This is a genomic window from Lysinibacillus sp. KU-BSD001 (genome assembly GCF_042920265.1).
Classification (GTDB): Bacteria; Bacillota; Bacilli; order Bacillales_A; family Planococcaceae; genus Lysinibacillus_B.
In genome coordinates this window covers 1-57,172 of the sequence record NZ_JBDQZI010000007.1, presented here as the reverse complement: position 1 = coordinate 57,172, position 57,172 = coordinate 1, and the positions used below count along the sequence as shown (strand labels likewise).

Below are 57,172 nucleotides of genomic sequence, written 5' to 3'. Positions count from 1 at the left end.
TTGATTCAACACAGATTCGATTGCAGACCCTTTCATATTGTCTAACTTTGTATTGAATAGTTCTTCATCCGAAGAAAAATTGTGTTGATACGAGTAGTTATGAATCGGTGCTGACAATGTTTGGGATTTGATGTCTTGCTTCACGTCAATCGTTTCATTCGCTTTAATATCCCCGAGTTCATATTCCTTTACGCCGCTTAATACTTTCACTTGCTTTAAATCCACCGGTAAGTTATTCGTGACTGTACCAGATAAAATACCGTTCGATAATGTCAGTTTTACATCGAGCTTTCCTGCTTCGCTAATCGTGGTTTTCCCAACAATTGATTGAACAGACCAATAATCCATATTATTTAACGTTAATCGTTGTCCATTAGCTATTTGTTGAATGTATGATTTTTTGTGTAGTTCACTAGATGTTAGATTACTGTGAGCACCATAAGCGACCGCTGTCGTTTGTGCATCGGTTTCAAATACAAAATCACCGCCTTTGTTAGATAAAAGGGCATTTGTATAAGAGCCGATTAACGTGCCATCTTCTTGGACTTCATAAAGGGCCATTTGCTGTATTTGAGGGTTTAATAGTCGATCTTTTGCACCAAATACGAAGAACAATAACGATGTTACAATCGCTGCAATTGGGACATACACCCACATTTTTTCACGCTTATCAAAACGCTTTAATATAAAGTAAAGAACAGGACCAATAACTATAATATAAATAATAATAATCGCAATAACCCAACCAGAAGTAAATTTAAATGATGGGAATAATTCATTTAAGTGCATCCAGTTCGCTCCATAGCCAGCAGCACTTTGATATCCGTTAAATTGATGATTGTAATTTGTTAACGCTAATATTTCCGCCAATAATTTACCATAACCCGCCATACTCGAAAGCGGTTCATCTCCTAAAGAAAATGTCGTTTGCATAATACGACCTTTACCAATTTGTGTTTCGGCCATCAACATTTTACCATTTACCAAGAGGTGATTCGCGGCAGCATCCTTTAATGTGGCATTGTTTACCGCTATATCCGCTGTAAACACACCGTTGTTTGTGATGCTAGCCAATTCATCTGCTGTGATAGTCGCTGTTGTATTGCCTAAAACAAGCGGTAAGCTCGCTTCAAATACGCCTGCTGCGCCCGCGCCAAAGTCATTGGCACCAACTAATACCGTACCACCTTGTTGCACCCAGCTATATAACGCTTGCTGTTGCTTATCGCTTAGGTCGCTTATCGCTATCTCATCAAATAAAATATAATCAACCATTTGAAGTGCACGTGGATCTTCAGCTAAATACGCATTACTCGGATTATTAATAAAGATGATTTCCGTATTCATAGCCGTAAACTGATTAAGCCTTTTCACGCCACCAAGGCGGTCCTCATTATTTGTCACAACAAATAGCAGTTGTGCATCATAGTCCAACATTCTCGGTGTCACATAATGATCACCGGAGTAGTCTACTTTCTTACCTTTTTCAATGCCACCCTCATAGAAGTGGAAATAATCTTCCCTCGGCATTGTATACATTAAGTTATCCGAATAGCCATCTAAATAAATTTGGAATGTTTTACTTTCCCCACTTCCGATGTCTAATGGAAAAACAAGTGCAGACCCCAAACTATAACTCACTTCCGCGTCAATCACAAAGTCACCGGAAAAGCTATCTCCGTTATTTGTAATCGTGACTGTGAGCGGGGTTGCCCGCTCTTGTTTAATTTTATTGTTTATACCAATCTCTGCTTGTACATCTAGCTGTGCACTAGCAAATGCTTCACTGTACGGAAAGCTTATAATGAAAAACATAAGCAAGCTAAACAATAGCGCCATCTTCTTATTCACAATCTCATCTCCTTTTCCCTCTCTATAATTAGTACGAATACAGCTTCAAGAAGTTCCTGAAAAAATTGGTATTTCTAAAAAACAGAGGTAATAACATAGCGAAACTATAGGTACCCCTTAATTTCCCCAAAGAAAAAACACCCATTCGAAAAGAATGGGTGTGAGTATTATATTAAGCACGTGAAACGTAAGAACCTTCAGTTGTGTTGATGATTAACTTGTCGCCTTCGTTTACGAAGAATGGTACGTTAACAATTAAGCCTGTTTCCATTTTGGCTGGTTTAGAACCACCTGAAGCTGTATCACCTTTAATACCTGGCTCCGTTTCAGCAACTGTTAATGTTACCGTGTTTGGTAACTCGATACCTAACATTTCGCCTTGGTAAGATTGAATGTGTACTTCCATGTTTTCAAGTAAATATTTTAACTCTTCTTCAATTTGAGAAGCAGCTAAAGTTGTTTGATCGTAAGATTCCATATCCATAAATACATGCTCGTCACCTTGTGCATAAAGGTATTGCATTTTACGGTTTTCAATCATCGCTTTTTCTACTTTTTCACCAGCGCGGAATGTTTTTTCTTGTACGTTACCGTTACGTAAGTTACGTAATTTAGAGCGTACAAACGCAGCACCTTTACCTGGTTTTACGTGTTGGAAATCTAACACGCGGTATAAGTTACCATCAACGATAATTGTTAAGCCTGTACGGAAATCATTTACTGAAATCATTTTTATTCCTCCAAATATTATAAAATAATTAATTCCTTCGTCGAATGCGTTAATCTTTCATTACCCGTTTCTGTGATTAAAATATCATCCTCGATACGAACGCCACCAATGCCAGGTAAGTAAACACCCGGTTCAATCGTTACCGTCATACCCGGTTCTAATACCGTTTCAGAGCGGAACGAAAGCCCTGGTCCTTCGTGCACTTCTAAGCCAATCCCATGCCCTGTGGAATGACCGAATGCTTCACCGTAGCCTTTTGCTGTTAAATAATTACGCGCTACGGCATCCGCTTCAATCCCTGTCATGCTCGGACCTACTTTTTCGAGCGCTAAAACTTGCGATTCCAATACAACATTGTACATCTCCACAAGCTTTTCTGAAGGCTGGCCAACAGCAATGGTACGTGTAATGTCTGAAATATAACCATTATATAATGCACCGAAATCAAGCGTTACAAAATCACCTTTTTCGATTAACTTATCTGTCGCAACACCATGTGGTAATGCCGAACGCACGCCACTCGCTACAATGATGTCAAAAGATGAGCTTGTAGCACCTTGTTTACGCATGAAAAATTCAAGTTCATTCGACACCTCAAGCTCTGTTTTACCAGGCTTGATGAAATCTAAAATATGTGTAAATGCATGATCTGCAATTTCACATGCAACCTTAATAATATTAATCTCTTCAGTAGTCTTTATCAAGCGAATTTTTTCAATTAATCCTGAAATCGGCACTAAATCCACTTTTACGCTCTTATTATATAATTCATACATGCCATAGGTCATAGCGTCTTTTTCAAAACCAAGCGTTTTAATGTTCATTTGTGCGACTTGGTTTGCGATTTCTTCAAAAATTGTTCCCTTATGTTGCACAATGCGGAAATCCTTTACTTGGGCAGTTGCTTGCCCTGTATAGCGGAAATCCGTAATAAACACCGCATCACTTTGCGAAACAATCGCTACACCTGCTGTACCTGTAAAACCGGTCATATAGCGACGATTAAATTCATTCGTAATGAGCAAAGCGTCTATATTTTTATCAATTAATTGCTGTCTTAATTTGGCTAACTTCATGCTTATTATTCCCCCTTATGACATTTGTAAAAACTTACGCAGTGCAAGTTCATAACCAAACGTACCTAAGCCACAAATTTGACCAACACATTCTGCAGCAAGCTTTGATTCATGGCGGAATGATTCACGTGCATGGATATTAGAAATATGTACTTCAATGACGGGTACATTCACTGCTGCAATCGCATCGCGCAACGCTATACTCGTATGTGTATAAGCACCTGGATTGAAAACAATCCCATCAATCCCAGTATCTTCTGCTTCATGTACCCAATCAATCAGCTCTCCTTCATGATTAGATTGACGAAAATCGATGGTAGCATTGAATTGTTGAGCTAATGCTATACAGTTATTTTTTACATCGTCTAGGTTTTCGGAGCCGTAAATTTCCGGCTCTCGTTTACCTAAACGATTTAAATTTGGACCGTTTAATACGAAAAGCTTCATTCGTCATTCTCCCTTTTTTTCATTCTCATACTATTCTACCATAGCAGACGTATCATACGGCAACTTATTTCGATTTTCTAAGCTTTTACGATGGAATGACGCGGTCTCTGTAAGAAAGACAAATGCTGTGAGTACAACGACAAAGAAAGGGATCGATAAACGTTTAAAAGATGCTCTCTCCATAGGTAAATCATAAATGAGCCACTCCGTTAAAAAGGCCATCAGTAGACCGATTATGATGGCCCATACAACGGGCGGAAGCAACTGCACAAATTGCAATATCATAAATAAAATGATACTTACAACAAACAAAATCACAAATAACGCAATCCAACGTGTTAAACCATCCGAAATAATGGTATTTAAAAATTTTGTAGGCTTCCAATCAATCCATTTAAATAGGTCTAATATTCTCAGCATTGCTGTCACGTAAAAAGCGCTCATCAGACTTGTGGACACTGCAATTTTCATCATAAAAAAATCACCTCTTTCTGTGTTCAGCGTATCCGTTATTTCACATAACTATGCAGACAGGTAGTGATTTTCTGAAAAATTTAGTACAATGGAAAGGTAGAAATTTTGAGATTAGTAGAGAGTGGTGTCGATATTGAGTAAGGAAACACCTGTTTACGGCGGACAAGCACTTCTTGAAGGCGTGATGTTCGCTGGGCAAGATCATATGATAACGGCAATTCGACGAAATGATGACTCGATTGACTATTACCATTTGAAAAAAGAGAAAAAACCGATTTATCAAAAACTAAAGAAGATACCATTCGTTCGAGGCGTTGTAGCATTAATGGAATCTGCTGGATTTGGTTCACGCCATTTAGAGTTTGCCAGCTCACGTTATGATGTCAACCCTGGTGAAGAGGATGAAGGCGAAGAAGAAGAAATGAGTAAGCTACAAATGTGGCTTGGTGTTGCTGTTGTAGGTGTACTATCCTTCTTATTCGGTAAATTCATTTTTACGCTCGTGCCCATGTTTATGGCCGAATTATTAAAACCGTGGTTCCCAGGAAAAACGATTCAAATTTTACTGGAGACAGGCTTTAAGTTAATTTTACTACTTGCTTACTTGTACATTATTTCGATGGCGCCCATTATTAAGCGTGTATTCCAATATCACGGGGCTGAGCATAAAGTAATCAATTGCTACGAAGCAGGTCTTCCATTAACAGTGGAAAATGTCCAAAATCAATCACGCCTTCACTATCGCTGTGGTTCAAGCTTTATTTTATTTACAGTCATTGTTGGTTTATTCGTCTATTTCTTAGTCCCAACAGATCCGCTTTGGGTACGTCTTGTATCGCGTATTTTATTAATTCCAGTGGTCATTGGCATTTCGTTTGAAGTACTACAAGCAACAAATAAAGTGCGTAATGTGCCTATACTGCGCTATTTAGGCTATCCAGGTTTATGGCTACAACTATTAACGACAAAAGAGCCAAAAGACGACCAAGTAGAAGTCGCAATCGCTTCTTTCAACAAATTACACGAAGTTGAAGCGAACCCAGAAATTGCAGCAACATTACATCATGACTAATAAAAACAGGCTAACTGCAAAAGCGGTAGCCTGTTTTTCCGTTAGCCGAAGTAAAGAACGCCCTATCCCTATACTTTAATGCATCGTGAAAAACGAGTGCTATATAATTATTTACAGAAAATTGAAATTGACATATCATATGTCTACGATGAAAAGAGGTGAAACTATGGAGATTGATATTTTTTCAATACTTGCGTTATTTTTCTTTGGCTTTACGGGGGCTTTTATTAATTCAATCGTTGGCGGTGGTGGACTCATTACATTACCGGCATTATTATTTGTGGGATTACCACCTGCCACTGCCATCGCAACAAATAAACTTGCCGCATCAATGGGCAATTTTACAAGTATGATTACATTTTTACGTGCTGGAAAAATTGATGTCAAAATGCTCGGGCCTATTGTACCGTTTGTGTTTGTCGGTTCTTTGTTAGGAGCGTTTACTGTCCATCAAGTTTCTCCGGATATTTTGCAACCACTTGTACTCATATTACTGATCGCCGTGTTAGCGTACACGTTCGTCAAAAAAGATTTTGGCAACGTTGAAACGAGCGGCAAAGCAACAGGCAAAAAAAAATGGCTGAGTTTAATATTGCTCATTGGTTTAGGTTTCTATGATGGCTTTTTCGGTCCTGGGACAGGTTCATTTATGATTTTTATTTTGCTCTTTATGGGCTTTAATTTTATCGAGGCATCGGGCAGTTCAAAGCTGCTTAATTTCACAAGTAACTTAGCCGCCTTGCTGATGTTTTTACTACTTGGGGCAGTGAATTTTACGTACGGCCTCATTATGGGCTTTGCGATGATTTTAGGGGCATATACAGGCTCTAAAATCGCACTTAGTAAAGGGACCGGCTTTATCCGCGTATTATTTATTGTCGTCACAATTATTCTCATTTTAAAAAATGGCTATGATTATTTCTTTGTATGACAAAGATGTAGGTTTAAAATAAAGTTTGATTAAAAAGTGCTATTGAATCCTTATTTAACAGCACATGCAAAAACTCCGCTTTGAAAAATCGATCAAAGTGGAGTTTTTCGTTTTAACTAAGTATAAGACTTTTATTAAAAAATTCGATTATTTTCTACCTTTGATATTCCACAATAGCGCCTTTTAATTGAATAACGATTAGCCTCTATTAATTAGTTTAGTGTAAGAGTAACTGATTTCTTTTGCAATCGCCCTGTTTAATATTTAACTTTATTCAACCGTTTCTAACTTTTGAAATATAACATTAGATGATGTATCTTCAGTTATTTCAAAATTAAATGCATTCCCCTTCGAGAGTTGAATTGATTCAACAGTTCCCGCAGACATTTTCACATTGTCGATTTCTACAAATGCTTTAATTGTAACTGGTTGGTTTAAATCGAATTCACTACTACTCAGCTCAAAACTAAGAATGTCTCCTTTTTTAAGAGCTGAACCATCCGCATTGGCTGCACCTTGTGTTGTAGGTTGCTTTAAATCTTGGTCAAAATACAATTCAACAAAACGGATTTTGTTATCAGAGTTGTTTACCACTTGAATTAAGGCTGTTTCACTATTAGGTGATGTTGAAGCTAAAGAACTTGAACATGCAGTTAATAGTGCTATCGACAATATTATGCCTATCAAGAAAGAAAATTTTTTTCATGAAGCACCTCTTAATTTTATTTCTTTTAAACAGACGTTGTGTATGTTAAAAGGTTCATTATATTCCATTCATTTACTCCTAACTTAACTTCTAATTAGATTAAATGGTTCTTTAATGAAAACAAGCGCTGATTCTTAATACAGAATCGCGCCCTTTAATGGAATATTACAAAGTTGTTTTATAGATACGAGAATTATCTCCCCACGGATGATATCCAGTACCAATGAATTCAAATCCAAATTTTTCATATAACCCGATATGATCTGTAGAGAGGTATAAATGGTTAAAACCTCCTACTTTTGCATCAATCTTCGCCTTTTCTAATAATATCGAACTATAAGCATTTCCCCTGTATTCCTCTTCTATGTATACAGCACACAACCAAGGATATAAATCCATACGGCTAATAAAATCGTTTGTAACAATACCTGCACAACCAATTATTTTATTACCGTCCATCAATAAATACCATTGTGGCAATGGATTAGAGGGGGCAATACAATGGGTAATACAGTCTTCAAATACCATCATATTTTGTTCGCTTGCCCATTTACTTTGAATATATTTAATGGCTCTATCCTTAAATTCAGGATTTTCTTTTACAGAAATGATTTTCATTTTCTTCACACCCCATCATTTAACTTTCTTTGCAGGCAATTAAAATCCCTGTTAAAGAACCACTTCGACATTCTTAATAAAACTCCTGCTTGTTTAGCAATCTGGTCCTTTAATGAAATAACTTTATTATCACTTAATAGGTTCTTAAACCACAAGAAAAACTGAAATCTCTTCTTTTAGTTCCTCCTGTAAACAACGAGCGTCTTAATTGAGCTCGTTTATAAAAAAGCAGGAGCAAATTCATGTGCGAATTGCCCCTCTATTTTGTTGTGAACCTTTTTGTTATTACTGTTCTTTCCCTTTTGCTCCTCAGAAAAAGAACCGATTAATATTGCTTCACTAGCTTAGTTTAGTACTTATCCGTAATGACCCCAATAGATGAAGCTTTAATAAATGGTAAGTCTTTTAATTGGGATAAGTTTTGTGCATTTCCTGTGACAACTGCACCATAATATTGTAAGTCTTCCTCGGTTAACTGACCATCTTCTCTACTTAGTGTCTCATATAAGCGTTTAAACTCACCTTGCCAACGCGTTTTAAATTGTTGATTTGCTTCAATCGCGCCAATAAAGCGACGGACAGGCTCTTCTTTCATATCGCCATTTTCATCGAATAAAGAAAGTCCATAAACTGTATGCTCTGAACGAAGTAAATTGTCTAATACAATCACTTCACCGTTTTCATCTACATAATTATATTGAAAATCATCTGCATCTTCATTAACATCATCCACCCAAAGCCAAGTGAGTGTTACATTGTTTGAAATCATTGATTGCACCTCGTCAAATGTATAGCCCTGATCAAAAGATAAAGCAACTTCCATTACTTTGTCCTCCACCATATTATCAAGCAATGCTAAATCATTACGATATGTTTTATATTGCAAAAACGGGTAGAAAAACACCATTTCTCGCTGTCCTAATTCGTTATAGTGCTGTTTTTGTAAATCTCCTTCATGCAAAGTTGGACCAATTAGGATTGGTGACTCAATGCCTATTCGATTTAAATTTTCATCACGGAAGAGTCCATATCCGTACCTTTCTTGTCCTGTATAAACGACTTTCCCTTCAATTATTTTATAAGTGGTATAACGATTTTCTCCCCCTAAAATCCCTTGATAACGTTCAAGCTTTCCAATAAATTCATTCGGTGCAGATATTTCATGAAACCCTGTAGCAGAAAACTGCACTGGCCTTTCTAATTTATAGTTAATATTTCGATTCATAATTGTACCTACAATCATGACGACAACTAGAACTATAAGCGTAACCAAAACTGTTTTCCAATTGGCCCGTCGCTTCGCTTTTCTGATAGTTTTTTCCATTTTTTTGATATCGAAAATATCTTCTGCCTTATCGTTGCTCATATCCTTTTTCCTCCCAAATCTTTTTAAAACTTTTGCGCGCACGTTGTAAATATGTCTTCACGAGCGTTTCTTTTACGTCTAAAATCTCACTGATTTCTTTATACGATAGTTCCATGTAATACTTTAAAATGAGCAGTTGTTGAAACTTGGGCTGAAGTCCCTGCAATGCTTCTACCAATTCATTTGCCTGCTCTTTCATCAATAAATCGCTCTCTACATGTTCAAAAACTGTTTTTAAACGTTCCAAGTCATCATGATTTAACCTGACAACGGATTTATTTTTGTTATAAAGAGAATAATAGCGATGAATCGCTACCTTAAACATCCACGCCCGCATTTTCTCTGGTTCAATTTGTTGGATACATTCTATTGTTTTTATAATCATTTCTTGCGTAATGTCTTCGGCATCTTCTTTCGTAGCCCCAATTTTGATCAAATATTTAAATACCACTTTTGCATGTTCAAGGAGTAATTGCTCCCATTCATTATTCAAAACCTCACCAACTTTTAGCTATCCATTTTTAGTTCATAGTGATCACTCACCTATATAACAATTGTAAAAGAAAAAAGTATACATTTTTTGCTAATTTTTTTAAAATAAAAAACACTCCTTTGAAATCATATCCAAAGGAGTGTTTTTCTTGACTTTTTTAAACTATCTCGGCTTTTTTATAAACCACATTTTAGCTGTGCACCGCAGTTTGTACATGTGTTACAGCCGCCCATTTCTTCTACCGTACCTTGACGACAAACTGGGCAAGTGTTCCCTACTTCCGAACCAATTGTTACATCTGTTTGAGTTAACGGCTTAATCGTATCGACTAATACAACTGCACGTTTTACTTCTTCCTCTTGTTGTTTTAACTCTTCAAACTCCAGTTGCTCATCTGTATGAGATTCCTCTGCTTTCAGTGTTAAAACTTGTGTATCACGACTTCCATCGACGTATACTGTGCCACCTTTTGCACCACCGCGATATAGACGTTCATACACTTTTTCTACTTGCTCCACTGTATAACCTTTTGGTGCATTTACTGTTTTCGAAATCGATGAATCAATCCAGTTTTGGATAATACATTGTACATCTGCATGTGCCTCTGGTGTTAATTGCATAGAAGATATGAACCAATGCGGTAAATTATTTTCATCTACACCTGGATTTGCTGCTAAGTACTCTTGTACAATTTCCGCTTTTACCTCGATGAATTTCCCAAGGCGTCCTGAGCGGTAATATGTGAAGCTGAAATATGGTTCAAGCCCCGTAGCAACGCCTACCATTGTACCTGTGCTCACAATTGTTACTCTCTATATACTAGAGGACGGGATTATTAGTACCCGTTCCATATGTCGCCATATGGGTCAGACTATATCATCAACCATTTTTTCATCTAAATCATCCCCAACTTGTTTTATTTAATTATAAAACAAGAACTGATGTTCCAAGGTTGAACTGGTTGCTCGGCATGTAGTCGTTGAGGGGTCAGCCACGACTTCCCTGCGGATTGTCTGGTAGGTTAAAAACCAACACTTTTACATTTTTACCGTTTGATAGCTGGCAAAGCTAGGTAGTAAAAGATACGCCAGAGTTTCCCGCATATAGCCAAGTTTACGCTACATTCTTACAAATGTAGGGGGCAACAATTTTACCCGTAGGTGCAACAGTTAGTAAGTGCGAGTTGCGGATACCATTCGCTAGTACGCCTTGACGAATATGATTCGGCATCTTCTCCATAAAGCCTGTATGAATAAACGCTTCACGTAAACGTTTTGTTTCTTCTTCTGTTTCGCCTTGTAAGAACGGGAAGCTGCCACGCTCTTGCCCAAGTTCGATGGATGCTTCATATGCTGCAACGGCAATCGTTTTGAAAATCTCATCGACAAGCTGATTGCCTTCTTCTGAACCGTATTCCTTTTCACAGTAAATAAGTAAATCGGCTAGCCCCATGACACCAAGTCCAACACGGCGTTCACCAAGTGCTTGTTTACGGTTTTCTTCTAAGAAGTACGGCGTTGCATCGATAACGTTATCTTGCATACGTACGCCTACTTTCACTGTTTGGCGTAACGCTTCGTAATCTACTGATTTTGAATCTTTCACTGCAAACTGAGCTAAGTTTACAGCTGCTAAGTTACACACTGAATATGGTGCAAGCGGTTGCTCACCACACGGATTTGTCGCTACAACTTGTTGACCATATGCTTTAGCATTTGTCATTTCATTTGCATTATCGATGAAGAAAATGCCTGGCTCTGCCGCGTATGTTGCACAAATATTGATTAAGTTCCATAATTCACGCGCCTTGATTTTACGGTATACGCGAACGCCATAACCTAGTCGTTCCCACTCACGTACATCGCCAACTTTGTGCCATTCTTCATTGTAAATCGCCATTTCTTCCGGTGTATAGTTCGCTACATCTGGGAAACGCAATTCAAAATCTAAATCATTTTCAACAGCATGCATAAATTCATTTGTTAATGTGACAGAAATATTGGCACCTGTTAAGAATTCTGAATTATGAACAGAGTATGTCCCACCATCACGTAGCTTTGCTTCTGCATCACGAATGATCGCATCGCTAAATCCACCTAAACCTTGGATGTTTTTATAATTCACAATCCCTTGATACATCGCTTCATCTTGTGGCGATAAAGGCTTGAATTTTAACTTTTCTTTTGCTAGACGAATGATGGACTCGTCCGTTGTATTTTCCATTAAGTAACGAAGAATACGTGGATTTTGCATTTTTGAAATAATGAATTCTACGATATCTGGATGCCAATCTGCTAGCATAATCATCTGGGCACCACGACGAGAACCACCTTGCTCAACCAAGTGCGTCAGTTTGGCAATATCATCAAGCCAACTGACAGAGCCACTTGATTTACCATTAACACCGCGCGCTAATGTGTTGCGTGGACGAAGTGTTGAACCATTCGTCCCTACGCCACCTCCGCGGCTCATAATTTCCATTACTTGCTTGCGGTGATCACTAATCCCTTCACGTGAGTCTGCCACAAATGGCATTACATAACAGTTAAAGAATGTGACATCCGTTTGCGAACCTGCTCCGTAAATAACACGCCCTGCAGGAATGAATTTTAAGCTTACGAGCTGTTCATAAAACTTTTCAAACCATTCTTGGCGCAGTGCTGCCGTTTTTTCAACAGCCGCTAAACCTGTCGCATTACGCTTGGCAATTTGTTCATAATAAATTTCAAGCGGTTTTTCAATAATATCCAATGAACGAGTAATAATTCCTGTTGACTGTTCTTTTTCGTCTTCTAGTACATGACGGAAATCTTCCTCGATTAAGATATCTGCTGTTTTTGTTTCAGTATTAATGGATTGAACGATTCCAAGTCCACGTGCCGGGAATTTTGGGTCTTCTTTGACAGTTAACACAACAAAATCGCCTGACTTTAACGTTTTCTTTTCCGTATCCTTAAATGAATAACGGTCAATCATCACAAGACGTGATACACCTTTATGCGTAATATGCATGTCCGGTGTAATCGGATGCACTTGCGGGAATTGCTCAATATCTTTGTTGAGCTGATCTACTTGGATGGTTTGCTCTAGCACACTTTCCATCAACGAGCCCCCTCTTTAATTGTTTTAAATCTTTTCCATAATCATACCTATCCATAACAAAAAATACAAACCAAACACAAGATGTTGTGTTTGATTTGAGTATTTGTTTCTATATATATGGTTGTATTTTATGCACTTAGAAAAGATTACTACAGAATTATTTTTCAAACAAGGGCTTGATTTTTTTTATTTTATATTAAACCCGCTTATATCAACGTTTTGTACAAGGAAATTTTTTTCAAACAAACGTTCTACTTTCTAAAGTTCCATTCATCGTTTGCATACTTTTCCTTTTCTAACTGTTCTACGTATGCTAATTGCTCAGGTGTTAATTCATAAGGGATTAGCTCAATTTCTAATGCCGCTTGAAAACCTTGTTTAAAGGCTACTATACACTGTTCTACTGTAAATGGCTTGTCTACTAACCCATTGATTGCTACTGCCTTCTCAGGAAGCTTTACACGCATTTTTTCACGTATGGCTTCGCTTGAAAATTTAAACACAGATAATAACTTTTCTTCATCTAAATCGAGCAAAATCGCGCCATGTTGTAAAATAACACCTTTTTGACGCGTTTGTGCACTTCCCGCTACTTTTTTCCCTTCTACGACAAGTTCATACCAACTTGGTGCGTCGAAACAAACCGCACTTTTCGGGTTTTTTAAATCTTGTTGCTTTTCTTTTGTATCGGGCACACTAAAATACGCATCTAAACCGAGATTTTGAAATCCTTGCAATATCCCTTCACTTAGTACACGATATGCTTCTGTGACCGTTTTCGGCATATTCGGATAATCTTCTTCGACAATAATCGAGTATGTCAACTCATGTTCATGTAGTACCGCACGCCCCCCAGTTGGTCTTCTGACAAAACCTAACCCTTGACGACGTACTTCATCCAGATCAATATCTTTATGTACACGTTGGAAATATCCAATCGACAATGTTGCCGGATTCCATTCATAAAACCGAATAACTGGTGGAATCAACTTCTCACTATGCCAATTTAATAACGCTTCATCTAGCGCCATATTAAATGATGGACGACAAGGTCCCGAATTAATAAAATACCATTGTTTCATAATGTGCCTCCATGAAAGTATTTAGTAAACTTACTCGACGTATGCCCCGTTCTCTTTTATAATATATCTGATAGATAGAAAGGAGAAATTTTAACGTGCAACAAGTATTTATTACAATCGCCATTATCCTAGGTGTGATCATTGCTTACGTACTGATTAATTCATTCCGTTTGAAAAAGGCCGTAACAAATTTAACACAAGAACAGTTTATACAAGGCTATCGTAAAGCACAACTGATTGACTTGCGTGACCCAAAAGAATTTGAAGCAGGACATATCCTAGGTGCGCGTAACATTCCCATGACGCAACTAAACCAACGTCATAAAGAGATTCGATCAGACTTACCAGTATATTTATACTGCCAAAATACAGGTCGAAGTGCACGTGCTGCTTTAATGCTAAAGAAAAAAGGCTGTAATCAAATTTACCAATTACAAGGTGGTTTCAAAACTTGGACTGGTAAAGTCAAATCTAAAGCATAATCCTAAGCTCCCAATTTCGGGGGCTTTCTTATTTTATAGCAAAAGCAATTTTAACATGTAACCAAGTACATTGGTACAAAAATACGAAAAGTGATTATGTAATTTTAGTTTAAAACTTTTTTGTTTTGGAGTTTCTTCCTATTATATAGATAAGGTGTAAGAGGTCGAACAACCAGATAAAAGATGGATTGCCAATACACGGAATAAACCGCACAGAGTACTCTGTGCGGTTTTAGTATTATTGCTTTGTATAACGAAGTACGGGTGTACGTGCTGCACGAGTCTCATCAAGACGTGACACAACTGTCGTATGTGGTGCTTCTTGAACGATTTCTGGGTTCTCTTCTACCTCACGTGCAATTTGAATCATCGCATCACAAAATGCATCTAATGTTTCCTTTGATTCCGTTTCCGTTGGCTCAATCATAATACCTTCCTCTACATTTAACGGGAAGTACACTGTTGGTGGATGATAGCCAAAGTCAAGCAGACGTTTTGCAATATCTAATGTACGCACACCAAGCTTTTTCTGACGACGGCCTGATAACACAAACTCATGTTTACAGTGACGATTATATGGTAAGTCATAATATGCTTCTAGACGACGCATCATATAGTTTGCATTTAATACCGCATATTCTGTTACTTTCTTTAAGCCATCTGGGCCCATTGTACGGATATACGTGTATGCACGCACGTTAATACCAAAGTTACCATAGTAAGGCTTCACGCGACCGATTGATTGCGGACGGTTGTAGTCAAAGTGGAATTTCCCCTCTTCTGTTTTCACAAGTACTGGTTTTGGTAGGAACGGAATTAAGTCGGCTTTAACCCCTACTGGACCAGAACCTGGACCACCGCCACCGTGTGGACCTGTGAATGTTTTGTGTAAATTTAAGTGTACACAGTCAAAGCCCATATCGCCAGGACGTGCTTTTGACATTACCGCATTTAAGTTCGCGCCATCATAATACACCTTACCGCCAACTTCGTGAATAATATTGGCCATTTCTAAAATATTTTCTTCAAATAAGCCAAGTGTATTAGGGTTTGTTAACATAAGCGCTGCTGTATCAGGACCTACAACACGACGTAAATCCTCTAAGTCCACTAAGCCATCTTCATTCGACTGAACTGTAATGGTTTCAAAGCCTGCTACTGTAGCGGATGCTGGGTTTGTGCCGTGTGCTGAGTCTGGTACGATGACTTTATTACGATGCCCTTCACCATTTGCTTCGTGGAATGCGCGGATCATCATAAGTGCTGTCCATTCACCATGTGCACCAGCGGCTGGTTGCAACGTCACTTCATCCATCCCTGTAATTTCAACAAGTGATGTTTGTAAATCGTATAAAAGCTCCATTGCGCCTTGTGCTGTTTCTTCATCTTGTAGTGGATGCACGTTCGCAAAACCTGAGAAACGTGCTACAGCTTCGTTAATTTTTGGATTGTATTTCATTGTACAAGAGCCAAGTGGATAGAAACCTGAATCCACCCCGTGGTTACGGCGAGAAAGCGCTGTATAATGGCGCATAATATCTAACTCTGCTACTTCTGGTAATTCTGCTGCTTCTTCACGAACATAGCCCGCTGGTAATAATTCAGCAAGATCAACATCAGGTACATCTAAAGGCTCTAGTGCATAGCCTACACGACCTTCTTTCGTTAATTCAAAAATTAATGGTTGGTTTTCGTGACTCATTGTAATGCCCCCATTTCCGCTACTAACGCATCAATTTCTTCTTTTGTGCGTAGTTCAGTTACAGCGATTAATGCATGATTTTCAAGCTCAGGATATACGCGACCTAAATCAAAGCCACCGATAATACCCTTTTCGATTAAGCCTTTGTTGATTTGTGTCACACATTTATTTGTTTTGACAACGATTTCGTTAAAGTGTGCACCTTGGAATGGTACAGTAAAGCCAGCTGCCTCAAACGCATTTTTCGCATAGCGTGTTTTGACAATATTCTGCTTCGCCATTTCTTGTACGCCTTGCTTCCCAAGTGCTGTCATGGCTACAGATGCAGCAAGTGCAAGTAACGCTTGGTTTGAACAAATATTAGACGTCGCTTTGTCACGACGGATATGTTGCTCACGTGCTTGTAATGTGAGTACGTAGCCGCGACGTCCTTCTTGATCCACTGTTTCACCTACAAGACGCCCTGGTACTTTACGCATTAATTTTGTTGTGACGGCAAAGAAACCACAGTGTGGGCCGCCGAACGCTTCGGCAATACCGAATACTTGTGCATCTCCTGTTACAATATCTGCACCTAGTTTTCCTGGAGGTGTAAGTACGCCAAGAGCTAATGGGTTTGCTGACACAACCATTAATGCCTTTTGTTCGTGTGTAATGTTACCAATTGTTTGAATGTCTTCGATTTGACCGAAGAAGTTAGGATATTGCACAATGACAGCAGCCGTTTGGTCATCTACTAAACCTTTTAATGCTTCAATATCCGTTACACCATCTTTTGTCGGCACAGTGACTACTTCTATTGATTGACCGTCTGCATATGTTGTCACAACATCTTTATATTCTGGATGAACAGCACCAGAGACAAGAATTTTTTTACGTTTTGTATGGCCAGCAGCAAGCATACCCGCTTCCGCTAAAGCGGTACCACCGTCATACATAGAAGAGTTCGCAAGGTCCATACCTGTAAGCTCTGCAATCATTGTTTGGAACTCAAAAATGGCTTGTAGCTCCCCTTGTGAAATTTCTGGTTGATATGGTGTATATGCTGTATAAAACTCTGAACGAGAAATGACATGGTCTACGATCACTGGTTTATAGTGGTTGTAAACACCTGCACCTAAAAATGATACGTTACTTGCCGTATCTGCATTTTTAGCCGCAAGCTGCGATAACTCTTTCATTAAAGCAGCTTCAGATTTTGCCTCTTTAATATTGTAAAGCCCTTGGAAGCGCACTTTTTCTGGAATATCAGAAAATAGCTCATCGATCGAAGAAACGCCAATCGTTTCTAACATTTCTTTTTGATCTTGTTCCGTCATTGGTAAATAACGATGTTTCATGTTTGACCCTCTTTTCAATTATTTTGTTCGTTTATAAAACGGTGTTTCAACCACAACTGCTGGAACTAATTTGCCACGAATTTCGATTTCTAATGCTGTGCCGATTTCAGTGAATTTTGTGTCTATTAAGGCTAGACCGATATTGCGTTTTGTCATCGGTGATTGTGTTCCCGTTGTCACTTCACCAATCTCCGTTCCGTCTTTCAACACTTTATAGCCATGACGCGGAATCCCCTTACCAACCATTTCAATTCCGACTACTTTACGAGATAAGCCTTCTTCTTTTTGTTTTGCCAGCGCATCTCGACCAATGAAATCGGTATTTAGCTTCACTGCAAAGCCAATCCCTGCTTCAAGTGGTGAAATATCCTTTGACAATTCCTGTCCGTAAAGCGGTAAACACGTCTCAAAACGCAGTGTATCACGCGCTCCAAGTCCTGCTGGTACAACGCGCTCATCTGCTAAAATTTTATCCCATAAAGCAATAATCGCTTCTGGCGTACCGTATAGTTCAAATCCATCTTCACCTGTATAGCCACTACGTGATACAAGCACTGGGTGACCTGCAATTTCAACATTTTCTTTAAACTTAAAATATTTGATATCGCTTAAGTTTTCTGACGTTAACTGTTGTAATACTTCCTCTGCTAAAGGACCTTGTAACGCAATTTGTGCATAGCTATTCGATTGATTTGTAATGGTAACATCGCCAAATTGTTGTGCTACCATCCAGTCATAATCTTTTTCGATGTTTGCTGCATTGACACATAACAGGTAACGATTTTCATCTAAACGATATGTTAATAAATCATCGACAACGCCACCAGATTCATAACACATTGCACTATACTGCGCTCCACCTATTTGAATTTTAGAAATATCGTTTGATAATAGCTTTTGTAAAAAGGCTTGTGCATCTGGGCCTTCTACAAAAATCTCCCCCATATGCGATACATCGAATAAACCAGCGCGATTACGTACTGCATCATGCTCCTCTTTAATCGAAGAAAACTGTACAGGTAATTCCCAACCGCCAAAATCAATTGTTTTTCCACCGTATTTACTATAAGCATCAAATAGCGGTGTGCGCTTTAAGTTACTCATAAAACCCCTCCTGCAATCCTGTATTTTTCAAATTCATTCAACACATAGTACGAATGGTTTAATATTAGAAAGACACATCTCCATAAAAAGGAAGTGGAGATGATGTCCTTTCTATATGCGGATTCCTTTAAAATTGATACTTTTTAGCCACTAAAAAAGGACAGACGAATCCCGTTAATCGGAATTCTCTGTCCTTGCACCTGAAAGTATCACCTATTATTGGCTTCACACCACATACATAGGCTTTCCCCTTTGGTGGCCGGCTTTCCGGCGCTCTCCAGAGATGCGTCCTGTACGAGTCTTTTTGCCTGAGAGATTCATAGCCCTTGCTACTTGCTCCTTCGGCGACGCCACTTCACGTTCTCTCCCCGTACACTCATCCGCCTACTATTCAACATTCGTGTTTATCTAGACGTTCTTAGCCATATCCTAACATTTTAACTGATGAAAAGGCAATCTTTTTTTAAAAAACATCTAAAGGCGAACATTATTTTTCTTTAACAAAAATTCATTCGCCTTTCAAACGATTCACTTGAAACCCGATATATTCAACAATTTGTCGAATTGACCGATTTTCTGTTAATACTTGAATGTGCCCCACTTCTCTATAATATTTTCTCCTATTTTGATACAGCTCATGTAATTCTTCTTTTGAAGAACGTTGCACAATCGGGCGATTTTGATCATTACGAATTCGAACATAAATATCTTCAAAGGTAGCATCGAGAAAAAAAACTAATCCTGATCTTCGCATAATTCGGCGATTTTCTTCCTTCATCGCTACTCCTCCACCCGTTGCGATAATACATGCCTCGTTACGAAAATTTTGTAGAAATTCCGTTTCAATCTCACGAAACCGTTCCTCTCCGTATTTTTCAAAAATTTCAGGAATCGTCATCCCTTGCTGTCGAACGATTTCATGATCCATATCGTAGTAGGGCATTTTTAAAAAGTAACTTAATCGTCGGCCAATAGCACTTTTTCCACATCCCATAAAACCTACTAAATAAATTTTCCGCACGCCAATCACCTTCTTTATCACTTCAAAAATTATAACTCATGGATTAATACATTTAGTATATCAATCGTAGCACGAACATTCGACAATTCCAATGTGTTATAAATTTTTATTTCCATTTGAAATGTGACTGCATACGTAACACAAGCACTTGTCAACAAAAATAATAAAACAATAGTAATCGGAAAAAGTGCGCCATATTCATTCCGCAGATTGTACCACAATAAATATCCGCTCCTTCTCCACACCTGATTCTAGCTGTGCCTTTAACACTAACTTATTGTCATCTAAAAAGAATGTGGCATTTTTTACACCTGTTAACAATGTTTCATTCCCACTCTTTTGACGTTTCCATAAAGTATTATTTAAAAAACGAAGATTGTATGTGTGATGAGGTGTTGTCACGTTCACAGTTAAGCCATCTGTTGATACAGTCACTACGCTATCATAGGGCAAATAGTGACTAATATCCGTAACACCTATTTCCCAATCTGCCTCTATTCTTTTTTGTTGCATGCCGGATAATTCGTTAAATTCCATCACTAAAAAATAGATAAGATGTGCAAATACAACAAAGAGTAGTAAATGTAACAGTGCTTCTATAAATGTAAAGCCATCTTCGCTTCTTCGATTATTCCGTCCGATTTGATACACATTAACTGTGGCCCCTTCCAATTGGAATATTCAACACAAATCTCACCATGCTCATAACGCCAATTATAGTCCAGATTCTCAATGGTTATCGTACCTTGTGTCACGCCTGTTGTTACCACTTGTTTTACGCCGTTATAAGCTACTTCACTCGCATAATACGCTATTTTTTGATCGAAAACTCGACTTTGTAGCTGATTGGCAAAAGGTATCAAGGTCATGGCAAGTAGTGATAATATCGCTATACTTAAAATCGTCTCGATTAATGTCATACCTTGTTCATTCAATTAAGCGCAACCTACCTTTCGACAAATTTATGCTGTACTTCCTACTTTTTTGAGGGGTGATAAATTCTACTTTCCCTAATTCTTTCACATGCCCTTTTACATTAAATTCAATGCGCTGATTATTTGTATGAATGTGAATCGTCATTCCTTCAGGTGTCACCCAGTTCAATCGATAATCTTGGTACGACATATTTGACCCTACTTCTTTATAATGCAGGGCATAAACACTTACTTCCTTCTTTTGTTGTTGCGCTGTTAACTGGGCAAGGTGCAAGGTTAATCGAAACCTTTCAATCGCTTGTTCGTATTGATTTACTTTTAAGTGATGATAGGAAAAAGAAATGACTACTGTTGTTAGTACACTGAAAATCACCAAAACAATGAGCGTCTCAACTAATGTAAAACCACATTGTTGGCGAATCACGGTGTTCCCCCTTCTACAATCACCTTCCCATCTGTCTCTATTAGTATTTTTTCACCACTTGGACATTTTGCTTCCTCAGTTGAAATATAGCCTTCATCGATTAACTGAGACACCGTCGGGTATTTCATCGTATCGATTTTATATGCCTCTACTTGTCCTTGAACCATAGAAACATACGCACTACACCCTTTTTCGTCAATCGTCGCAAAATGCTTCGTGACATTTGGGATGGTGACTAAAATAAGGACCGAAATAATGAGCAATACAATTAACATCTCGATTAAAGTAAACCCTTTATTATTTAACATCTTGAATCCTCCTATATGACATCCAACATATTGTACATAGGTAGTAAAATACTTAAATATGCTGCAACAATACAAATGGCAATAATGATAAATAACATTGGCTGAACGATTTTCGTTATCATTTTAATTCCATTTTGCAACTTACTATCTAATAGTTCCACATACAAAATAAGCTCGCGCCCAAGAAGCCCACTCTGTTCACCATGTGCGATAAAATGATGAAATTTCGGATAAAAAAAGTTCGATAAAAGAACTGCTTGAGATAACGCATCGCCATATATTACCCTCTGTTGAATAACTGAGGCTATATACGCTAGTTGCTTTTGGTGAGGTTGTGTCATTAAATGTTCTAACGCGGCCTGCAATGAAAAGCCCGTTAACAACAATTCACCAAGCGTTCTTGAAAACTGCCTTGTCATTAATAAACGCCAATAATAGCGAATAAACGGTAGTTTTAATAACAAGGCTAATTGTAAATCAATTCGCTTTCGGCTAACGTACGCCATACTTAAGACAAGCGATCCAATAAGCAACACCATTAGTACGATAATATAATCTGGCATGTGTAAGAAAAATTTAGACCACTGAATACTCGATGTATTACTATAACCAACACGCGTATACATCATTTGCTGTATATTAGGCAAAAACTTGAGACGAAACACAATAAATAAACCAATGATTAACATAAATAGAACGACTGGGTAAACAAGCAATTTCGCTACTCGCTGTTTGATTTCTTCGGCAAACTGTACTTGATTACCTACAATCGCTAACGTTTGTGGCAGATTTCCTGTCATTTCAGCTAATTCAATTGATAAAAGATATTGCCGCTTCATACCCATTAACGCAAATATAGTAGTCGGTCCTACACCGTCTTGAAATACTTGTTCAAATGTTGATTTCCATTTTGAATAGTCTTTTACATGATAAGGAAGTAACATTTCAATACACTCGGCAAATGTATAACCTTCTTCAAGCAATATACTCGTTCTACTAAGTAGCTGTGGTAACTGAATGACTTGAATACGATTACTTTGTCGAAAATATACGAACAACTGTGACAGCATTATACATGCAACCTGTGTATTTCCAATATTTGCGCTTCTAACGTTAGCTCTTTTGCTAACTCATACACACGCCCGTTCTTTGTGACGGTAATCGCTTCATCTAAAGCGGTATCACTCAAAATTTCGAAAAGTGCCTTGCGCTCATCATTTTGCTCTACATAAATTAATGTTTGCGCTACAATCCCTACAAGTGCTTGTCTCAATTCTTCGATTGAAAGACTTAAGTCCATTAAACGGTATAAACAATTGACTGTGTCTTTTGCATGCACGGTTGAGATAACAAGATGGCCCGTTAATGCGGCTTCTAGTGCAATCCGTGCTGTTTCACGGTCGCGTATTTCGCCAATCATAATAACATCCGGCGAGTGTCTTAAAATGGCCTTTAATCCGGCGGCATATGTAACACCCGCACGCTCATTTACTTGAATTTGCAATAAATCTTCTTGGCTACTTTCCACAGGATCTTCTAAAGAAATGACATGACGTGAAAGGGTTGACCGGCAATATCGAATTAAAGAATATAAAGTTGTCGTTTTACCTGAACCAGTTGCCCCGGTAATTAATAGGAGGCCTTGTCTATGATGTACAAGCTGTGTTAATACATGAGCAGTTTGAGGATGAAAACAAAGTGACGCAAGTGGATAAGCTGCATTTTGCCGTAATATACGTACAACGACGCTTTCTTTTGCATATATAGAAGGTAAAGTAGATATACGAAAAGCATACATATTGTGCTCAATTTCTTTTTGAAACGCTCCACTTTGTGGCTTGCGCTTTTCGCTAATATCAAGAGAAGATAAGTACTTAAGATATGAAATAACCCGCATCCCCATTTCATCTGGCAATGTTCCCATTTCGATTAGTTTTCCAAATTTGCGGAGTAAAATGGAATACTGTTCTTTTGTGGGAACTAGATGAATATCGGATGCACCAAAATGACATGCTTTTAAAATTAACTGCTCACTTTGAGTGGCAATAATTGTCTCATGCTCCATTCTATACACCTCTTTTGTATAAATAATGGGCATATCGCTATCTATGCCATCATTATAGTCAGAGGTTTCACAAAAGGAAATAGAAATGGGCAAAATTTAATTTTGACGTCTTTTTTCAAAGTTTCATCATGGCGATAAGAATTGTGATGTAATAAATAGCAAATTCCGTTACAAAAAGGTGGGCTTCCTACACAATATACACTATAATAAAATAGAGAAAACGAGGTGAAGCAAATTGTTACATCCGTTAAAAATTACAAGCACTTTAGCTGATGAAACAAGATTTCAAATTTATGATTTTATGTTACAAAACAAACGTACATTTACCGTCCAAGAAATTGCTAATCAATTCCAAATTCATCCAAATGTTGCAAGACTCCATCTGACAAAACTATCTGAAATTAAAGTAGTTACTGCGGATTTCGTTAAAACGGGGAAAGGTGGTCGTCCTGGGCGTCTTTATAAAGCGACGGAAGAAGGCATTGCATTAACTTTTCCAAAGCGAGAGGAACCGCTTCTTTTTAATATTTTACTCCAATTAGTAAGCTCGCTTGGTGAAGAAGCAATGGACAAAGGGAAAGAGCTTGCCTATATACAAGGCCTCGAGGAGATGAAAGGCATATGTTCACGGGCTAAATCCTCATTAACATTCGAGGAAAAAGTAAACCTATTATCAGAACGTGCTGCACTCATTGGCTACGTGCCACGCATTGCAGAACAAGATACACAAAGAATCATTCAGTTTACAATTTACAATTGTCCTTTCCATAACCAATTGCCACTTTATCAAAATCTTATTTGTACATTACACGAAGCTTATTTACGTGGACAAATTGATGCATTATTTTCACAAAATGAATTTATTCAAACGGAAAACATGTTACATAAATGTGAACATTGTAAATATGAAATTCATGTAAAACGAGTAACATCATAATTTACACGTGATTGTCACAAAGTTCACTTAAGTGACAGTTTACATTATCGATACACATCATTTATAATATACGGGAGACTAGTGTATTCACTCGCCAAAGGAGGGAAAATTGAAATGGCTAATATGTATAAAGTTTTGGCTTTCTGGACAGGTATTTTTGCTGTTATGTTCTATCTAGGACATATGTCTGAGGTTTCGCTATTATTCGTAGGTAATACTGGATTATTCTTATTATTAGGCTTCTTAAACCTTTCAGAACGTATGTACATGTACATTTTTGGTGCGTATTTAACAATCTTTTTTGCTGGATTTACGTACTATGCAACATTCATGCACGTACCGGGTGCCGGACATTAATAAAAAGCGTATCGCATCGGCGGTACGCTTTTCTTATATCATTAAAACCCATTTAAAAACGGATTATTCTCCATTTCAGTAGCCGGCGTTGTATAGCCGCCATGTCCTGGATAAATAATTATATCTTCATCTAATGTGAGCAACTTATCGTGGATTGATTTTAATAGCACTTGCATCGAACCACCTATTAAATCTGTACGCCCGATACTGCCTTCAAATAATGTATCCCCAACAATCGCAAAACCATCTTCTTCGAATACATACGATACACTCCCTGGCGAATGGCCTGGCGTAAATACAGCTTCAAACTGAAAGTCCCCTATTTCAAATGTTTGCTCTGTGCGAATAATATGCTCTTTTAACGGTGCCTTTACTGTATAATTTGGCAGTTCAAAATATTTGCCTGAACCATTTTTTAACGGATCCATTAGCCAGTCTACTTCTTTTTCATGAATGTAAACAGGTATATCGAATGTCTCCCGTACAATATCTACTGCACCAATATGATCAAAATGCGCATGCGTTAAAAAAATTGCTAGCGGTTTTAAGTTATTTGTTTTAATCTCTTTTACTAAACGTGCCCCTTCTTCACCAGGATCAAAAATAATACACTCTTTACTTTTATTGCTGACGATATAACAGTTTGTTTGTATCGGTCCTAAAGGATATATGCGAACACTACACTTTGCCACGGACATTGCCTCCTCATTTCAAATGAACTTCTTGTATCAAGTAAATTGTAAACGATACTGCCGCATATAACCACTCTACATCGACAAAAACTGTTATCTATTCATAATGAGCAAATATAAAAACATATATTACCATTGCTGTAACCGTTGTTTTCCGCTGCGGCACTCGCTTTCCACGGGCGAGATCAAGCCTCCTCGTCGCTCATCCTTCGCGCCTGCGGGGTCTTGATTGTCTCGCTTTTCCCGTAGGAGTCTCGTGCCTCCGCTACAAGCAACTAGTGTTCAATAAAAAAATGGGTTGCTAAAAATTAACGAAATATCCTCATTGATAAAAGTAAAGGCTGGACGATTATACATACAAACTGAGAGAAAATCATGTCTTTTAGATAAGAGAAATATTTTTTAGAACATCGAGAAGTATTTACTTTTGCCGTAGCGCGCCATCGCCACAGGAGCCAAGATTCTCTTTGCGACGAAAGTGCAACGTCAGGAGCAGGAACAGGAGATCCAAACAGGCCACGCCTGTTTGGATCTCCTGTGTAGGCTGTGGCAAAGCGCGGAGGCTACGATACCACTTTAGCTTAATATCTTTCATTACCCTAATGGTATTTTTAAGATGTATTTTTGCTCATTACAAGTTATCTATTATTCTATCGTCCCAATCAGTGTTACATACTTTAACTTTCCGTCACGAAGCGCCCTTTCCGCAGCAGTACGTGCATCTAATTGTGTAGTATATTTACCGCTAATAAAACGCCATCCCTTTTCATCACTATTAGAATTAAGCTCCTGTGCATAGTATAAATATTGTTGCTGTAGCGCTTCGTTCATCGCTGCCATCATGTCTGCTTTCGTTCCATACCTCCCTGACTGAATTCGAAAAGCATTCGCCCCTTCAACAACTTTATACCCTATTTTGTTTGAAACATCTATTTGTGCCCCACTTAAAATAGACTTGATGTGTAATACAAGTCTAAGCACATGGTTTTTCTCATATTCATTTCCGTTTGTTGCGCCTGCATCTTCCCCACCATGCCCTGCATCTAAACAGACTGTACCATTCGATTTTCCTATCGTTGCTAACGCAGCTCTAATAGCTCTAGCGTACATTTGAGCCGCTTCGTTTATAAAATTCACATCTGTTTGTAATATTAAATCATTCGGGTTAGAAATAAATAAATGCTCTACTAAAATCGCTGGCATTGTTGTTTCACGTAATACTTGAAAGCTCGCAGATTTCATACCACGATTCCGAATGCCTTTTTGTGTAAGAAACTCTGTTACTACACGATGAAATGCCTCTCGCACGGCAACAGTAATATTTTGGGCTGTAGGTGAAATATAATCCTCATACCCTGTTGCAGATGGACTTGAGGCACTATTTTCATGGAATGATACGAACAAATCGGCATTAGCTTCATTAGCAATTCTGGCACGCTCTGATAATGTTACATATACATCGGTTGAACGAGTTAAAATGACTATAACGATGCTCTCATCCTTTCAAAGTTTTTATAAGAAAAGCGCAAGCGCCCTCTCTAGCCCCGACATGGGTTGGAGAAAGGCTCACAGTGTGCTTGCCACACGAAGCGTCACGAGGGGCTGGGCGCTGGAGCTAGACACTCTTTAAACTAGAAAAATTTTATACTTTCTTATCTTTTAAAAAAAGACTAACTCTTCACCAAAACATGTATTGGTATTGAATTAAAATACGTATATTTAGCGTAAGTTCTTTAAGTAATTCTTTAGTCCCTACTTATTACTCTATTCAAACTTCTCATTATGCATTGGACGATTGTTACTAAAAAGTATTCCCCTTACCTCTATCATTTGCTTCAATGCCATGAATAAATAATTGAACTTGGTAGAAAACTGAAAGTATCCTTCACTTAATCGCACTAAGCTACACATTATATACAAACATTCACAAGTTGTGTCGTCTTCTTTATTCTTCTAGAAGAAATTCAAATAAACGTCATTTTTTTGCCCTCGACAAAACTACTGGAAAGCTATACAATATAGAAGGAATATTGTTTGTGACATTCTTTAATAATGTCGAAAGGAGTGCCTTATATCATGCATTGGATTTTAATGGTTATTTTTGGACTTATCGCTATCATTTGTGTAGTGGGCACATTCCAAGGAATTAAAGAAAAAAATCTTCTTTCTGTAGTATTTCATTTTGCGGGAGCAGCTATTCTTGGCTGGTTCGTCATTATGACAGTACTAAATGCAGGTTATCCACCTACTACACACTAATAACAACTAACCCAAAAAACAGCCTAGCGTATGCTAGGCTGTTTTTTGATTCGTTAAAATGGTAAAAGCGAAGGCAAATGCCTTCGCTTTATTTTGTTTTTTCATCAAGTAGTGAGCCTGTTTTTGGATCATAAAAACGAAGCAAATCGCCATTGATGATTTTATCTGAGTACTCAAGCTCGGTTGTTGCACGTTCTACATATGGCTGACACGCTTCAATCGCTGTTGGCTCACCTGTTGCACGATCATAACATACTTCATTCGCATAGACCAATTCATCGGTTACAAATCGACCATCACGGAAAATCACGAAGTCTTCATGCTCCTCCGAAAACAGGTCTGCACCAAGTTGCATATCTTTTGATGTATCAATGCCTAATAAATGAAGAATTGTTGGACGTAAATCTATTTGACCAGCTGCTTCCGTTATTTCCCCGCCATCATTAGCACCTGGAATATGAATAAATAACGGTACAGATTGAAGTAACGCCGTGTCGTAAGGCGTAATGCCTTCTTGCTCTAAGTACATTGCCATTGCTTTATTATGGTTCTCCGAAATACCATAATGGTCACCATATAGTACGATAATAGAGTTTTCATATAAACCTTGTTCTTTTAAGTCGTCAAAGAATAGTTTAATCGATTCATCCATATAACGAACTGTTTGGAAGTAACGATTTAATGTACCTGAATTTGAAGTGTATTCATTTATATATTTATCCTCTTCATCTAAGTAGAATGGATAATGGTTTGTTAACGTAATCATTCGTGTATAAAACGGCTTTGGCATCTCCGCCATTAACTGTGCAGATTGCTCGAAGAACGGAATATCCTTCATCCCCCAGTTTACTGCTTCGCCTTCACCAATTGTATACGAGTTAATATCGTAAAACTTATCGATATTAAGTGATTGATAAATACGATCACGGTTCCAGAATGATTTATTATTTGGATGCATGACACTTGTGAAATATCCATTTTCCCCTAAACGTTCTGACGTCGAGTTATATGTGTTCTCACCATGCGTGAAGAATACCGCACCGCGACCTAAGCCGAATAATGAGTTTTCTACAATAAACTCTGAATCTGACGTTTTACCAAGCCCTGTTTGATGATAAAAATCACTGAAATAATATGTGTCTTTGTCATTCGTTAATGAATTTAAGAACGGTGTTACAACCTCTCCATTCATGTCATTATTAATGACAAAGCTTTGAAGCGATTCCATCGAGACTAAAATCACATTACGTCCCGCATACTTCCCGAATAATTCTTCATTCGCTGATGCTTGGTTTGCTCGCACATAGTTATTCACTTCAACTAATTCACTGCCGTCCGCTAATGCACGCTGAGCAGATGACTTTGATTGCACATAAATATCGTATAAATGATAGTTATACGTACCGATATTTTTCACTAATAATTCGCGGTCAAAGCTACGTGTTAATAATTGTGGACGTTCTGTTTCCGCAAGTCCTAAATTTAAGAATAGCATCGCTACAGATAGCACAAAATAAGCACGACGAACTTCTTTACGAATCGTAAATTGCTCTTTTAATGTTGGTAACATTTTCACTAAAATAATTAATAAAATCACATCCGCGAAATATAAAAAGTCAAACCAGTTTATAATCGCAGCAGCCGATGTGCCTAAGTCACTAAAATTACTTGTTTGGAACAAGACCGGCAACGTAATAAAGTCGTTATAAAAACGGTAAAAGGCTACATTCCCATACAATACGATCGATAGCACTAAACTCATCCAGATAATATATCGATTACGCACTTTTGCTGATTTAAAGAATAACGATATACCGTAAGCAAACAATAAGAAGCTTAGTGGGTTGATAAATAGAATGAAATACTGCATTCCATTGTCAATACTCATATCAAAACTTGTTACATATGCGATTACGGTTTTAATCCATGTGGCAATAATTGCAAAAGCTAATATCGAATGTTTAGGCCATTTCATTGCTTTCATCCTTAACATCCTCTCCAGTTATAAAAATACTTTTTGTAGTGTTTTGAAACAAACAATATATTAATCCTTTTCCCCTCAATAATCAATATTATTTGTCTCAACCTTGAATAGCCAGAATATTTGGGACAACATCTTTTGCATTGTCTCCATAATTAGTACGTTTCTATTCAATAAAGGTTGCATAATAAAGACATATTTTTGTACATCTCCATGAATTCCCCTATTTCTCTAGCCAAAAAATAGGAAAACAGTGGAATTTTCCACTGTTCACAAAGGGCGATTTCGTTAAAATTCCCCTGTAAAGTCACTGGAATTCCCAACTGCATCAATCTCTTATAACAAAACTAACTTCTATTATAACACAACAGCATATTAATTGCGCGTATTTAATCTTCTTTCTTCCTGACGAATTAATAATAAGGCTGTTTGATAGACTTCCATCTCAATCATTCGCGATTTAAATAGTTCCTTAATCTCGTCCTCAATTAGTTCTAAATCACCAAGGCGATCACCTGTATAAATGTATATCCCAAATTGCTTTAATAAATCATAAATATCAATCATTGTTTTCATCTTCGTCTATTCCTCCGATTTGCGGGCAAGTATACGTTGTTTATCTGTCAAAATAATATTTACAGGCATGTCATGTGATTCTGTAGGAACCTGTTCTGTTACTTGTTCATCAAAGGCAAGGGATATTTTTTCGCCTAAATAGTCCACTAAATAACGATCGTAATAGCCCCCACCAAATCCTACTCGGTATCCTGCTTTATTAAAAACGATTCCTGGTACGATGATAACATCAATTTCTCGCTTCGAAATATAATTTGTTTGTGTAAGGATTGGCTCCTCAATTCCAAAATAAACGATTTCTAACTGATTGAAGTTGTCAATCCTATAAAATTCCATCTCATGCGTCTGTGATTGACACTTTGGTACGGCGACCGTTTTCCCAAGCTGCCAAAGAGCTTGTATGATTTCACGTGTTTCCACTTCAGGAAACCGAGACATCGTCACAGCAATCGTTTTTCCTTCTACAATGGAAGGTTCTCGCAATAAACGTTGTTGAATAAGACGTGAACGATGCAAATAAGTGGCTTCATCCATTTGCTTTAAACGTCGTCTCATCTCATTACGTAGTATTTTTTTATCCACTATGCTCGCAACCTTTCCACTTTTAGCAATAACCACTCACATCAAAATAACGCGAGTTAGTGTGTGATGCAAATACTTTCCCTATCTATACAAACTAAAAGCCAAAACCACAAGTGGCTTTGGCTAATAGAGCGATTACTTCGTTTCACGGTGAAGAGTGTATTTCTTCTCGCGAGAGCAATATTTTTTAAGTTCAAGACGCTCTGGATTGTTACGCTTGTTCTTTTTAGAAATGTAGTTACGTTCGCCGCAATCTGTGCAAGCTAAAGTAATGTTTACGCGCATCATTAACCCTCCCACTCTAATTCAAGAATTATCATTAAAAATTTGAGCATGATTTATACGACTTACCCATTATACCACATTCTTTAAAAAAATCTAGCATCAAATCATACTAAGTTTTGTTATAATAATTTTATCTTCATTCAGTTAGCATTTGAATAGAGTCGATTGTACAAACACAGTTCAATTCACGATTTAGACGCAGTTACGCCGAGGTGGAATTGCTTAAAATTGACTACAAATAGGAGGGACTATTCATGGACATATCATTAATCGTCATGGGCGTTGGGATTATTTTTATCATCTTATCATTTTTCTTTAAAGATTCTTCTAAACAGCTAGAAAAAGACTTAGAGGAACTATCGATTAGCATATACCAAGAAACAAATAGCATGAAACGTCGGTTGAAAATCGTAGAGGAGGAATTGTTACTGGAACCAAGTTTCAAAGTACAATCACCTAAAACACAAGCAAAAAAGGACCCGATGGCAACATTCCAACAAGTGGCTGCGCAAGTAAAAGCAACGCAAACTGTACAACAACCTATGCAACGAGCAACTACTCAACCTGTACATAGCATTTTAGTGAGTCAAGTAATTGAGCTCAATAAACAAGGGTTGTCCATTGAAGAAATTAGTAAGCGCTCGACATTAACCCCAGAACAAATTCAAGGTATTTTAGCGAATGGGGGCGTATAAATGAAAAAAACATTGCGTGGCATTGGAATCGGCTTATTTTTAGCAGGCGCCTTATTTACACTACTAGGTCGAATCGATCAGCCGATTTCAGAAGAAAAGGCATCTACATATAAAGAAAAAATCGCTCAACTTGAACAGCAATTAGCAGAGGCAAACGAACAAATTACACGGTTACAAGATCCTACAACAGACAAACCAATAGAAGTTACAAGTGAAGAAAAAGACAACACACAAACAAATGAAACTAAAGATGAAGATGTAGTATATGGCACCGTTATCATTTATGAAGGTGTTAGTTTATACGATATCGGCAAGCAGGCGGAAGATGCAGGGATTATTAAAAATGGGCGTGAACTCGAATTATATTTAGCCAAACCAGAATATGCACGTTCCATTCAAAAAGGACATTTTGAACTCCATTCTGATATGACGTTAGAACAAATGGCCAAAACACTGACAGGTAAAAAAGTCGAATAATTGAAACCATTAACTAAAAATCATTTCGTCACTACATAATAGAAAGAAGAATTTGATGGGATATATTCATAAAGGCACAAAAGAGTTTAAAAAAACGAATTTGGCACTTTTTGCAGCAGGATTTATTACATTTGCTAATTTATATATTACACAACCATTATTGCCCGCCTTTTCAAAAGAGTTTCATATTACACCTGCAACAGCGAGCCTATCACTATCTATCGCCACTGTCACACTCGCTTTTAGTCTTATTTTATTTGGCTCGCTTTCTGAAGCATGGGGTCGTAAAAAGATTATGACCATTTCAATTATCATCTCTTCCTTATTAACACTCCTGTTAGCATTTAGCCCATCATTTGAATCGCTTCTTATATTGCGTGGGGTACAAGGCTTTGTGTTAGCAGGAGTCCCCGCCATTGCAATGGCTTATTTAGGGGAAGAAATGGACCCATCCAGTCTAGGTGTGGCAATGGGGCTTTATATTAGTGGAAATTCCATCGGCGGTTTAGCTGGAAGAATTATTATGGGCACAATGACAGACTTTTTTACTTGGCGAATCGGGCTTATTTCCCTTGGTGTCTTAAGTATTTTCATTTGCTTGTACTTTGTGTGGGCTCTACCACCATCCAAACATTTCAAAGCACGGCCACTAAAGTTAAAAGCATTAACAAAATCATTATTTCAGCATGTAAAAGACCCTGGTTTAATGAGTTTATTCGGTATTGCCTTTATGCTCATGGGAAGCTTTGTGACATTATTTAACTACATCAGCTATAAGCTATTAGACGAGCCGTATTCACTTAGCGCAACAGTCGTTGGCTGGATTTTTATTGTCTATTTAGTAGGCACTTTTAGTTCGACGTGGTTTGGTAGCTTATCCGATCGTTTTGGTCGCCAAAAAGTATTAATTGTTGGAATCATGATTATGTTTTGTGGTGCACTACTCACCTTACCGATTAGCTTATTTACTAAAATCATCGGCATTACGATTTTCACATTCGGCTTTTTCGGTGCCCATTCTATTGCGAGTGGCGCTGTTAGTTTCCGCGCTAAGAAAGATAAAGCCCAAGCTTCTTCCCTCTACTTGTTTGCCTATTACTTTGGTTCGAGTATCGGCGGAACAACAGGCGGTTTTTTCTGGCTACACTACGGTTGGAATGGGATTGTTGCTTTTATTGCTCTTTTCCTTGTTACTGCCAGTTTGTTCGCGATTGCTTATCGGACAATTTCAAAAAAAGAAGAAGCTTTAGCACGACACTAAAGCTTCTTTTTTATTCCCCTCGAACCCAGCTTAACCCTAGCGTACCTTCACCTGTTAGTGCGCCAACCACCGCCGACAGTTCTGTTATGATAAAGTTGATATTTGGATAACTCACTTCTAATTCTTTTTTCCATGCGAGTGCACCTTCTACATTATTCGTATGAATAACTGCTACTTCCGTGACAGATGACTCTGTTAACGCTTTATCTAAAAGATCTGTAATCGCCTTTTTCGCACGCTTTTCCGCACGTACTTTTTGCGTTACGACACAAACACCTTTATCATAAGAAATGACTAACTTAATGTTTAATAAATTACTTAAAAACATCGCCGTTCCGGATACTCGCCCACTTTTATGTAGCTTTTCTAAGTTGGCTGGTATGAATGATAATTCCGAACGTGGACACAATGCTTCAATTTCAGCTACAATTTCTTCAGGAGTAGCACCTTGTTTTTCAAGTTCAAATCCTTTTTCCAGCATTTTTTGCATTGGATATGATCCAATCATCGAATCAATGGTATAGGATGTAAAGCCCGCTTGCTGTGCTGCCATTGGTGCACTAGAAGCCGTACCTGATTGCCGACCCGACGTATGAATCGCAATCGCTACATCATACCCTTGCTCCTTTAAGCTTTCATATAGAGCAACATGCTCCCCAAAATTAGGTTGTGACGATGTCGGATGTACTTTTGTAGCACGTAGCTTTTCGTAAAATTCTTTATGTGTAATATCGATCGTTTCTCGATATGCCCCTTCTTCAAACACAATATTTAACGGCAAAACATGTACATTATGTTGTGCGATAAACGCTGGTGTCAATAATGCACCTGTATCTGTAACCCATGCAATCTTTGTCAAAATGTATGAATCTCCTTGTTGTATATAATTATCGTTCTTCACTTTATAAAATGAAAGCGTTTGCGTATAGTGACAATTGTCATGTATGAATAATTTTCTCGTTATCTCGACATACTTTCGACATTTTTTCATAAAACATATCATTTTACAAACAAATTTACATCGTATACGATGTAATTGAGGGAGGAATGAGACGTATGATGCAAAAATTAGAGCACCAGCTTTGCTTTGAAGTATATAAAGCAGCCAATCAATTTACGAAGCTATATGCGAAAACGTTAGCGCCATTCGGTTTAACATATCCTCAATACTTAGTACTTCTTGCATTATGGGAAGAAGATCAACAAACTACTTCTTCATTGTGCGAAAAGCTTTGTCTAGGTATCGGTACATTAAACCCCGTACTACAAAAGCTTGTTGAAAAACATTGGGTACAAAAAACACCCTCGTCACAAGATAAACGCGCAGCCCATTTTTCGCTTACATCTTTCGCAAAAGAAACGCAACCTAAAATTGAACAGGCGATCATCCATAAACTATTTTGCTCTGATTTCCTCCTGAGTGAAGGACCAGCATTAAAAGAACATGTACATCAATTAAATGACTTTCTAGCAAGGATGAACAAGGGGGAAATGTAATGTCAATTTATAATATTGAGGTAACAACGGATACTGGGGAAACATACACACTCGAACGTTATAAAGGTAAAACAATGCTCATCGTGAATACGGCGACGAAGTGTGGTCTAGTTGGGCAATTTGAAGGGTTAGAAGCATTATATAAAAAATACGCAAACCGTGATTTTGTTGTACTTGGCTTTCCATCCAATCAATTTAAACAGGAAGTCGGTACTGCCGATCAAGCCTCTCAAGCGTGCCGTTTAACATACGGTGTGACATTTCCGATGCATGAAATTGTCAAAGTAAACGGTGAAGATGCCCACCCACTATTCAAGCTCGTCACAGAAGAAACAAAAGGGCTACTTGGGAAAAAGGTAAAATGGAATTTCACAAAGTTTTTAGTCGATAAACAAGGAAACATTATTAAACGATTTGGCCCAACCGATAAACCAACAAAATTTGAAAAAGAAATTGAAAAATATTTATAAGATGAGAAAGGCGAGGTTGCTAAGTGACAACCTCGCCTAATTATTATTTTACTGTTAACTTTTTCTCGCGGAACACTTCTTGCGCAATAGTGAGCGCATTTTGTACCCGCGGGAAACCAATATACGGCACAAGTTGTAATAGTGCCTCAACAATTTCCTTCGGTGTCAATCCCGCATGTAAACCGCGCGTAATATGCGTTTTCGTTTGCGGTGCAGCCCCTTGTGTGACAACGGCTGTAATGACAACGAGCGCGCGCTTTTTCTTGCCTAACCCTTCACGTGAATAAATATCCCCGTACGCGAACTCGACAATCATTTTGCGTAAATCTGGCGCGATATCGGCTAAAGCATCTGATTGGACCATTTGCTTGAGCGCATCCTCTGTTACATAGTTTTTCATCGTTTCTAATCCCTTTTGAAAACGATCCATCTTCATCCCCTCCACGTGAATTTTACCATAAAGGAGGCTGCTGTTCTTCACTTTCTTTCGTAAAGTACGTTGTGTAAGGGAATATATAAATCAATGTAAACACTATATAAGCAATCACATAGCAAATACTCAGCCATACAGGTATACCAAAATTTGTGATAAACATTGCTATTGGTATGCCCATATATATAATAGCAAAGTTAGCTTGACTTTTTTTACGGTCCACATATGCTCCTTCTCCGCAACTTGAACACTTTTCAAACTTCCCGTAGAAGCTCTTCTTCCATATTTCTTTTCTCGAATAGACTACCCCACAGTGCGGGCATACGCTACGTTCATTATCCCGTGTACTTAATAGTTGCCAGCAACAAATATTCACCCAAAGCAAAACCACAACTAATATTTGAAGTATCATGACAACATTCGTTGTATTTAACACAATAAAGACAATAGCTAATGTCGTACTAAAAATGCACGCTAGTATTAACCATAATTGTTTATGTTGAATTTTATATTGTAACGAACGAAAAATACTGTATTTTTGCATACGTTTTACTTTTAATGCTACAAACATGACGGATAAATAGGCACCTGTATGTAATAACATCGTAAAAGTAAGTAAAATAATTACTTCCTTTGTCATTATGTTAGTCGTTTTTTCTGCATCCGTCGTCGCGGTATGGATGCTGTTTCCAGTCGGAGTTACTTCTAACCATACTAATAATAGAGCTAATAGCACAAAGGCTGGCGTAATAATGGGTACGAACGATTTGTTTTTCGTTGACTTTGGTAACGGCTGCTTGACGATTTGCTTCATCTTTTCCTTCTGCATTTTTGTCAACGACAGTTGATTTAATTCTTGCTTCCATTTAGACATCTCGCAGTACCTCCCATTCACTTTCAAGTAATAACGGTTTTAATTTTGCGCGGGCACGTTGTAATCTCGTCTTGACGGTCGAAATGCTCAATTTACATAACTCCGCTATTTCAGCTACTTGTAAGTCTTCATAATAATAGAGCAATAGTACTTCACGATATTTCACAGGCAATCTTAGAACGGCAGCTGTTATTTCTCCTTTTTCTTCCTTGTGAATGGCTTCTATATCAGCCCCTCGCACATTTGTAAATGTTTCAACAAGTAATGCCTTTTTATTTTTCCAACTCCGTAAATAATCATAGCTACGATTAATCGTCATTTTCGTTAAATACGTTTTCATCGAAGCACGCCCATCATATTGCTGTGTTTGATAGTACTTCCAAAACACATCTTGTACGACTTCTTCCGCAACTTTTTCATCTTTTGTATAAATAAAAGCGATGCGATATAAATAATCACTATATGTATCGATTAACTCCTCAATCATTGACTACACCTCTTTTCACTCCTTATACGGAATAAGTGACAGCTAGGACTCAAAATTTCAAAAAAATAAAAAGGCATACGTCATTCCACGTATACCTTCTACTTTAAGGTTCAAAACTTTTTAACGCATCCTTCGCCAGCTGCTGTAAGTCCCCTGATGCCATCGCAATATGCTCAACTGCATTTGCGACAACGATTTTCGAATAAAACGGAAGCTTCGGTACCACTTTTTCAAGTAGTACTTGCTTCAATTCATCGTCCTGTGATAGCAAGCCTTCTTCAATATACGGTGTACTTTCAGTCGGAATTTGATTTAATAACTGTAAAGCCGTATGTTGAAGCGTATCATCTTTTAATGCTTCCAGGATCATCGCTATATTGGCGGTTACTTCTGACATCGGTGCTTGCTTTAATGCTTCGATTTTTTCACGTTCCATTTCCTCACCTCTTAAACTCGTCTTAAAAATGCCGCTACCATCTCTTGACCTGTTTCAGTCCCAATCGATTCAGGGTGGAATTGTAAGCCAAACACTGGATACGCCTTATGTTGAATCGCCATAATTTCACCGTCATCACTCGATGTTGCCATTACTTCAAAGTCAGCGTGTAGCGTTTTCGGGTCAATAATTAACGAGTGATAGCGCATCACTTCCACCTCACCTGCAAAGTTTTCAAATAAACCGCGCTTGTCGTACGTCAATGTACTTGTTTTCCCGTGCATAATATGAGTCGCTCTGACAACATCTCCACCGAACGCCTCACCAATTGCTTGATGTCCAAGACAAATACCTAAAATCGGGAACTCTGTATACAATTCACGAATAATATCAACCGTCATCCCTGCTTCCGCTGGTGTACCTGGTCCTGGGGATAAAACAATGGCATCTGGCTTCATCTTGCGAATATCCTCAATGGTTAACGCATCATTACGAACGACCTTTACTTCTGGTCCTTGTGAGGCAATTTGATGGTATAAATTATAAGTGAATGAATCATAATTATCGATTAATAAAATCATTTTCGCACCTCCAGCAATGCACGCGCCTTATTTAACGTTTCTTCGTATTCAGACTCCGATACAGAATCATACACAATACCAGCGCCTGCCTGCACATACGCTTTCCCGTCTTTGACAATCATTGTGCGGATGGCAAGCGCTAAATCCATGTTGCCTGTTGTAGAAATGTAGCCAATCGCGCCTGCATACACACCACGTTTTTTCTGCTCTAACGTATTAATAATTTGCATAGCACGAATTTTCGGTGCCCCTGATACTGTACCTGCTGGCAAACTCGATGCGAGTACATCGATCACATGTGCATCCTCTCGTAAGTCGCCAACCACTTCCGATACGATATGCATGACATATTTGTAACGTTCAATATTCATATATTTCGTCACACGAACCGACCCAATTTTTGACACGCGCCCTACATCATTGCGTCCAAGATCAACTAGCATTTTATGCTCCGCAATTTCCTTTTCATCGGCTAATAATGCAGCGGCAATCGATTCGTCTTCTGCTTTTGTTTTTCCGCGCGGCTTCGTACCTGCAATCGGATTTGTCGTAACGACACCATGTTGGACTTTCACTAAACTTTCGGGGGATGTACCTAAAATCGTATAGTCACCAAACTCCACATAAAACATATAAGGAGATGGATTATTGGCCCGTAATTTTCGATACAACCCAAATGGATTGCCGTTAAAATGTGCCTCGAACGTTTGAGATAACACTACCTGAAAAATATCACCGTTACGAATATGTTCTTTTGCCGTTTCAACCATTTCGATAAAGTGTTGTTTTTCAATCGTTGTTTGGAATGAAATCGCTGGCGGCTCTTGAATCGACTGTACTTGTTGTGTATTTAACTGTGCTTCAATTTGCGCAATCGCTTGCTCCATATTCTCTTGTGTTCTGCCTGTTTGGAATAAATCAATCGCTGCCACCGTTACAGTTTGCAATAAATGATCAATCACAATAAATGTATCATAGAAAAACACATGCACATCCGGCATATCGTACACATCATTCACGATTTCACCGATTCGTTCAAAATGAAAAGCCGTCTCATATCCGAAATAACCAATGGCTCCTCCAAAAAAAGCAAATGGATAATCGCCTGTGCGCATTGGAAGACATTTTTTTAACTGTTCTAATACTGATCTATTTAACTTAGTCGTTTCACTATTTTGCGTATAGGTGCACGTCGTTTTACCGCCTTTCAATTCAGCAATTGGATTTACAGCGATAAACGAATAACGTCCACTCTCTTCATATTTCGTATTCGATTCAAATAAAACTTTGTGCTCACCTTGTAGTGCATTAAAAATGGAAATAGGTGTTAACGTATCCCCTTGAATTGTCCGCACTACATAATCTTTCGTCTCAACTGTCATCTCAACTATCCTCTCTCAGCTAATTTTGCACGCATACAAAAAGGCTCTCCGCGTTAAAGGACGGAGAGCCGTGGTGCCACCTTCATTGACTACTTAGAAAAACACCAATCCACGAACATAAAACGAGATTGTGCCTTTACTTATACAGATACCTATCCGCTAAAAGTAGTCCACTTTTATGCTCGTAACGTGAGCGTAACGGCGAAGCATTTCCTCCTCGCAGCTAGAAAACCCATTCATGCTATACTCTGCACTAGCTTCCACCAACCGCTAGCTCTCTTTAGCTTCCTATAACACTACTCTTTTTCATTATCGCTTTTACTTACAACTTATTTTAATATAAAATTTCTTATTATTCAAACTATTTATAAAAGGAACAAAAAAGATTTAGTGTAACTGGTTCGTACATAACAATAAATACTATTTACGTCTAACTACTTGCCAAAGCATGACAAATGAGACTGCTTTTGTGAAAATTTAATTTGATATTATCGTTCAAATTTTACGCATTCGGGAAAAACACTTTATCTAAAAATAAAAGCGATGATGCTTCAAATTGTTTTTCATCTAACACAATCGCTGAAAGCTCAATACGGCGTAATTGTAATTCGTGAATCACTTCTTCTAAAATGGCGGACGGTTCAAATGTATTAGCCGTTATCAATAGAAATTCTCCGCCTCGTTTCGCCTCATATTGATCAAAAAGCTGAAGTGCTTGCTTATAAAGTACTGCCATATTCGTATGTTCTTTTACTTTTATATGTTGCACACCTTTGACGGCGGTTGGTAAAAGGCTTCCATGTGGAAATAAAAATCGCTCGTCTTCTGTGAGTACAATGCAATCCCGTTGCTGTATCGCACATAATTCTAAAAGTGGGAACATCAATCCTTGTGCTTGAATTTCAAAGCTCCCTATAGCTCGTGATGTATCTAACCCTATAATTAATGGGGCAATGACATCCCGTTTTTGTCGGAACGGTTCATATGTAGCCTCTCCTTCCGTTACGACAGCTGCTATTTTCCCTATACGAGTTTGAAAATCTGCAGCAATGGCCAGCGCCGTTCTAAATTGTGCATCGTCTGCAAACTGCTGTAAAAATGCTTGTTGTTCTTCTTCCATTAGTTGCTGAAACATTTTGCTACTATATAAAAAATGGTACACATCATCGTAAAATAATGTCCTCACCTTATTGTCACACACCTTATGTTCAAAATGGAGTTATTAGTTCATCAAATAAACTTGTACAAGCGTGGCATCTACAGTTACTTCTTTTAAATACGTGAACGCCGATCAAATACATGTTCTCCATGAGCTCTTACTAACAAGCTACTACATACAAATAAAATGGATGCTAGACTAAACAGAATAATCCCTGGGACAATATAATGAAGCAATAATAAAACAATACTTACACTTAACACAATTCCCCCTATGATTAAACATGCTACACTATCTTTCATTCATCCGCTCTCCTTCCAAAAGACATTAATTTATTACCCTGTTTTTCTAACTTTCAAACAGTTTATGCAATAATTTCTCCTTCGACATACGGTATGCCCAAATAAAAAAATATTATGCTTTTTATTTTTTGAAACTTTTTCCACGTTCCATCCGTATATAAGATTGAACTAAATTAAAGGAGATGGATTTGTATGAAGAAAAAGTTATTTATCGGAATGGCTATTGGATCAGCTGTACTTGTTGCTGGATGTGGTAATACAGCAACCGTTCAAGAAAATACATCAAACACTTCTGACTTAACACTAGAGCAAGTATTTGAAAAAACAATCGAACGTCAACAAGAAATGAAAAGTGTAAAAGCAGATATGCAAATTTCTCAAGAGATGGAAACGTCAATGGGTGATGAATCATTCGCCATGACATCTAATTCCGAGATGACAATGGAGACAGTCGTCGACCCTATTCAACTATACGCTGAAGGAACAACAGCTATGGTTGATGCTGAATCTGGCGAAGAAATGAAAATGCCCCTTAAAATGTATATGACAGAAAAAGACGGTTTTTATATATATGAAGAAACAATGGGTGGATGGTTTAAAATGCCAAGCGAGCAATACGAAGCCATTCTAGGTCAAGCTGGTATGATGCAAAACGACGCAGCTGAACAATTGCGTCAACTTGAACAATTTGTAAAGGATTTCACCTTCGAACAAACAGATGATAATTTTATTTTAACGCTAAATGCTGAAGGTGACAAATTTATGAACTTTTTACTTGAACAAATACAGTCTACACTAGGAGAAACACCTGAAGAATTAACAACTGGCTTAGAGGGAACAAAAATTGAAAATGCAAAATACGTACTCACAATTGATAAAGAGACATTTGACTTAACGAATATGGTCATGGATATGGCGATGACAATGGATGTGGAAGACATGACAATGAAGATCGACCAAAGCTCTACGATCGACTATTATGATTTCAACTCTATTGACAGCATTACGATTCCACAAGACGTGCTTGACAATGCACAGGAATTAAGTTTTTAACTCGTAATGAGCAAAAATACACCATAAAAATACCAGGTAAATAGTAACAGATATTAAACGAAAACATAATCGTAGCCTCCGCGCTTTGCCACAGCCTACACAGGAGCTAAAACAGGAGTGGCCTGTTTGGATCTCCTGTTCCGGCTCCTGTGGCTATGGCGCGCTACGGCAAATGTGAATATTTCTCGATATTCTAGAAAAAATTTATCTTCTCTAAAAGAACTCATTTTCTTTCCGTTTGCGCGTATAGTCTGTCTAGCCTTTACTGTACTCAATAAGGATTTTTCAGTATTTTTGAGCAATCGATTATTGTATTGAAAAATAGTTGCTTGTAGCGGAGGCACGAGACTCCTACGGGAAAAGCGAGACAATCAAGACCCCGCAGGAAATTTATTTGCGACGAAAGCGTAGCGACAGGAGCAGCGAAGCATGAGCGACGAGGAGGCTTGATCTCGCCCGTGGAAAGCGAGTGCCGCAGCGGAAAGCAACGGTTACTAAAATGGTAATATATGTTTTAAATTTTGCTCATTAAGAATTTTTAAAATAAAATCCCCATACTGCTTTAACGGAAAAAATGGTGCGCTTTTTTGCGTACCATTTTTTTATGTATTATTCGGCTAAATAAGAGCAACAGTAATCTGTTACGGTTTCTACTTTTAGTTGGAAAGAGCTGTTAGCTGGTACGTAAAATACACCTTTTTCATCAATCGTTTCCCACTCTGCTCCTTGAAGTTTATACGACAGCTTACCTGCTAAAATTTCCATTTCCTCTTTTAAACCTGTGGAAAACTCGTATTCTCCGGGCAACATAATACCTAGTGTTTTTTTAGTTCCATCTGCAAATACTACAGTACGACTCGTTACTTTCCCGTCAAAGTAAATATTTGCTTGTTTTTGTAACGTTACATTATCAAAAGTAGTCATAAAAATGCCCCTCTCTTTCTTGTGTACTCACTATAGCACAAAAATAATACGTGAAAAACACCATTACCTAAAAATTCCGTCTTTTTTTATACTTTTTTGTGCTAAAAACAATCGTAAAAATCGATAATACGTTTAAATTATTGAGGCAAGAAGGAAACACTAAGCCAAAAGATTATGGGAGGTTATCTTAATGTTGCATTATGAACTGAAAGGAAGCGGCGATGAAACGCTTGTCATTATTCATGGTTTTTTAGGAGACAGAACTATTTTTAATAATGTCATTGAAGAATTACAACAACATTATGAGTTAGTTCTGATTGATTTACCTGGGCATGGAAAAAGTAAAATGGAACAAAGAAATTATACGATATACGACTATGCACAAGCGATTGTCGACGTATTAACACAAGAAAAAATCGCAAATGCCGCATGGCTTGGACATTCTATGGGCGGCTATATCGCACTTGCTGCACTCGAACGTAATATGGCGAAAATAGACAAACTAATTTTAGCTTATTCTTCGGCATCCCCTGATTCAGCTGAAACACAGAAAAAACGCGATGGACAAATAAAAGCAATTGAACAAAACGGTGTAAAAGCATTTGTAGACAACAGCATTGATGCATTTTTTAGTAAAGAAGCAGCTAATGAACATATCGAGTTTGCACGGAATATCGCTTACAAAGCAACAAAAGAAGGGCTAATCGCTGCATTGCAAGCAATGAAAGAGCGCCCAAATCAAACACAGCTACTCCATGAAACATCTACACCGATCCTTGTCATTGAAGGGCAACAGGATACAATTGTTTCACCGATTGAAACGGACAATATTGCCGTCCAGAAAATTGTTACAAATACTGGACATATTGGTATGCTTGAAGATGACAAGGCATTTTTAAAGGCAATCAAACAATTTTTAGGGTAAAAGGAAAACAGGTCGGATTACTCGATTGTTGCAATCACTTGAGATAACTCCGACCCACTCTTTTTACAGCAGTTTTTCACCGAATAGTGAACCAATTAACGCAACGGCAACCTCGGCTGTTTTATTCTGGTGATCTAATATTGGGTTTACTTCTACAAATTCCGCTGATGAAATGAGGCCGCTTTCTGCCAGCATCTCCATTGCTAAATGGCTTTCGCGATATGTAATCCCGCCAAGCACCGGTGTCCCTACCCCTGGACATTCTATCGGATCAAGCGCATCTAAATCGAGCGATAAATGGACGCCATCTGTTTGTTTTAAATAATCAATCGTTTGTTCCATCACAGCTGTCATACCAAGCTTATCGATTTCATGCATCGTAAATACTTTAATGCCTAATTGATGAATCAGTTCCTTTTCTCCATCATCTAATGCACGCGCACCTATTAACACAATATTTTGTGGCTTTAGTTTACTAGAACCAATAGATGTCAGCAGGGGATGCCCTAAACCTAAATTGACGGCTAATGGCATACCGTGGATATTGCCTGACGGCGACGTTTCGGGAATATTTAAATCACCGTGCGCATCATACCAAATGACCCCTAAATTCTTTTTTAACGTGTTTATCGCAGCTAATGTACCAATTGAAATACTATGATCGCCCCCAAAAATGAGCGGAAATACCCCGTCACCTAGCATGTTTAAAACACGCTCTTTTACTGCTAAACTTGCATCAACAACAGACTGTAAATTTTTCAAATGAGCATCTCCTTGGCGAGATACACAGCGTCCCTTCACGACAATATCGCCATAATCAACGACTGTATAATGTAACTTCTTGAGGCGTTCTTCTACACCCGCATACCGAATAGCACTAGGTCCCATATCGACCCCACGTCTTGCTTGCCCTAAATCCATCGGTACCCCAAGTAACCCTACCGTTTTCATGCTTCTCCTCCCCCTTACTCTTATTGTACGCGGGAAATAAAAAGCAATTCAATGATACATAAAAAGAACAAACCCTTTCCGCGTGAACGGAAAGGGTCCTGCTATTAGTTATTTAATTCATAATGCTCACCTTTGACTAAATAAAACAAATGCTCTGCAATATTTGTCGCATGGTCTGCACAACGCTCAATATAACGTGCGATAAATGATAAATACGTAATTTGCGAAATATTTTCCGTTGAAACACTTGTTAAGCGAAGTAAATTACTTACTGTATCGCCGTATAGTTCATCTACTTGATCGTCTAAATCCGCAATTTCCTTTGCTTTCGTTGTGTTCTCTTCAACAAATGCCTCTAAAATTTGTCGCAACATGGATACCGTGCGGAAGTGCATATCTTCCAACGTTTCGATTGGTGTAATAAACGGTTCTTTCCCGATACGAATCGTTTCTTTCGCAATATTAACCGCATAGTCGCCAACACGTTCCATATCAGCGGAAGCTTTGACCATCACCATTAAGCGACGTAAATCTCTTGCCACTGGTTGCTGCTTCGCGATAAGTAAGATAACACGATCATTAATTTCCTCTTCTAGACGGTTAATCTCGATATCCATATCAATAATTTCTAATGCTAAATCAATATTTTTCTCTGTAAATGCTTTGAAAGCGAGCTCCAATGCATCGATTGATTTATTACATAAATGAAGCAATTCTTGCTGTACGCTTTGTAAATCATTCTCGAATCTTTCACGAACTGACATGCTTTTCTCCCCCTTATCCGAAGCGACCTGAAATATAATCCTCTGTACGTTGATCTGTTGGAGTAGAGAAGATTTTATCAGTCTGATCAAATTCAATAATTTCACCATTTAGGAAGAACGCGGTCTTATCAGAAATACGGGCAGCTTGTTGCATATTATGCGTTACAATAATAATCGAGTATTTCTCTTTTAATTCTTGCACAAGCTCCTCTACCTTTAACGTAGAAATTGGATCTAATGCAGAAGTCGGCTCATCCATTAAAATCACATCTGGCTCAATCGCTAAACAACGCGCGATACAAATACGTTGCTGCTGTCCACCTGATAAACCGTAAGCATTTTGATGAAGACGATCTTTTACATCATCCCAAATCGCGGCTCCGCGCAACGACTTCTCCACGATTTCATCTAATGTTTTTTTATTTTTAATACCGTGAATACGTGGACCATACGCAATATTATCATAAATCGATTTTGGGAATGGGTTTGGCTTTTGGAATACCATCCCTACACGCGTACGTAACTCTTCTACTTCGTAATTACTATCGAAAATATTGCGACCACGATAGTTAATTTCACCTGTTGTACGTACGATCGGCACTAATTCCACCATACGATTTAATGCCTTTACATACGTAGATTTCCCACAACCCGAAGGACCAATTACAGCCGTTACTTCATTTTCTAAAATATCAACATTCACATTTTTTAGGGCATGATGTTCGCCATACCATAAATCAAAATTTCTCGTTGCAAATACGACATCTTTCTTTGTCGATGTTGCAAGTGTAGGCTTTTGCTCATTGACGATAATCTTCGGTGTCACCTTTTCTGCTACATGTACCATCGTACACACTCCTTAATAACGTTTTTGGAACTTATTTCGAATCAATACCGCAATCGAATTCATTAACACCAGCACGGTCATTAACACAATAATGCCCGCTGCTGCCACGTATTGAAACTCTTCCTGAGGTCGCTTAGCCCAGTCGAAAATTTGCATAGGTAATGCCGTAAACGAATCCATAATACCTGTTGGTAGGAATTGTAGAATAACAGGAATCCCGATTACAACAAGCGGTGCTGTTTCCCCGATTGCTCGGGAAAGGGCTAAAATACTACCCGTTAAAATCCCTGGAATCGCAGATGGTAACACAACACGGACAATCGTTTGCCATTTTGTTGCGCCCATACCGTACGATGCTTCACGTTGCTCATTTGGTACTGCACGAATCGCTTCCTGCGCGGCTACAATGATGACAGGTAAAATAAGTAAACTCATCGTAAAACCAGCAGCTAAAATACTTTTGCCTAAATCCATCATTCGCACAAAAATCGTTAACCCAAGTAAACCGAATACAATCGACGGTACACCTGCTAAATTGGAAATGTTCATGCGGATAAAATCATTCAATTTATTTTTCTTTGCATACTCTTCTAAATAAATGGCTGTCGATACACCTAAAATAATCGACACGGGTGCAACAACACACATAAGCCAAATCGATCCAATTAAGGCTGCCTTAATCCCTGCTTTTTCAGGAATACGGGAAGCAAAATTTGTTAAGAAATCAACATTCAAATAACCGATTCCTTGGGAGAAAATACGAAATAACAAAACAGCTAATGAAATAAGCGCAAAGCTTGTTGCTACAATGAATAATGCCTTCCATACTTTGTTGAGCGTTAAGCGTTTGCCCATTCGCTTCATCACAGCAGTATTATCTATATATTTCATCTTAATACTCCTCTCTGAAGCGTTTTGAAATGTATTGTGCTAGTAAATTCATTATTAATGTGAAAATAAATAATGTAAATCCTACTGCATAAATCGAATAGTAAATCGTTGTGCCGTAACCAGCATCACCTGTTGTTACTTGTACAATATAAGCTGTCATCGTTTGGATAGAGCCTGTAAAACCAAAGTCAAAGAGTGGTGTTGATCCCCCTGCTAAAGATACGATCATCGTTTCACCAATGGCACGTGAAACGGCTAATACAACAGATGCCACGATACCTGATAGTGCGGCAGGTAAAACGACTTTAATCGCTACTTCAAACTTTGTAGAGCCTAAGCCAAGTGCACCTTCACGAATCGAATTCGGTACTGAGCTCATCGCATCCTCTGACATCGAGGCAATCATCGGTAAAATCATAATCCCTACAACAATCCCAGGGCTTAATGCATTAAAAATTTTTAACGATGGAATGATTTGTTGAAGCACTGGCGTCACAAATGTTAAAGCAAAGAAACCATACACAATGGTTGGTACACCAGCTAATACTTCTAAAATCGGTTTAACAATTCGGCGCACCTTATCGGATGCATATTCACTTAAATAAATAGCTACACCAAGCCCTAATGGTACCGCTACTATAATCGCTATAAATGTCACCTTAAACGTCCCTAAAATTAATGGTAATACCCCATATAAAGGATCTTTCCCTGAGAAAGGCAACCATTCTGTGCCAAATAGATAATCTGTAATGGAAATACGTGTAAAGAATTCAAATGTTTCGAAAATCAGTGTAAATACAATCCCAAACGTTGTTAGGACTGAAAGCGCTGCTGCTGCAAATAAGGCAATAGGTACAAATTTTTCAACGATTTTCTTGCCTTTTTTGTTACGGGAAGCAGCAATCATTGACTGTACCGATTGATTAGCCATACTATCTCCCTTTCTTAATATGAAAAGTCTAGATCAAAATTGTGACGAAGTGGCACGGTTCTTTTTTAGAAAAAAACGTGCGGTAAGTCGGTCTTACCACACGCGCTTTTTTATTTTAATGCTTCTAGTGCCGCTAAACCTTCATCATATTTTGCTTGTGGTGAACGTACATAACCTGTTAGTTCTGCCATGTCGCCTGCATTTTCAAGTGCGAATTTAACGAAGTCATATGTTGCTTCATTTTTTAAAGCTTCATTTTTCACGTATACGTAAAGTGGACGTGATAATGGTGAATATTCGCCTGATTCAATCGTTTCATTCGTTGGTTCTACACCATCTACAGCTACAACTTGTAACTTATCTTGGTTTGCTAAGTAGTAAGCATAACCGAAGAATGCAATCGCATTTTTATCAGCAACAACACCTTGTACTAATACGTTATCATCTTCTGATAATGTTGCTGTTTTCACTAAATCTTCACCATCTAGAATTACTTCATCAAAGTAGTCATACGTACCAGAATCAGAACCTGGTGAGTAAAATACTACTTCTTCAGCTGGCCAAGATGGGTCGATATCAGACCATTTCTTTGTTGTGCCATCTTCTACCCAAAGTTTTTTTAATTGGTCTACTGTTAAATCCTTAGCCCAAGTGTTTTCTGGGTGAATCACGACAGATAAACCATCGTAAGCAATCTCGAATTCTGTATAGTCAATGCCTGCATCTTTTAAGCTTTGAGCTTCTGAATCTTTAATAGGACGAGAGGCATTTGAAAAATCTGTTTCACCGTTGATGAATTTTTCGAACCCACCACCAGTACCTGATACGCCGACAGAAACGCGCACATCACGTTGTACACCTGCGTATTCTTCTACGATCGCCTCCATAATTGGTGCTACAGTAGATGAACCGTCACCTAGTACATCACCTGATAATTGTGCTGCGCCTTCTTCTGTTTCTGTTTCTGCACCGTTTGCAGTTGTTGAATCTTTGTCATCACCACATGCTCCTAATAGTAGTGCAGAACCTAATACCGCTGTCATTGTTAAGTACTTCCATTTTTTCATTGTGAATGTCCTCCAAATCAAAGTAAGTATTCTTACAAGTTTCACTATAGATTCGTATTATTGAGAACATATAAATGAATTGTTAAGCGTGCGTAAATTAGTGTGAAACAATGTAAATTTCAAACATCGCATGTCACGTAAAAAGGAGCGATTTCCTAGACCTACGCCTATGAAATCACTCCTTTTATTATTATTCATTTACTTTTTCTTCTTCTTCATCTTCATCCAGAATGTCTTTTGATAGAGCTGGTAAAATGTCTTGCTCTACGGTATTAGCTAATTTCCCATCACTTGCACGCTTTTCTTTTAGTGCAAAATAAGCATCTAACACTTCTCTAGCAATATAGTTATTATACGATGTATATCTATTGTGGTTTGTCGTAGCCCAAGGAATGACTACGGCATACGCTACTTCAGGATTTTCATATGGCGCAAAACCAACATGAATAAGGCTTAACACTTCTGTACCGTAGCGCTCCTTTTGTGGTCCGTAATATACTACCTCTGCCGTACCTGTTTTACCTGCTGCTGTATAAGGTGTATCATAAAATTTACTTCTAGCGGAACCATAAGAACCGACATACACGCGACGTAAGCCTTCTTTTACCTGCGCAATTTCTGCATCTGTGTTAGAAATACGATTTAAAATTTTCGGCTGTACTTCTTCCACTAATGTGCCAAGCTTTTCACCATCAGCAGAAGGGTTACGGATTTCTTTTAGTAATCGTGGCTGAATACGATAACCACCATTGGCAATAGTAGAAATATACTGTGCGAGCTGAAGTGGCGTATACGTATCAAACTGGCCAATTGCTAAGTCGAGCATTTTACCCGGCGTATCCATTACCCCTTGGTATCCCGTCATTTCTCCCGGTAAATCAATACCTGTTTCAACCCCTAAACCAAACTGCGCATAACCGTTGCGCATACGTTGCAGTGTATCATCTTTCAATCTTAGCCCCATATTACGGTAATAGTTCGTCCCCCCCATTTTAATGGCTAGTTGGAACATATACGAGTTGGATGATTGTTCTAAAGCTCTTACGTCATTCATCGCAATGGCGCCACCACGGTTAAATACGGAGCTTTTTGGCTGTGTACCTGCTAGTAAAATAGGCTGATCGACTAAAACGGTTCCTGGTGAAATAACCCCTTCATGATAAGCGGTTAATACTGTTGCGGCCTTCACCGCCGAACCTGCTTCATAAGCGGTTGTAAAGGCGCCATAAGAATAATCAATCATATAGCGCTCTCGCGTTTCTTCGTCATACTCGATTTTCTTGCCAACCATACTTAAAATTTCACCTGTATTCGGATCCATCATAACGTAAAATGCTCTGTCTAACAGTGAAGAACCGCCTGAAGCTTTCATTTGCAATAAATATTTTTCAACAATACGCTCTGCTTCTTGTTGCAATTCCATATCAAGCGTTGTAACTAAATCTTTCCCTGGTTCGCCTGCATAGGTTGTAATTGTTTCAACAACTTCGCCTTTTTTATTTGTTAAGTTTTTGACAACGGATTTTTCACCTTGTAATAACTCTTCATACTCCGCTTCAAAATAACTTTCCCCCACACGATCATTTCGCGAATATTCTCGAGCGAGGTAGTAGTTTAACTTACTTTTCGGAATCCCTTTGCTCGGTGTTGTTGTACGTCCAAGGACAGCGAGCGATGCTAAACGCACACGTTTCCAATCGGTTGTCGTATTGACACCCGGTAATTCTGATAATCGTTCGGATACTAGGGCAAATTCTGCATCCGTTACATTTTCACTTTTAATAATTTGTGGCGATAAATTATAGCCTGACGTCATCTCACGGTAAATGGCTAGCACTTCTAAATCAAAATCCGTTAGCTGCGCTAATTCTTCGTCCGTGATCCGTTCGAGAATACGACGATTATATTCTTTATCGACTTCACTTTCTTCAATATTTTCATTCGCTTTACGGAATTCTTGCATTTCTTTATCCGTTACTTTTTCTTTGGCTGCCTCATTATTATTCAAAATCCAAAAGTCTTGCTTGTCGCGATACGTTACACGATTTGTCGGCATATCGATCAATTGCGCTAAATCTTTTGCCACCTCTAACATTTCATCTCTTTTCGTCGTTGGCAGTTTCGTATACGTAATGGCATTTTCAGGCTGATTATCAACTAAAATACGACCGTACCGATCATAAATACGCCCACGCGGCACACTTGTGTTGACACGTACTTCTTCTGTTCGCTCTAATTCAAGTACATAATCTTCCCCTTTGACAATTTGCAAGTAGCCTAGACGAAAAATCAATATTGAGAACAATAAAAAGATTGAAAAGAAAAGGATGTTCATGCGGAATGTTAAGTTTGCACGTTGTTTTGCTTTAGCATTCTTATTGTTGTTATTTGGTATCGGTTTTCGCACCTTCCGTTCCCCTTTCTTTGAAACTATTTCAAATTATATTTTTCCGATAAAAATTGTGGATAGATTTTTTATAATGCAATCGGGTTTATCTTTTAACCGTTTTGAAATCATTTTTCATGGCTAGGTTGGAAATAAACACTTATAGATCGTTCTTATTCGAGGATCCATGAAACGTATACTTTCCAATACGCTAAAAAACCCATGCCCTTTAGTATAACATTATCTTCTATTAGAAAAAAGATGCGATTACGGCAGACCCCTTTTTAATAATGACTAGGTTGGTCGCGAAAAGGTTTCCATTTTTCCTGATATCTTGTTAAATAATAAAAGAGGATATACATCGAGGTGAATTACATGGAATTATTCGCTGTTGGAGTCGGAGGGGTAGTTGGCGCATTGCTCCGATATTGCCTAAGCCAAACCGTTATATATGAGGGTGGATTTCCACTCGCAACATTGATCGCTAATTTAGTTGGGTGCTTCCTGCTTAGCTTTATTCTGAGTGGAACGTTATTTAATAACTATCCACATATACGACTTGCTTTAACAACGGGTGTACTTGGTGCTTTTACAACCTTTTCTACATTCAGCTATGAAACGGCTACACTCGTTTCTGGTGAATTATATGGAACCGCTTTTCTTTACATTAGTTGTTCTATGATTGGTGGCCTTTTTCTTAGCTTAATTGGCTATAAGCTCGGGAGTGGAGGTGTTCCATCATGATTTATGTCATGATTGGTGGATTTTTTGGCGCGATTAGTCGATTTATTGTGAGTAAAAAATTATCTACTATTCATAAAGGCTTTCCATTTCCTACTTGCATCGTTAATATAGTTGGTGCTTTTTTATTAGGGATCGTTATAGCCAGTGAAGTTGCCGATACATTGTATCAATTAGTAGGGATTGGCTTTTTAGGTGCCTTTACAACTTTTTCTACATATAGCTATGAAACGCTGCAACTTGTGAAAGCACGGCAGTTTGGGTTGGCATCTTTGTATTGGATCGGGAGTGTTCTTTTAGGGGTAGGCGCTTTTTTTATTGCGCTGTTCATTTCGTAAAAACTAATTTAGCCGCTATCCACTTATACTTTAGGCAATAGAAAATACCTCTAATGTTAGCATTAGAGGTATTTTTTATATGAATAGCAAACTATAGATTTCGAAGAACAGCTAAAATCTTCGCGATTACTTTGCACCTGTCGCTTCGCTTTCAGTGCAGAAATTTTTATTATTTAGCTTCTTGGAACTTTTTCTCTACTACGTCCCAGTTCACTACGTTCCAGAATGCAGTGATGTAGTCTGGACGACGGTTTTGGTAGTTTAAGTAGTAAGCGTGCTCCCACACGTCTAAACCTAAGATTGGTGTTTTACCTTCCATTACTGGAGAGTCTTGGTTTGGAGTTGATGTTACAGCTACACCGTCACCCTCAACGATTAACCAAGCCCAACCTGAACCGAAACGAGTTGTTGCCGCTTTAGCGAACTCTTCTTTGAATGCATCGAAAGAACCGAATTTAGCGTCGATTGCTTTTGCAACCTCACCAACTGGTGTATTCGAACCGCCTGGCGCGATTACTTCCCAGAATAATGTGTGGTTTGCGTGACCGCCACCGTTGTTACGTACAGCTGTTTGCTTATCCGCTGGTAGAGCGTCTAAGTTCGCAATTAGTTCGTTGATGTCTTTTTCAGCGAATTCAGTACCTTCTACTGCTGCGTTTAAGTTTGTTACATACGTATTGTGGTGTTTAGAATGGTGGATTTCCATTGTGCGTGCATCGATATGTGGTTCTAATGCATCGTAAGCATAAGTTAATTCTGGTAATTTGTAAGCCATAATTAAGTTCCTCCTTGAAATAAATAAAATTAATATGATTCCATTAACTAAGGTATCAAAATTAGCCCAGACGTTCAACTAAAAAAGCACTCAAAATGGCAAATCAGCCTTTTGACGGAAATTTAGGGAAGTTAAATGGCGATCACAAACAATATAATCATAATTGCTTGCAAAATCCCCTTTGTGACAACCGATGTTAAAAAGCCAACTAGCGAACCAACGCCTGTTTTTAATGCTTGTTCCCAATCTGATTTCGTGATCAGTAGCTCTGCTATTACCGCCCCTAAAAACGGACCAATTAAAATACCAGCAAACGGAATGACAAACGGTCCAACTAACAATCCGATTGTACTTCCCCACATGCCTGCTTTTGAGCCACCAAATTTCTTGACACCAATTAAATTCGAAACTGTATCTGCGCCAAATAATAATACAACTAATAATATTTCAATCAGCCAAAACCACCAAGGTAGTTCACTAAAGCTATAAAATAAACCGTATACGACAAATCCACCTACTATAAACAGCACCGATGGAATAATTGGATAAATGAGCCCAATAAATGCGATCGCAAAAAATGCAATGATTAAAATCCATGCAACGATATCCATAAAACCTCTCCTTTCTATTCGATTTACGTACAATACGCCAAAAGGTTTCAAGCAATGTTCATTTTCCTTCTACACTTTTCATGTTAAACTTGCGTGTGGAGGAGAAATGACATGAAACACTCACAATTATTTATTGATAGTTTAATAAACCCTAAAAAATTAGCCGCATACCGCATTTTATCCATTGGAAAAGTTATTCAATATGTGTTTATATTGATTACCCTTATAACCGCTTTTTCATTCGGGCAATTTACAACAGGGGTTAACGAAAATGTACTAAACATCGATGGCTTAACGGAGTACATTGCTGATATTCAGTGGTTACTTTACCCATTTGCTTTTATTTTCTTATTTATTTTTACGACGCTATTAATTTTTGCGCGTATTAGTTTATATGCATTGGCTGGTTATTTTTTCAGCAAAATCATGAAACGCCGCGGTGAATATCGTCATATTTGGCGTACAGCTGCGTTTGCTGCTACATGGGCAATACTCATTTCCATTCTCTCTGAGATGTTCCAATTATCAGGCACGTGGACTACTTTAATAGGAATCTTTATCACAATGTTATTTATCATCATTGCTTTAACAAAATATCCAAAACAGTCCTAAAAATAAGCATGAATCTCTCATTCACACATATAGTGTTGTGCAAGGAGGGATTTTTTTGCGTTTACTTTTATGGACTGTTCTATTTTTTGTTGTTGTCGCCGTTATTAAAATTGACTTACAGGAAGGTACATTACCTTTAGCAGAGTTTTACGAAGGCGATTGTGTACAAATAGTTGAATATGAAACCGTACGTGTAAAAGTCACTCCAAACGATACCATTCATAGTTTATTTGCGGCAGTACCTTACGAATATAATATCTCTCAATCCGAACGACTTACTCTATTTTTTCGATATAATCCACATCTTGAAAAGCAATCATTAGTTGCTGGGGAAGAAGTTTTAATCCCGATAAAACCAGTAAATCGTTGTGAAAAATAATAAATCAGTTATTCTTCCTTGTTTTTTACTTTCACAGACTGCTAAAATAGGTTTCAGTGACGGCTTATGTATTAAAGCCCGAAAAGGAGAGAAATGAAATGAGTGAAATCGTTCACCGTACAAAAACACGCCCTGTACGTGTTGGTAATTTAACGATTGGTGGTAACAATGAAGTAGTTATTCAAAGTATGTGTACAACAAAAACACATGATGTAGAAGCCACTGTTGCAGAAATTAAACGTTTAGAAGAAGCTGGTTGTCAAATCGTGCGTGTAGCTGTTCCTGATGAGCGCGCAGCTGATGCGATTGCCGATATTAAAAAACAAATTAACATTCCGCTTGTTGCAGATATTCACTTTGACTACCGTTTAGCATTAAAAGCGATCGAAAACGGCATTGATAAAGTTCGTATTAATCCAGGGAATATCGGTCGTCGTGAAAAGGTAGAAGCAGTTGTTAACGCAGCGAAAGCGAAAAATATTCCGATTCGTATCGGTGTAAATGCAGGTTCATTAGAGCGCCATATTTTAGAAAAATACGGCTACCCTACAGCTGATGGGATGGTTGAATCAGCGCTACACCATATTAAAATTTTAGAAGACCTAGACTTCCACGACATTATCGTGTCGATGAAAGCTTCTGATGTAAACTTAGCGATTGAAGCCTATGAAAAAGCGGCACAAGCATTTGACTATCCGCTACACTTAGGTATTACAGAATCAGGTACCCTATTTGCTGGTACAGTAAAATCAGCTGCTGGTCTTGGTGCTATTCTTTCAAAAGGCATCGGTAACACACTTCGTATTTCACTTTCAGCAGACCCAGTAGAAGAAATAAAAGTCGCACGTGAATTACTAAAATCATTCGGTCTTGCATCGAATATGGCGACATTAATTTCTTGCCCTACTTGTGGTCGTATTGAAATTGACCTGATCTCGATTGCAAACGAAGTAGAAGAATATATTTCAAAATTAAATGTACCATTAAAAGTAGCTGTATTAGGTTGTGCGGTAAATGGTCCTGGGGAAGCTCGTGAAGCAGATATCGGGATTGCTGGTGCGCGTGGTGAAGGCCTTCTATTCATGAAAGGGAAAACAGTGCGTAAAGTACCTGAAGAAACGATGGTAGACGAATTGAAAAAAGAAATTGATAAGCTGGCTGCTGAAATGGCACAACAGCGTGAAGCTGACACAAAAGCGAATGCATAAGAGAGGTGTTTCCGCGTGACATCCAAAACAAAACCACGCTTTGGGATTGATATTGATGGAACAGTCACATGCCCTGCGACATTAATTCCACATATTAATAAAGAGTACAACGTCAATATTACACTGAACGATGTAGTCGAATATGATTTTTTAAGCGCATTCCCCCATCCAATCGACCGCGCTAGCTTTAACGCATGGTTTAAGGAAAATGAACCAGCTATGTATGCAGTAAGTGAAGCAGCAACACATGCAAAACAAATTTTAAATGCCTGGGAAAATGTATATGAGCTATTTTATATCTCAGCTCGTGGCGAAAATGTTTTTGATGTGACAACGAATTGGTTCCAAGAGCAACAAATTCCTTATCACCATATCGAACTCATCGGCAGTCACGATAAAATTGCAGCGGCTCGCCAATATCAGGTTGATGCGTTTTTCGAAGACAAACATGATAATGCCGTTATGATTGCAGAGGAACTAAATATTCCGGTGTTGCTATTTAATACACCATATAACCAGTTATCTATCCCTTCAAATGTAATTCGTGTCAACAACTGGCTCGAAGCAAATGAATGGATTCAAAAAAAATTTTAATAAAAAACATACTAACATTAGTAGTACAAACCACGGCCATGGTTTGTGCTACTATTTTTTTATAGTAGAAGTGAAGGAAAGCCGAACAGCCCCTGGGATCATTTAAGAATCCGTATTAAAAAC

General features: G+C 38.1%; 66 protein-coding genes, 1 pseudogene, 1 riboswitch and 1 other annotated feature (1 of these 69 cut by a window edge). Of the genes and pseudogenes, 19 read left to right on the top strand and 48 right to left on the bottom strand.

What is annotated here, in order from left to right; all coding sequences use genetic code 11:
- The 5 genes from AAGS61_RS11835 to AAGS61_RS11815 form a co-directional block, all read right to left on the bottom strand.
- Positions 1–1,851: the 5' portion of a hypothetical protein gene (locus tag AAGS61_RS11835; protein ID WP_391371849.1), read on the bottom strand. The gene continues 525 nt to the left of window position 1, outside the view; 1,851 of the gene's 2,376 nt are visible here — the first part of the coding sequence; it begins with the start codon at positions 1,849–1,851; its stop codon lies off the left edge, out of view.
- A gap of 172 nt (positions 1,852–2,023) precedes the next feature.
- Positions 2,024–2,581, bottom strand: coding sequence for an elongation factor P (efp, locus tag AAGS61_RS11830; RefSeq protein WP_391371846.1), 558 nt, complete (start codon positions 2,579–2,581; stop codon positions 2,024–2,026).
- A 17-nt stretch (positions 2,582–2,598) separates the two neighbouring features.
- The gene (locus AAGS61_RS11825) at positions 2,599–3,657 is read right to left on the bottom strand and encodes a M24 family metallopeptidase (RefSeq protein ID WP_391371843.1); all 1,059 of its coding nucleotides are present in this window, start codon (positions 3,655–3,657) and stop codon (positions 2,599–2,601) included.
- A 15-nt stretch (positions 3,658–3,672) separates the two neighbouring features.
- Complete coding sequence (aroQ, locus tag AAGS61_RS11820; protein ID WP_391371840.1) at positions 3,673–4,104, bottom strand: type II 3-dehydroquinate dehydratase; 432 nt, start codon at positions 4,102–4,104, stop codon at positions 3,673–3,675.
- A 30-nt stretch (positions 4,105–4,134) separates the two neighbouring features.
- Positions 4,135–4,578: a hypothetical protein gene (locus tag AAGS61_RS11815; protein WP_391371837.1), complete on the bottom strand. Its 444-nt coding sequence runs from the start codon at positions 4,576–4,578 to the stop codon at positions 4,135–4,137.
- 184 nt (positions 4,579–4,762) lie between these two features.
- On the opposite strand from AAGS61_RS11815, the gene AAGS61_RS11810 reads away from it, so the two are divergent.
- Together AAGS61_RS11810 and AAGS61_RS11805 are read left to right on the top strand one after the other, a co-directional pair.
- On the top strand, positions 4,763–5,650 hold the full coding sequence (locus AAGS61_RS11810; protein WP_391372199.1) for a DUF1385 domain-containing protein: 888 nt from the start codon (positions 4,763–4,765) through the stop codon (positions 5,648–5,650).
- 166 nt (positions 5,651–5,816) lie between these two features.
- On the top strand, positions 5,817–6,581 hold the full coding sequence (locus AAGS61_RS11805) for a sulfite exporter TauE/SafE family protein (protein ID WP_391371834.1): 765 nt from the start codon (positions 5,817–5,819) through the stop codon (positions 6,579–6,581).
- 270 nt (positions 6,582–6,851) lie between these two features.
- On the opposite strand, the gene AAGS61_RS11800 is transcribed toward AAGS61_RS11805, so the two are convergent.
- The 7 genes and pseudogenes from AAGS61_RS11800 to AAGS61_RS11770 form a co-directional block, all read right to left on the bottom strand.
- Positions 6,852–7,253: a hypothetical protein gene (locus AAGS61_RS11800; protein WP_391371831.1), complete on the bottom strand. Its 402-nt coding sequence runs from the start codon at positions 7,251–7,253 to the stop codon at positions 6,852–6,854.
- Positions 7,254–7,452: 199 nt separating this feature from the next.
- Entirely contained in the window at positions 7,453–7,905 is a 453-nt protein-coding gene (locus tag AAGS61_RS11795; protein WP_391371828.1) for a GNAT family N-acetyltransferase, read from the bottom strand.
- 349 nt (positions 7,906–8,254) lie between these two features.
- Positions 8,255–9,271, bottom strand: a complete 1,017-nt coding sequence (locus tag AAGS61_RS11790; protein ID WP_391371826.1) for an anti sigma factor C-terminal domain-containing protein — start codon at positions 9,269–9,271, stop codon at positions 8,255–8,257.
- Positions 9,258–9,764 carry an RNA polymerase sigma factor gene (locus tag AAGS61_RS11785; protein ID WP_391371823.1) on the bottom strand — a complete coding sequence of 169 codons (507 nt, stop codon included), beginning with the start codon at positions 9,762–9,764 and terminating at the stop codon, positions 9,258–9,260. Before AAGS61_RS11785 ends, AAGS61_RS11790 begins: the two co-directional genes overlap by 14 nt.
- Before the next feature lie 176 nt (positions 9,765–9,940).
- Positions 9,941–10,561, bottom strand: a pseudogene (locus tag AAGS61_RS11780) (response regulator SirA); the annotation flags it as partial.
- A 316-nt stretch (positions 10,562–10,877) separates the two neighbouring features.
- Complete coding sequence (locus AAGS61_RS11775) at positions 10,878–12,866, bottom strand: vitamin B12-dependent ribonucleotide reductase (RefSeq protein WP_391371820.1); 1,989 nt, start codon at positions 12,864–12,866, stop codon at positions 10,878–10,880.
- Positions 12,867–13,117: 251 nt separating this feature from the next.
- Positions 13,118–13,948, bottom strand: coding sequence for a lipoate--protein ligase family protein (locus AAGS61_RS11770; protein WP_391371817.1), 831 nt, complete (start codon positions 13,946–13,948; stop codon positions 13,118–13,120).
- Positions 13,949–14,043: 95 nt separating this feature from the next.
- Here AAGS61_RS11770 and AAGS61_RS11765 point away from each other — a divergent pair, with 95 nt between their 5' ends.
- Positions 14,044–14,430, top strand: a complete 387-nt coding sequence (locus AAGS61_RS11765) for a rhodanese-like domain-containing protein (protein WP_391371814.1) — start codon at positions 14,044–14,046, stop codon at positions 14,428–14,430.
- A 238-nt stretch (positions 14,431–14,668) separates the two neighbouring features.
- Here AAGS61_RS11765 and gcvPB read toward each other — a convergent pair whose 3' ends face one another.
- The 11 genes from gcvPB to comGA all read right to left on the bottom strand — a co-directional run bounded on the left by gcvPB (position 14,669) and on the right by comGA (position 23,329).
- Positions 14,669–16,132 (bottom strand): aminomethyl-transferring glycine dehydrogenase subunit GcvPB, encoded by a 1,464-nt coding sequence (gene gcvPB, locus AAGS61_RS11760; RefSeq protein ID WP_391371811.1) that lies wholly within the window; start codon positions 16,130–16,132, stop codon positions 14,669–14,671.
- The gene (gene gcvPA, locus AAGS61_RS11755; protein ID WP_391371808.1) at positions 16,129–17,472 is read right to left on the bottom strand and encodes an aminomethyl-transferring glycine dehydrogenase subunit GcvPA; all 1,344 of its coding nucleotides are present in this window, start codon (positions 17,470–17,472) and stop codon (positions 16,129–16,131) included. Before gcvPA ends, gcvPB begins: the two co-directional genes overlap by 4 nt.
- 18 nt (positions 17,473–17,490) lie before the next feature.
- Complete coding sequence (gcvT, locus tag AAGS61_RS11750; RefSeq protein WP_391371805.1) at positions 17,491–18,576, bottom strand: glycine cleavage system aminomethyltransferase GcvT; 1,086 nt, start codon at positions 18,574–18,576, stop codon at positions 17,491–17,493.
- Between the two features lie 286 nt (positions 18,577–18,862).
- A riboswitch (glycine riboswitch) is annotated at positions 18,863–18,956 on the bottom strand.
- 128 nt (positions 18,957–19,084) lie between these two features.
- Positions 19,085–19,597 (bottom strand): shikimate kinase, encoded by a 513-nt coding sequence (locus tag AAGS61_RS11745; RefSeq protein ID WP_391371802.1) that lies wholly within the window; start codon positions 19,595–19,597, stop codon positions 19,085–19,087.
- A 29-nt stretch (positions 19,598–19,626) separates the two neighbouring features.
- Positions 19,627–19,818 carry a hypothetical protein gene (locus AAGS61_RS11740; protein WP_391371799.1) on the bottom strand — a complete coding sequence of 64 codons (192 nt, stop codon included), beginning with the start codon at positions 19,816–19,818 and terminating at the stop codon, positions 19,627–19,629.
- Complete coding sequence (locus tag AAGS61_RS11735; RefSeq protein ID WP_391371796.1) at positions 19,796–20,248, bottom strand: hypothetical protein; 453 nt, start codon at positions 20,246–20,248, stop codon at positions 19,796–19,798. The genes AAGS61_RS11740 and AAGS61_RS11735 overlap by 23 nt, the downstream gene beginning before the upstream one ends.
- A complete protein-coding gene (locus tag AAGS61_RS11730) occupies positions 20,194–20,532 on the bottom strand; it encodes a type II secretion system protein (RefSeq protein ID WP_391371793.1) in 339 nt (112 codons plus the stop codon). Before AAGS61_RS11730 ends, AAGS61_RS11735 begins: the two co-directional genes overlap by 55 nt.
- Positions 20,525–20,956 (bottom strand): Tfp pilus assembly protein FimT/FimU, encoded by a 432-nt coding sequence (locus AAGS61_RS11725; protein WP_391371791.1) that lies wholly within the window; start codon positions 20,954–20,956, stop codon positions 20,525–20,527. The genes AAGS61_RS11730 and AAGS61_RS11725 overlap by 8 nt, the downstream gene beginning before the upstream one ends.
- A complete protein-coding gene (gene comGC / locus AAGS61_RS11720; RefSeq protein WP_391371788.1) occupies positions 20,953–21,264 on the bottom strand; it encodes a competence type IV pilus major pilin ComGC in 312 nt (103 codons plus the stop codon). Before comGC ends, AAGS61_RS11725 begins: the two co-directional genes overlap by 4 nt.
- A gap of 11 nt (positions 21,265–21,275) precedes the next feature.
- A complete protein-coding gene (comGB, locus tag AAGS61_RS11715) occupies positions 21,276–22,334 on the bottom strand; it encodes a competence type IV pilus assembly protein ComGB (protein ID WP_391371786.1) in 1,059 nt (352 codons plus the stop codon).
- On the bottom strand, positions 22,334–23,329 hold the full coding sequence (gene comGA / locus AAGS61_RS11710) for a competence type IV pilus ATPase ComGA (RefSeq protein ID WP_391371783.1): 996 nt from the start codon (positions 23,327–23,329) through the stop codon (positions 22,334–22,336). Before comGA ends, comGB begins: the two co-directional genes overlap by 1 nt.
- A gap of 235 nt (positions 23,330–23,564) precedes the next feature.
- Between comGA and AAGS61_RS11705 the strand changes: the two genes are divergently transcribed.
- Together AAGS61_RS11705 and AAGS61_RS11700 are read left to right on the top strand one after the other, a co-directional pair.
- Positions 23,565–24,266, top strand: a complete 702-nt coding sequence (locus AAGS61_RS11705) for a helix-turn-helix transcriptional regulator (protein WP_391371779.1) — start codon at positions 23,565–23,567, stop codon at positions 24,264–24,266.
- Positions 24,267–24,380: 114 nt separating this feature from the next.
- Complete coding sequence (locus tag AAGS61_RS11700; RefSeq protein ID WP_391371776.1) at positions 24,381–24,623, top strand: DUF2626 family protein; 243 nt, start codon at positions 24,381–24,383, stop codon at positions 24,621–24,623.
- A 41-nt stretch (positions 24,624–24,664) separates the two neighbouring features.
- Here AAGS61_RS11700 and AAGS61_RS11695 read toward each other — a convergent pair whose 3' ends face one another.
- A complete protein-coding gene (locus AAGS61_RS11695; protein ID WP_391371773.1) occupies positions 24,665–25,315 on the bottom strand; it encodes an MBL fold metallo-hydrolase in 651 nt (216 codons plus the stop codon).
- Positions 25,316–25,960: 645 nt separating this feature from the next.
- Positions 25,961–26,794 carry an N-acetylmuramoyl-L-alanine amidase gene (locus AAGS61_RS11690; protein ID WP_391372196.1) on the bottom strand — a complete coding sequence of 278 codons (834 nt, stop codon included), beginning with the start codon at positions 26,792–26,794 and terminating at the stop codon, positions 25,961–25,963.
- A gap of 597 nt (positions 26,795–27,391) precedes the next feature.
- Here AAGS61_RS11690 and AAGS61_RS11685 point away from each other — a divergent pair.
- Positions 27,392–27,574, top strand: a complete 183-nt coding sequence (locus AAGS61_RS11685; protein WP_391371770.1) for a DUF2759 domain-containing protein — start codon at positions 27,392–27,394, stop codon at positions 27,572–27,574.
- Positions 27,575–27,662: 88 nt separating this feature from the next.
- Here AAGS61_RS11685 and AAGS61_RS11680 read toward each other — a convergent pair whose 3' ends face one another.
- From AAGS61_RS11680 to rpmG, 4 genes are all read right to left on the bottom strand, one after another.
- Positions 27,663–29,558, bottom strand: a complete 1,896-nt coding sequence (locus tag AAGS61_RS11680; protein ID WP_391371767.1) for an LTA synthase family protein — start codon at positions 29,556–29,558, stop codon at positions 27,663–27,665.
- A gap of 372 nt (positions 29,559–29,930) precedes the next feature.
- Positions 29,931–30,131 carry a YqgQ family protein gene (locus tag AAGS61_RS11675; RefSeq protein ID WP_391371764.1) on the bottom strand — a complete coding sequence of 67 codons (201 nt, stop codon included), beginning with the start codon at positions 30,129–30,131 and terminating at the stop codon, positions 29,931–29,933.
- A 6-nt stretch (positions 30,132–30,137) separates the two neighbouring features.
- Complete coding sequence (locus AAGS61_RS11670) at positions 30,138–30,713, bottom strand: 5-formyltetrahydrofolate cyclo-ligase (protein WP_391371762.1); 576 nt, start codon at positions 30,711–30,713, stop codon at positions 30,138–30,140.
- 135 nt (positions 30,714–30,848) lie between these two features.
- Positions 30,849–30,998, bottom strand: a complete 150-nt coding sequence (rpmG, locus tag AAGS61_RS11665; protein ID WP_008408521.1) for a 50S ribosomal protein L33 — start codon at positions 30,996–30,998, stop codon at positions 30,849–30,851.
- Positions 30,999–31,252: 254 nt separating this feature from the next.
- Between rpmG and AAGS61_RS11660 the strand changes: the two genes are divergently transcribed.
- From AAGS61_RS11660 to AAGS61_RS11650, 3 genes are read left to right on the top strand one after another with little or no spacing between them, the layout of a single operon-like run.
- Positions 31,253–31,693: a hypothetical protein gene (locus AAGS61_RS11660; RefSeq protein WP_391371759.1), complete on the top strand. Its 441-nt coding sequence runs from the start codon at positions 31,253–31,255 to the stop codon at positions 31,691–31,693.
- The gene (locus tag AAGS61_RS11655; RefSeq protein WP_391371756.1) at positions 31,694–32,170 is read left to right on the top strand and encodes a hypothetical protein; all 477 of its coding nucleotides are present in this window, start codon (positions 31,694–31,696) and stop codon (positions 32,168–32,170) included.
- Positions 32,171–32,225: 55 nt separating this feature from the next.
- Positions 32,226–33,431, top strand: a complete 1,206-nt coding sequence (locus AAGS61_RS11650; RefSeq protein ID WP_391371753.1) for an MFS transporter — start codon at positions 32,226–32,228, stop codon at positions 33,429–33,431.
- Positions 33,432–33,441: 10 nt separating this feature from the next.
- On the opposite strand, the gene AAGS61_RS11645 is transcribed toward AAGS61_RS11650, so the two are convergent.
- Positions 33,442–34,290 (bottom strand): DegV family protein, encoded by an 849-nt coding sequence (locus AAGS61_RS11645; protein ID WP_391371750.1) that lies wholly within the window; start codon positions 34,288–34,290, stop codon positions 33,442–33,444.
- A 197-nt stretch (positions 34,291–34,487) separates the two neighbouring features.
- On the opposite strand from AAGS61_RS11645, the gene AAGS61_RS11640 reads away from it, so the two are divergent.
- Together AAGS61_RS11640 and AAGS61_RS11635 are read left to right on the top strand one after the other, a co-directional pair.
- Positions 34,488–34,928 carry a MarR family winged helix-turn-helix transcriptional regulator gene (locus tag AAGS61_RS11640; RefSeq protein ID WP_391371748.1) on the top strand — a complete coding sequence of 147 codons (441 nt, stop codon included), beginning with the start codon at positions 34,488–34,490 and terminating at the stop codon, positions 34,926–34,928.
- Positions 34,928–35,398: a glutathione peroxidase gene (locus tag AAGS61_RS11635; protein WP_391371745.1), complete on the top strand. Its 471-nt coding sequence runs from the start codon at positions 34,928–34,930 to the stop codon at positions 35,396–35,398. Before AAGS61_RS11640 ends, AAGS61_RS11635 begins: the two co-directional genes overlap by 1 nt.
- Positions 35,399–35,441: 43 nt before the next feature.
- On the opposite strand, the gene AAGS61_RS11630 is transcribed toward AAGS61_RS11635, so the two are convergent.
- The 8 genes from AAGS61_RS11630 to AAGS61_RS11595 all read right to left on the bottom strand — a co-directional run bounded on the left by AAGS61_RS11630 (position 35,442) and on the right by AAGS61_RS11595 (position 41,052).
- Positions 35,442–35,828: a carboxymuconolactone decarboxylase family protein gene (locus AAGS61_RS11630; RefSeq protein ID WP_391371742.1), complete on the bottom strand. Its 387-nt coding sequence runs from the start codon at positions 35,826–35,828 to the stop codon at positions 35,442–35,444.
- A 22-nt stretch (positions 35,829–35,850) separates the two neighbouring features.
- Entirely contained in the window at positions 35,851–36,705 is an 855-nt protein-coding gene (locus AAGS61_RS11625) for a hypothetical protein (protein WP_391371739.1), read from the bottom strand.
- Positions 36,698–37,192, bottom strand: a complete 495-nt coding sequence (locus tag AAGS61_RS11620; protein ID WP_391371737.1) for an RNA polymerase sigma factor — start codon at positions 37,190–37,192, stop codon at positions 36,698–36,700. Before AAGS61_RS11620 ends, AAGS61_RS11625 begins: the two co-directional genes overlap by 8 nt.
- Before the next feature lie 103 nt (positions 37,193–37,295).
- Positions 37,296–37,628 carry a hypothetical protein gene (locus tag AAGS61_RS11615; protein WP_391371734.1) on the bottom strand — a complete coding sequence of 111 codons (333 nt, stop codon included), beginning with the start codon at positions 37,626–37,628 and terminating at the stop codon, positions 37,296–37,298.
- An 11-nt stretch (positions 37,629–37,639) separates the two neighbouring features.
- Entirely contained in the window at positions 37,640–38,209 is a 570-nt protein-coding gene (locus AAGS61_RS11610) for an anthranilate synthase component II (RefSeq protein WP_391371731.1), read from the bottom strand.
- Positions 38,206–39,591 carry an anthranilate synthase component I gene (gene trpE / locus AAGS61_RS11605; RefSeq protein WP_391371728.1) on the bottom strand — a complete coding sequence of 462 codons (1,386 nt, stop codon included), beginning with the start codon at positions 39,589–39,591 and terminating at the stop codon, positions 38,206–38,208. The genes AAGS61_RS11610 and trpE overlap by 4 nt, the downstream gene beginning before the upstream one ends.
- Before the next feature lie 53 nt (positions 39,592–39,644).
- Positions 39,645–39,913 (bottom strand) — a binding site (T-box leader).
- Between the two features lie 180 nt (positions 39,914–40,093).
- Entirely contained in the window at positions 40,094–40,777 is a 684-nt protein-coding gene (locus tag AAGS61_RS11600; RefSeq protein WP_391371726.1) for a hypothetical protein, read from the bottom strand.
- 86 nt (positions 40,778–40,863) lie between these two features.
- The gene (locus AAGS61_RS11595; protein WP_391371723.1) at positions 40,864–41,052 is read right to left on the bottom strand and encodes a hypothetical protein; all 189 of its coding nucleotides are present in this window, start codon (positions 41,050–41,052) and stop codon (positions 40,864–40,866) included.
- 192 nt (positions 41,053–41,244) lie between these two features.
- Here AAGS61_RS11595 and AAGS61_RS11590 point away from each other — a divergent pair, with 192 nt between their 5' ends.
- A complete protein-coding gene (locus AAGS61_RS11590; protein WP_391371720.1) occupies positions 41,245–42,105 on the top strand; it encodes a DUF6612 family protein in 861 nt (286 codons plus the stop codon).
- Positions 42,106–42,714: 609 nt separating this feature from the next.
- Here AAGS61_RS11590 and AAGS61_RS11585 read toward each other — a convergent pair.
- The gene (locus tag AAGS61_RS11585; RefSeq protein WP_391371717.1) at positions 42,715–43,029 is read right to left on the bottom strand and encodes a pyrimidine/purine nucleoside phosphorylase; all 315 of its coding nucleotides are present in this window, start codon (positions 43,027–43,029) and stop codon (positions 42,715–42,717) included.
- A gap of 190 nt (positions 43,030–43,219) precedes the next feature.
- Between AAGS61_RS11585 and AAGS61_RS11580 the strand changes: the two genes are divergently transcribed.
- The gene (locus tag AAGS61_RS11580) at positions 43,220–43,954 is read left to right on the top strand and encodes an alpha/beta fold hydrolase (RefSeq protein WP_391371714.1); all 735 of its coding nucleotides are present in this window, start codon (positions 43,220–43,222) and stop codon (positions 43,952–43,954) included.
- Between the two features lie 63 nt (positions 43,955–44,017).
- On the opposite strand, the gene rocF is transcribed toward AAGS61_RS11580, so the two are convergent.
- From rocF to AAGS61_RS11545, 7 genes are all read right to left on the bottom strand, one after another.
- Positions 44,018–44,905, bottom strand: a complete 888-nt coding sequence (gene rocF / locus AAGS61_RS11575) for an arginase (protein ID WP_391371711.1) — start codon at positions 44,903–44,905, stop codon at positions 44,018–44,020.
- A 104-nt stretch (positions 44,906–45,009) separates the two neighbouring features.
- Positions 45,010–45,669 carry a phosphate signaling complex protein PhoU gene (gene phoU / locus AAGS61_RS11570; RefSeq protein ID WP_391371708.1) on the bottom strand — a complete coding sequence of 220 codons (660 nt, stop codon included), beginning with the start codon at positions 45,667–45,669 and terminating at the stop codon, positions 45,010–45,012.
- A 13-nt stretch (positions 45,670–45,682) separates the two neighbouring features.
- Positions 45,683–46,516, bottom strand: a complete 834-nt coding sequence (gene pstB / locus AAGS61_RS11565) for a phosphate ABC transporter ATP-binding protein PstB (RefSeq protein ID WP_391371706.1) — start codon at positions 46,514–46,516, stop codon at positions 45,683–45,685.
- A gap of 12 nt (positions 46,517–46,528) precedes the next feature.
- Positions 46,529–47,407, bottom strand: coding sequence for a phosphate ABC transporter permease PstA (gene pstA / locus AAGS61_RS11560; protein ID WP_391371703.1), 879 nt, complete (start codon positions 47,405–47,407; stop codon positions 46,529–46,531).
- A 1-nt stretch (position 47,408) separates the two neighbouring features.
- On the bottom strand, positions 47,409–48,338 hold the full coding sequence (pstC, locus tag AAGS61_RS11555; protein ID WP_391371700.1) for a phosphate ABC transporter permease subunit PstC: 930 nt from the start codon (positions 48,336–48,338) through the stop codon (positions 47,409–47,411).
- A 110-nt stretch (positions 48,339–48,448) separates the two neighbouring features.
- Complete coding sequence (locus tag AAGS61_RS11550) at positions 48,449–49,405, bottom strand: PstS family phosphate ABC transporter substrate-binding protein (protein ID WP_391371697.1); 957 nt, start codon at positions 49,403–49,405, stop codon at positions 48,449–48,451.
- A gap of 190 nt (positions 49,406–49,595) precedes the next feature.
- Positions 49,596–51,812: a peptidoglycan D,D-transpeptidase FtsI family protein gene (locus tag AAGS61_RS11545; RefSeq protein WP_391371694.1), complete on the bottom strand. Its 2,217-nt coding sequence runs from the start codon at positions 51,810–51,812 to the stop codon at positions 49,596–49,598.
- Between the two features lie 354 nt (positions 51,813–52,166).
- Here AAGS61_RS11545 and crcB (AAGS61_RS11540) point away from each other — a divergent pair, with 354 nt between their 5' ends.
- Positions 52,167–52,535, top strand: a complete 369-nt coding sequence (crcB, locus tag AAGS61_RS11540) for a fluoride efflux transporter CrcB (RefSeq protein WP_391371691.1) — start codon at positions 52,167–52,169, stop codon at positions 52,533–52,535.
- A complete protein-coding gene (crcB, locus tag AAGS61_RS11535) occupies positions 52,532–52,870 on the top strand; it encodes a fluoride efflux transporter CrcB (protein WP_391371688.1) in 339 nt (112 codons plus the stop codon). Before crcB (AAGS61_RS11540) ends, crcB (AAGS61_RS11535) begins: the two co-directional genes overlap by 4 nt.
- 169 nt (positions 52,871–53,039) lie before the next feature.
- Here crcB (AAGS61_RS11535) and AAGS61_RS11530 read toward each other — a convergent pair whose 3' ends face one another.
- A complete protein-coding gene (locus AAGS61_RS11530) occupies positions 53,040–53,645 on the bottom strand; it encodes a superoxide dismutase (RefSeq protein ID WP_391371685.1) in 606 nt (201 codons plus the stop codon).
- 131 nt (positions 53,646–53,776) lie between these two features.
- The gene (locus tag AAGS61_RS11525) at positions 53,777–54,256 is read right to left on the bottom strand and encodes a DUF456 domain-containing protein (RefSeq protein ID WP_391371683.1); all 480 of its coding nucleotides are present in this window, start codon (positions 54,254–54,256) and stop codon (positions 53,777–53,779) included.
- Positions 54,257–54,367: 111 nt separating this feature from the next.
- On the opposite strand from AAGS61_RS11525, the gene AAGS61_RS11520 reads away from it, so the two are divergent.
- The 4 genes from AAGS61_RS11520 (at position 54,368) to AAGS61_RS11505 (ending at position 57,049) form a co-directional block, all read left to right on the top strand.
- The gene (locus AAGS61_RS11520) at positions 54,368–54,868 is read left to right on the top strand and encodes a DUF1189 family protein (RefSeq protein WP_391371681.1); all 501 of its coding nucleotides are present in this window, start codon (positions 54,368–54,370) and stop codon (positions 54,866–54,868) included.
- Positions 54,869–54,923: 55 nt separating this feature from the next.
- A complete protein-coding gene (locus tag AAGS61_RS11515) occupies positions 54,924–55,247 on the top strand; it encodes a hypothetical protein (protein ID WP_391371678.1) in 324 nt (107 codons plus the stop codon).
- A 98-nt stretch (positions 55,248–55,345) separates the two neighbouring features.
- A complete protein-coding gene (ispG, locus tag AAGS61_RS11510) occupies positions 55,346–56,455 on the top strand; it encodes a flavodoxin-dependent (E)-4-hydroxy-3-methylbut-2-enyl-diphosphate synthase (protein ID WP_391371675.1) in 1,110 nt (369 codons plus the stop codon).
- Positions 56,456–56,470: 15 nt separating this feature from the next.
- A complete protein-coding gene (locus tag AAGS61_RS11505; protein ID WP_391371672.1) occupies positions 56,471–57,049 on the top strand; it encodes a hypothetical protein in 579 nt (192 codons plus the stop codon).
- Positions 57,050–57,172: the final 123 nt, after the last annotated feature.

What these genes read in the sequence shown, in the direction of transcription:
- efp (WP_391371846.1), bottom strand. Translation starts at nt 2,581, where the DNA reads ATGATTTCAGTAAATGATTTCCGTACAGGCTTAACAATTATCGTTGAT.
- AAGS61_RS11825 (WP_391371843.1), bottom strand. Translation starts at nt 3,657, where the DNA reads ATGAAGTTAGCCAAATTAAGACAGCAATTAATTGATAAAAATATAGAC.
- aroQ (WP_391371840.1), bottom strand. Translation starts at nt 4,104, where the DNA reads ATGAAGCTTTTCGTATTAAACGGTCCAAATTTAAATCGTTTAGGTAAA.
- AAGS61_RS11815 (WP_391371837.1), bottom strand. Translation starts at nt 4,578, where the DNA reads ATGATGAAAATTGCAGTGTCCACAAGTCTGATGAGCGCTTTTTACGTG.
- AAGS61_RS11810 (WP_391372199.1), top strand. Translation starts at nt 4,763, where the DNA reads ATGTTCGCTGGGCAAGATCATATGATAACGGCAATTCGACGAAATGAT.
- AAGS61_RS11805 (WP_391371834.1), top strand. Translation starts at nt 5,817, where the DNA reads ATGGAGATTGATATTTTTTCAATACTTGCGTTATTTTTCTTTGGCTTT.
- AAGS61_RS11795 (WP_391371828.1), bottom strand. Translation starts at nt 7,905, where the DNA reads ATGAAAATCATTTCTGTAAAAGAAAATCCTGAATTTAAGGATAGAGCC.
- AAGS61_RS11790 (WP_391371826.1), bottom strand. Translation starts at nt 9,271, where the DNA reads ATGAGCAACGATAAGGCAGAAGATATTTTCGATATCAAAAAAATGGAA.
- AAGS61_RS11775 (WP_391371820.1), bottom strand. Translation starts at nt 12,866, where the DNA reads ATGGAAAGTGTGCTAGAGCAAACCATCCAAGTAGATCAGCTCAACAAA.
- AAGS61_RS11770 (WP_391371817.1), bottom strand. Translation starts at nt 13,948, where the DNA reads ATGAAACAATGGTATTTTATTAATTCGGGACCTTGTCGTCCATCATTT.
- gcvPB (WP_391371811.1), bottom strand. Translation starts at nt 16,132, where the DNA reads ATGAGTCACGAAAACCAACCATTAATTTTTGAATTAACGAAAGAAGGT.
- gcvPA (WP_391371808.1), bottom strand. Translation starts at nt 17,472, where the DNA reads ATGAAACATCGTTATTTACCAATGACGGAACAAGATCAAAAAGAAATG.
- gcvT (WP_391371805.1), bottom strand. Translation starts at nt 18,576, where the DNA reads ATGAGTAACTTAAAGCGCACACCGCTATTTGATGCTTATAGTAAATAC.
- comGC (WP_391371788.1), bottom strand. Translation starts at nt 21,264, where the DNA reads ATGTTAAATAATAAAGGGTTTACTTTAATCGAGATGTTAATTGTATTG.
- comGB (WP_391371786.1), bottom strand. Translation starts at nt 22,334, where the DNA reads ATGCTGTCACAGTTGTTCGTATATTTTCGACAAAGTAATCGTATTCAA.
- comGA (WP_391371783.1), bottom strand. Translation starts at nt 23,329, where the DNA reads ATGGAGCATGAGACAATTATTGCCACTCAAAGTGAGCAGTTAATTTTA.
- AAGS61_RS11700 (WP_391371776.1), top strand. Translation starts at nt 24,381, where the DNA reads ATGGCTAATATGTATAAAGTTTTGGCTTTCTGGACAGGTATTTTTGCT.
- AAGS61_RS11685 (WP_391371770.1), top strand. Translation starts at nt 27,392, where the DNA reads ATGCATTGGATTTTAATGGTTATTTTTGGACTTATCGCTATCATTTGT.
- AAGS61_RS11680 (WP_391371767.1), bottom strand. Translation starts at nt 29,558, where the DNA reads ATGAAAGCAATGAAATGGCCTAAACATTCGATATTAGCTTTTGCAATT.
- AAGS61_RS11675 (WP_391371764.1), bottom strand. Translation starts at nt 30,131, where the DNA reads ATGAAAACAATGATTGATATTTATGATTTATTAAAGCAATTTGGGATA.
- rpmG (WP_008408521.1), bottom strand. Translation starts at nt 30,998, where the DNA reads ATGCGCGTAAACATTACTTTAGCTTGCACAGATTGCGGCGAACGTAAC.
- AAGS61_RS11660 (WP_391371759.1), top strand. Translation starts at nt 31,253, where the DNA reads ATGGACATATCATTAATCGTCATGGGCGTTGGGATTATTTTTATCATC.
- AAGS61_RS11655 (WP_391371756.1), top strand. Translation starts at nt 31,694, where the DNA reads ATGAAAAAAACATTGCGTGGCATTGGAATCGGCTTATTTTTAGCAGGC.
- AAGS61_RS11650 (WP_391371753.1), top strand. Translation starts at nt 32,226, where the DNA reads ATGGGATATATTCATAAAGGCACAAAAGAGTTTAAAAAAACGAATTTG.
- AAGS61_RS11640 (WP_391371748.1), top strand. Translation starts at nt 34,488, where the DNA reads ATGATGCAAAAATTAGAGCACCAGCTTTGCTTTGAAGTATATAAAGCA.
- AAGS61_RS11635 (WP_391371745.1), top strand. Translation starts at nt 34,928, where the DNA reads ATGTCAATTTATAATATTGAGGTAACAACGGATACTGGGGAAACATAC.
- AAGS61_RS11630 (WP_391371742.1), bottom strand. Translation starts at nt 35,828, where the DNA reads ATGGATCGTTTTCAAAAGGGATTAGAAACGATGAAAAACTATGTAACA.
- AAGS61_RS11625 (WP_391371739.1), bottom strand. Translation starts at nt 36,705, where the DNA reads ATGTCTAAATGGAAGCAAGAATTAAATCAACTGTCGTTGACAAAAATG.
- AAGS61_RS11620 (WP_391371737.1), bottom strand. Translation starts at nt 37,192, where the DNA reads ATGATTGAGGAGTTAATCGATACATATAGTGATTATTTATATCGCATC.
- AAGS61_RS11615 (WP_391371734.1), bottom strand. Translation starts at nt 37,628, where the DNA reads ATGGAACGTGAAAAAATCGAAGCATTAAAGCAAGCACCGATGTCAGAA.
- AAGS61_RS11610 (WP_391371731.1), bottom strand. Translation starts at nt 38,209, where the DNA reads ATGATTTTATTAATCGATAATTATGATTCATTCACTTATAATTTATAC.
- trpE (WP_391371728.1), bottom strand. Translation starts at nt 39,591, where the DNA reads ATGACAGTTGAGACGAAAGATTATGTAGTGCGGACAATTCAAGGGGAT.
- AAGS61_RS11595 (WP_391371723.1), bottom strand. Translation starts at nt 41,052, where the DNA reads ATGAAAGATAGTGTAGCATGTTTAATCATAGGGGGAATTGTGTTAAGT.
- AAGS61_RS11590 (WP_391371720.1), top strand. Translation starts at nt 41,245, where the DNA reads ATGAAGAAAAAGTTATTTATCGGAATGGCTATTGGATCAGCTGTACTT.
- AAGS61_RS11585 (WP_391371717.1), bottom strand. Translation starts at nt 43,029, where the DNA reads ATGACTACTTTTGATAATGTAACGTTACAAAAACAAGCAAATATTTAC.
- AAGS61_RS11580 (WP_391371714.1), top strand. Translation starts at nt 43,220, where the DNA reads ATGTTGCATTATGAACTGAAAGGAAGCGGCGATGAAACGCTTGTCATT.
- rocF (WP_391371711.1), bottom strand. Translation starts at nt 44,905, where the DNA reads ATGAAAACGGTAGGGTTACTTGGGGTACCGATGGATTTAGGGCAAGCA.
- phoU (WP_391371708.1), bottom strand. Translation starts at nt 45,669, where the DNA reads ATGTCAGTTCGTGAAAGATTCGAGAATGATTTACAAAGCGTACAGCAA.
- pstB (WP_391371706.1), bottom strand. Translation starts at nt 46,516, where the DNA reads ATGGTACATGTAGCAGAAAAGGTGACACCGAAGATTATCGTCAATGAG.
- pstA (WP_391371703.1), bottom strand. Translation starts at nt 47,407, where the DNA reads ATGAAATATATAGATAATACTGCTGTGATGAAGCGAATGGGCAAACGC.
- pstC (WP_391371700.1), bottom strand. Translation starts at nt 48,338, where the DNA reads ATGGCTAATCAATCGGTACAGTCAATGATTGCTGCTTCCCGTAACAAA.
- AAGS61_RS11550 (WP_391371697.1), bottom strand. Translation starts at nt 49,405, where the DNA reads ATGAAAAAATGGAAGTACTTAACAATGACAGCGGTATTAGGTTCTGCA.
- crcB (WP_391371691.1), top strand. Translation starts at nt 52,167, where the DNA reads ATGGAATTATTCGCTGTTGGAGTCGGAGGGGTAGTTGGCGCATTGCTC.
- crcB (WP_391371688.1), top strand. Translation starts at nt 52,532, where the DNA reads ATGATTTATGTCATGATTGGTGGATTTTTTGGCGCGATTAGTCGATTT.
- AAGS61_RS11530 (WP_391371685.1), bottom strand. Translation starts at nt 53,645, where the DNA reads ATGGCTTACAAATTACCAGAATTAACTTATGCTTACGATGCATTAGAA.
- AAGS61_RS11525 (WP_391371683.1), bottom strand. Translation starts at nt 54,256, where the DNA reads ATGGATATCGTTGCATGGATTTTAATCATTGCATTTTTTGCGATCGCA.
- AAGS61_RS11520 (WP_391371681.1), top strand. Translation starts at nt 54,368, where the DNA reads ATGAAACACTCACAATTATTTATTGATAGTTTAATAAACCCTAAAAAA.
- ispG (WP_391371675.1), top strand. Translation starts at nt 55,346, where the DNA reads ATGAGTGAAATCGTTCACCGTACAAAAACACGCCCTGTACGTGTTGGT.